The following is a 55,420-nucleotide window of genomic DNA, read 5'->3' as shown; positions in this document are numbered from 1 at the left end:
CTTCGAGAACGCGAACTTCTCGGGCGCCCTGCTCGAGCAGGCCGCGTTCGTCGAGTCGCACCTGGCGCTCGCGCGCTTCGACGAGGCGGTGCTCGACCGCGTCACCTTCTTCCGCTGCGACCTGGCCGAGGCTTCGCTGCGCACCCGGCGCATGGCGCAGGCCACCGTCACCGAATCGAACCTGGCGCGCTGCGATTTCACCGGCGCCAGCCTGCAGTCCGTGACGATGTTCAAGCTCGACCTGCGCAGCACCGTCTTCGCGCAGTTCGAAGGCGATGGCGTGGTGTTCCTCGAATGCGAGCTCGCGGGCCAGCAGTTCGCGGGGCTCGTGCTGCCGCGCTGCCAGTTCACCGACTCGCGGCTCGACGAGGTCGACTTCCGCCAGGCCACGCTGACGCAGAGCAACTTCAAGGGCGCCTCGCTGCGCGGCGCGCGTTTCGGCGGGGCCGAGGCCTGCATGACCATCTTCGCGGAGGCCGACCTGGCCGGCGCCGACTGCGGCGCGGGGCGCTTCGACCAGTCGCTGTGGGTGGATGCCGCGCTCGAGGGCGTGAACTTCGCGCAGGCCCGGCTGCCGCTCGCCGTCTTCCATCGCGCGCGCTGCAAGGGTGCGAGCTTCGCGCAGGCCGGGCTGGAGGACGCCGACTTCTCCTATGCCGACCTCACGGACGCGGACCTCGTCGATGCCCGCTTCCTGCGCACCCGCCTGCACCGCGCCATCCAGCAGGGCACCCGTTTCTCCAGGCGCGGCGGCATCATCGAAAACGACCCGGACCTGCACCGCGCGCAGTCGTGGTCCGACGCCCGCTGATGCCGCGCCATCGTTTCATCCGAGCTCGAAAAGGGAAAACACCATGAACGTCGTTCCGCTGCGCGTCGCCTCCGACGCCTCGTCCCCGGTTCATTCGATCGGCACGGTCCGCGGCCTGCCGGCCGACGGGCAGTTCGTTGTCGAGGCCGACGACGGCAGCCTGCGCACCTGCCGCCGCGCGGCCAGCTGCCTGCTCAAGCCCCAGACCGGCGACACCGTGCTGGTCTCGGGGCCGGATGCCTACCGCGTGTTCCTGATCGCGGTGCTCGAACAGGCCGATGCCGCCGTCAGCCGCATCGAGGTCGACGGCGCGCTGGTGCTCGGCGGCAACGCGCACCCGGTCGCGATCGAGAGCGAAGGCGAGGTGCGGCTGCGCAGCGGCACGCGGCTCGCCATGAGCGCCGAGCAGTGGTCGATGCAGGCCGACAGGGCCGACTGCCGCACCGACGCGTTGCGCCTCACGGCGAAGGAGGTCGAGGCGACCACCGGCACGGCGAAGCTGTTCGGCAAGGTCTTCGAGACCGTGGCCGACCGCATCGTGCAGATGGCGCGCAACACGCTGCGCATCGTCGACGAGATGGACCAGTCGCGCGTGCGCCACCTGGACTGCAAGGCCAGCGAGACGGCACGCATCCATGGCCGCCACACGACCGTCACGGGGCAGGACCTGGTGAAGGTCGACGCCGCGCAGATCCACATGGGCTGAGGAGGAATCCCGCATGTTCGCCAACTGCCAGCTGTTCGGGATGGATCTCGCGTTCCCCGACGTGTGCCGCACGCCGGTGCCCATTCCCTTTCCCAACATGGCGCTGGGGCCGATGGCCATTCCCAACGCCTGGAACATCCTGTTCATGGGCATGCCGGCCCACAACATGGCGACCGTCACACCGATCACGCTCGGCGACCAGCCCGGCGTGCTCGGCGGCATGATCTCGCAGACCTTCATGCAGCAGTCGCGCCACCTGACGGGCGCCTTCACGGTGCTGCTCAAGGGCACGCCCGCGACGCGCGTCACGAGCGTCACGCTGCAGAACCGCTGCAACATCGTCGGCATGCGGCTGGTGCCGAGCCAGCTCAAGGTGCTGGTGCTGGCGGCCTGAAGCGCCAGCGTCGCGCTCAGCGCGGTGTGGCGGTACCCGCCAGCGTCACCTGCTGCGGAAAGCCCACCCACACCGCGAGCGCCGAGAAGTTGTCGCGCGACTCGTCGGCCTTGGCCTCGGCCGCGCGCCGCAGCAGCGCGAGCCATTCCTCGGCGCTGTCGGCCAGTTGCAGCGAGCGTTCCATGACCTGCTGCGAGATCAGCTGCCACAGCCCGTCGGTGCACAGCAGGAAGGCATCGCCGTCGGCCAGCCGCTGCGTGCCCGAGACCGTGGCCTCGGCGCTCGCGCGCGCGCCGAGCGCGCGGTAGAGCAGGTTGCTCTGGATCAGGGCCTGCGCGCCGTTGGCCGGCACGGCATCGCCCTGGGCCATGCCTTCGCGCGAGCGCTGCGACAGGCTGTGGTCCTCGGTGCGTTCCATCAGCACGCCGCGACGGAACCAGTAGAGGCGGCTGTCGCCCACGTGGGCCCAGCGCGCCTGGCCGCTGCTGCGGTCGACGAACAGCGAGACGAAGGTCGCGCTCATCTTGCCCTGCTCGGCCTGCGCGCGCTGGCGCGCGAGGATCGCGTCGTTGGCGCGCGTCACGCACTGCTGGATGTCCTCGGCCGCCACCGAGGGATTGGCGACGAAGGCATTGAGCGCGGTGTCGACCGCGGTGCGCGCGGCCTGCTCGCCGCCCGCGTTGCCGCCCACGCCGTCGCTCACGACGAAGCAGCCGAACCAGTCGTCGAGGTGGTAGCCGATCGCATCCTGGTTGCCGCTGCGCTCGCCCACGCAGGAGAACTGCGACGTGGACAGCGGGACGGCGAACGGGGTCGTGCGGGTCGCTTCAAGCACGGCGTGCCTCCTTCAAACGTTCCATTTCCCGGTCGTAGGCCTGCTGGAAGGCCCGGCCGAACACGGCCTGGAAGTCGTCCTCGACCGCGGCCGTGGTCTCGGCATGCAGCTGCTGCAGCTGGCGCCACAGGCGCGCCTCGCGCCCGCCGGGCAACAGTTTCTCGCCGAGGCCGCCGTCGTGCGGCGTGTCCTTCTTGAGCGCCTCGGGGTCGAAGCGCTGCAGCACCATCAGCAGCGCGGCGCGCATGCCGGCGACCATGCCGAGCTGGTGCGACTGCAGGTCGCCGAGCGCGTCGTGCACCGCGGCCTCGGGCGGCAGGAAGCCGGGCATGCGCGCGCCGAACATCTGCATCAGCACCGCGCGGCCGTTGGGCAGGATCTTGAACGGGTTGTTCTCCTCGTCCACGATCATCGTGATCTCGGCGCGCACCTCGCGCTTGAGCATCGCGCGCGAGGACAGCAGCTCGATGGTGCCATCGGTGAAGGCGCGCATCAGCCGGCCGAGCCTGCGCATCATCTCGGCGTCGAGCTGCTGCTGGCCCGCGACGTCGGGCACGCCGGCGCCGTCGAGGAAGGCGCGGAACAGCGCCTCGCACGAAGCGGCGGGCAGCGCGGGCGCGGTGTCGGCGGCGGGGCTCGGCGGTGCCGCGACGGCGACCGGTTCGGCCTCCTTCGGCGCGACGACCTCGAGGGGCATCTCGGCCACGGCCGGCGCGGGCGCTGCCACCGGCGCCATGGTCGGGAGCGGCGACGTCGGCGGTGCCTCGGCGGGCGCCTGCATCGGTGCGGGCGCGGTCTCGACGGGCGCGCTCTGCATCGACGCGGTGGGCGGCGCGGCCACCGGCGTCGCGGGCGTTTCCTCGCGCTCGGGCTCGGGCTCGACCATGCGCGCGGGCGGCTGCGCCACGGGCAGCGGCATCGGCGTCGGCGGACGGAACTGGCCCGACACCTCGCGCGCATGGTTCGACTGGCTGAAGCCCGGCACCGTCGGCCGCTTCTCCAGCAGGTCCATCGCGGGATGCACGTCCTCGAGCGCGGGCGCATGCGTCAGCGCGGTGGGCCGCGGATCGGACAGCGGCGAGGGCGCGCCCTGGTCGGCCGCGAACAGCGACAGCGGATCGATGCCGCGCTTGAGCGCGAAGTCGGACACGTCGGTGGTCGCGTCGGGATTCAGCTGGGTCAGCGGATCGGCCGGGTTCCTGCGCGCCTGCGAGGGCAGCTCGAAGGGCTCGTGCGCGAACGGGTCGGGCATGGGCACGGGCGTGGTGTCGACGCGGCGCGGCGCGTTCGCGAGGATCGCGTCCCAGTCGGCCGCGGTGGGCATCGACGAGCGCGCGGCCGGTGCGGGCGCGGGCGCCGCGGGGGGCGGCGGCACCGGCGATGCGAAGGCGGCGGGCGGTGGCGCGAATGCCGGCGGCGGTGCGGGCGCGAAGACCGGCGCGGCCACGGGCGCGGGCGGCCGTTGCACTGGCGGTGGCACCGGTTGCGGTGGCGGCGCGGCATGCGTGTCGCCGATCGGCAGCGCGCCCGCGCCGAACAGGTCGGCGAACACGTCGGACACCGGTGCCTGCGGCAGCAGCGCATCGAGCGGCGCGGCTGCGGGTGGAGGCGATGGCGGATAGGCCGGCGGCATCGATGTCGGCAGCGATGCCGCCTGCGCACCGAAGTCCGGCGCCGACGCGAGGCGCGATGTCACTGGCGACGAGGCCAGGCGCGAACTCGCGGACTCGACCGCGGGCGGCCACGCGACGGTGGGCTCCACGATGGGCTCGACGGCGGCCGGCACGGGCGCGATCGCCGGTGCCGCGCGGCTCGCGGCGGCATGCGCGGGTGCGGCTTCCAGCACGTAGCTGCCGATGGTCACGCGATCGCCCTCGGCGATCGGCGACTCCTGGTCGTGCCGCAGCGTCTGTCCGTTCACGCTGATCGGCAGCACCGCGCTCATGTTGCGCAGCACCGCGCGGCCCGCGTCGTCGAAGCGCACGGTGGCCTGCAGGCGCGAGATCTGCCGCTGTTCGTCGGGCAGCACGAGGTGGTTGTCGGGGCTGCGGCCGATGGTGCCGCCCGGGGCCGCGAGCAGGGCCGACGGGCCCGCGGCCACCGGCCGGCCCGCATGTTCGATCACCGTCCAACGCATGGCATCTCCCAGTTCATGACACGGGCTCCTGGCGCGGGAGACCCGTCAGCGCTTCATCTTCTTGGCGGCTTCGAACGCGGGGCCCCACACGGGATGCTTGCGCTCGGCGATGCTGAGATCGAAGGAAGGGAAGGCATCGAGGATCTTGAGGAACTGCGTGCGGCACTCGGGCAGCTGATTGGCCACGCAGTAGCTGAAGGCCTCGAGCTTCATCGCGGCGAGCCGCGTGTTGGGCTCGGCCGCATCGAACACCGACACGCCGCCGCTCTTGAGCGTGGAGATGGTCTTCGCGTAGTCGCCTTCGTCGTAGGCCTGCTGCGCGCGTTCGAGCGTGGTGCGCGCGACCTGCTGGCTCAGGCGTTCGGGTTGCGGCGGTCCTGGATCGACGGGGGTCTTCGGCGTGGTGTCGCAGCCCGCGACCAGAAAGAGCGGAATCACCAGGGCGCACAGCAATGACTTCAATCTTCTCTCCTGCCTTGCAAAGTTAAGCCCCGATACTGTGCCGCGTCGATATGACGGCACGTCGGCCGACATCGGCGCTGCATGACGTCTCGATACTATAGGCGCGAACTTCGATGGGAGAACCCATGCATCGACGAACCCTGTTGCGAAGCGCGATCGCGACGTCGCCATTGCTCGTTGGACTCGGCGGCTGTGCGTCGACGGCCAAGTCCATGCCCACGCCCTACGCGGTCTCGATCAAGGTCGACGACGGCGTCAACCCCGATGGCCGCGGGCAGGCCGCGCCGATCCTCGTGAAGGTGTTCGAGCTCAAGTCCTCGGGCAACTTCGAGACCGCCGACTACTTCGCGCTGCAGGACCGCGATCGCGAGACGCTCGCGGCCGAACTCGTCAATGCGGACCAGGCCATTCTGCGCAGCGGCGAGGAACGCACCTTCAAGCGCGAGGCCGGCCTCGACTCGCGCGCCATCGGCGTGATCGCGGGCTATCGCAAGCTCGAGAACGCACGCTGGCGCCTCGTGCTGCCGCTCAAGGAGCCCAAGCAGACGAACCTCTACAAGGTGTGGCAGTTCTCTCCGAGTGAACAAAAGGTTCGCATCGTGATCCGCAAGAGCGGTATCGAACTGTTGCCGACTACGTGATTTCGTAGCACTTGCGCGCACGCCCTAATACGAAAGTGCGCCGCACGTAGGCCAAGGCCTCGACGCTGCAAAAACGGTGCAAAACGTAAACATCGCCGTGTAGCATCGACACGCATTGCGCCCATGCAGGGAGGCCGTCTCGACGATGGACCGACCGCACGAGAGTGGCCGCACTCCAGGAGGTTTTCTTTGGTGACAGTTCGCAATCCGGGCGCCATCAGCAGAACGGGCGCCCATCCGCAGGCATTGGCGAATCGCGTGGTGTGGTCCGAGGGCATGTACCTGCGGCCGCAGCATTTCCAGCAGCTGGAGCGCTATGTCGAGCAGTACGTGACGCGCCGCACCGCGGGGCTGCAGGGTGCGTACTGGGGCTGGCTGCACCTGGACATCGATCGCGACGCGCATGCGCTGGGCCGCGTCTCGCTGCTCGGCGGCGCGGGCGTGATGCCCGACGGCACGCCGTTCTCCTTCGGCGTGGAAGACGCGCCCGTGCCCTACGAGGTGCCGAGCGACCTCACCGACGAGCTCGTGGTGCTCGCCTTGCCGCTGCGCCGGCCCGGCAGCGAGGAAGTCATCTTCGCGGAAGACACGACCTCGGCCGCGCGCTTCCACGTGGTCGAACGCGAAGTCGCCGATGGCAACGCGGTTGCATTGGGCCCGGCGGTGCTGCAGCTCGCGGCGCCGCGGCTGCGGCTGGTGCGAGCCTCCTCGCTGACCGCGGAGTGGCAGGCGATCGGCGCGGTGCGCGTGATCGAGCGCCGCACCGACCACAAGCTGGTGATCGACGCCAACTACATCCCGCCGGTGCTCGACGTGTCGGCGCAGCCGATGCTGCGCAGCATGGTGGCCGAGCTGCACGGCCTGCTCACGCAGCGTTCCGAGGCGCTGGCCTCGCGGCTGTCGCAGCCGGGGCGCGGCGGCGTCAGCGAGGTCTCCGACTTCCTCCTGCTCGAGCTCGTGAACCGCTACCTCGCGCTCACCTGGCATGCGCAGCAGGCGGTGCAGGTGCATCCCGAGGAGCTGTTCGTCGACTGGTTCAAGCTCGCCTGCCACCTCGCCACGCACACCTCGCCCACGCGGCGGCCGGTGGTGTGGCCGGTGTACGACCACGACAACCTCAACGAGAGCATCCGCCCGCTGATGGAGGAGCTGCGCCGCTCGCTGTCGGCGGTGCTCGAGCAGAGCGCGATCGCGATCGAGCTCGAGGAACGCAGCCACGGCGTGCGCGTGGGCCGCATGCCCGACCCGGTGCTGGTGCGCAACGCGGGCTTCGTGCTCGCGGTGCATGCCGACCTGCCGGCCGATGCGATCCAGCAGCGCTTCCCCACGCAGGTGAAGATCGGCTCGGTCGAGCGCATCCGCGACCTGGTGCAGCTGCAGCTGCCGGGCGTGACCGTGCGGCCGCTGCCGGTGGCGCCGCGGCAGATTCCCTACAACGCGGGCTACCACTACTTCGAGCTCGACAAGAGCGGCGACATGTGGCGCCAGCTCGAGAAGTCGGGCGGCGTGGCCATGCACCTGGCCGGCGAATTCCCCGGCCTGGCCATGGAGTTCTGGGCCATCCGTCCGTGAGCGATCGCATGAACGGCATCAACGACGTGGCCGTCGGGCCGGGCGGCTTCGTGCCGCCGAATCCGGGTGGCGGCACCAACGGCGGCACCCATGGCAGCAACAACCCGCTGAACGCCCCGCGCGGCCTCGGCGAGCAGCCGCAGGCCTTCACCGCCTTCCACGACACGCGGCGCCCGCATGCGGGCGACACCGCGCTGGCCGGCAACAACCCGCTGGTGGCGGCGGCCAATCCGCTGCTCGACCTGATCCCGCAGATCCGCGCCACCGGCCACCACGACTCGCCCGCGCAGCTGCGCGAGCACCTGGTCGACGAGGTGCGGCGCTTCGAGACGCGCGCGCAGCAAAGCGGCATCTCGCCCGAGGTCATCATCGGCGCGCGCTACTGCCTGTGCACCGCCGTCGACGAGGCGGCCGCGCTCACGCCCTGGGGCGGCAGCATCTGGTCCTCGCAGAGCCTGCTGGTGATGTTCCACAACGAGACTTGGGGCGGCGAGAAGTTCTTCCAGCTGCTCTCGCGCCTGGTGCAGAACCCGCAGCAGCACCTGCACCTGATCGAGCTCATCTACTTCTGCCTCGCGATGGGCTTCGAGGGGCGCTTCCGCGTCATCGACAACGGCCGCTCGCAGCTCGAGACCCTCAAGCAGCGCCTGCTGCAGATCATCCGCCAGACGCGCGGCGAGATCGCGCAGCCGCTGTCGCCGCACTGGCAGGACACCAGCGCGCCCGTGCGCCGCACGCGCAACTGGCTGCCGGTGTGGGCCGTGGGCGCGGTGGCCGCAGTGCTGCTGATGATCGCCTTCGCGCTCCTGACCTTCAACCTCGGCGGCACCTCCGACGGCGCCTTCTCCGCGATCAATGCGGTGCGCCTGCCGCAGACGCAGCGCGCGGTGGCGCAGCCCGCGCCGCAGCCGCGGCTGCAGCGCTTCCTCGAGGCCGAGATCCGCGAGGGCCTGGTCAGCGTGCGCGACGAGGCCGACCGCAGCGTGGTGATCCTGCGCGGCGACGGCCTGTTCGCTTCGGGCGCCGACAAGGTGCTCGACCGCTACGTGCCGGTGCTCAACCGCGTGGCCGAGGCGCTCAACGCGGTCGACGGCAACGTGCTGATCAACGGCTACTCCGACGACCAGCCGATCCGCAGCGTGCGCTTCCCCTCGAACTGGCACCTGTCGCAGGCACGCGCCGACTCCGTGCGCAAGATGATCGGCGCGCGCATGACGCGCCCCGAGCGGCTGCGCGCCGAGGGCCGCGGCGACGCCGACCCGATCGTGCCGAACGATTCGCCGGCCAACCGCGCGCGCAACCGCCGCGTGGAAGTGACCTTGCTGGTCGCGCCGGTGGCACCGCAGGGAGGACGCTGAGATGCTGCGCGCGTTCTTCCGTTTCCTGGTCAGCCGCGACCTCTGGGTCTTCTTCGGCCTGGTCGCGCTGGCCTTCCTGATCTGGATCATCGGCCCGGTGATCGCGGTCGGCCGCTACCGTCCGCTCGAGAGCGAGTTCGTGCGCATCGTCGTGATCGCGCTGATGTTCGCGATCTGGCTGGTGCGCGTGGCCTACCGCAAGTGGCGCGAGCGCCGCCTCAACGCGCAGCTGCTGAACCAGCTGCGCACGCCTTCCAAGAAGGAGAAGGAGGCCAAGCCCGAGGAGGCGCCCGAGATCAAGGAGCTGCAGACCGGCTTCAACGACGCCACCTCGATCCTGCGCAACATGCGCTTCGGGCCGGGCGAGGAGGGCAAGGCCGCGGGCCGCTTCTCGATCTTCGACCGCCAGTACCTCTACCAGCTGCCCTGGTACATCTTCATCGGCGCGCCGGGCTCGGGCAAGACCACGGCGCTGGTCAACTCCGATCTCGACTTCCCGCTGGCCGACCAGCTCGGCAAGGCGGCGGTGCGCGGCATCGGCGGCACGCGCAACTGCGACTGGTGGTTCACCAACGACGCGGTGCTGATCGACACGGCCGGGCGCTACACCACGCACGAGAGCAACCGCGAGACCGACGAGGGCGAGTGGAAGGGCTTCCTCGAACTGCTCAAGAAGTTCCGCCCGCGCCAGCCGATCAACGGCGCGATCCTCACCATCAGCATCGCCGACCTGCCGCTGGCCGACGACGCGCAGCGCGCGCGCCACGCGATGGCGCTGCGCAAGCGGCTGCTCGAGCTGCGCAACGACCTGGGCATCAACTTCCCGGTCTACGTGATGGTGACCAAGGCCGACCTGCTGGCCGGCTTCAACGAGTACTTCGGCGGCCTGAGCCGCGCCGAGCGCGCGCAGGTCTGGGGCTTCACCTTCCCGATCGACGCGAGCGCCGCCAGCGCCAAGCCCGCCAAGGGCGACAAGCGCGCGGGCACCGCCACCACGCTCGAGGGCAGCGACCTGCGCGAGCGCTTCCAGCAGGAGTACCGGCTGCTGCACCAGCGGCTCGACGAGCGCCTGCCCGAGCTGCTGGCCGCCGAGCCCGACCCGATGCGCCGCGCGCAGGCCTACCTGCTGCCGCAGCAGTTCGCGAGCTTCGAGGACATCCTCGGCACCTTCCTGGCCGACGTGTTCAACCCGTCGAAGTTCGAGACCGCGCCGATGCTGCGCGGCGTCTACTTCACCAGCGGCACGCAGGAGGGCACGGCCTTCGACCGCGTGATGGGCGCGATCAAGCGCTACCTGCAGGTCAACGCGCCGCCGGCGCCGCCGCCGGGCCCGGGCAAGAGCTACTTCCTCAAGGAGTTGCTGCAGCAGGTGATCTTCCGCGACGCGGGCGTGGCCGGCACCAACCTGCGCTGGTATCGGCGCAAGCGCGCGGCCGACCTGGTGGGCTACAGCGTGATCGGCGTGCTGCTGGTGGCGCTGCTAGGCGCCTGCGTCAACAGCTGGCACAACAACAAGGAGTACGTGGCCGAGGTCGACGGCAACGCGAAGTCCTTCAACCGCGCCGCGGCGCGCGGCGAGCTGCCGACCGTGGTCGACTCGAGCGGCGACCTCGCGAGTTCGCTCTTGATCCTCGACCGGCTGCGCGACCTGCCGAAGTCGGAGAAGTTCGACATCGGCGACCCGCCCGTCAGCTACCGCTTCGGCCTCTACCAGGGCGAGAAGCTGCAGGCCGCGACCGACGGCGTCTACCAGCGCGCGCTCGAGAGCGTGCTGCTGCCGCAGGCGGCGCAGCGCGTGGAGCAGTCGCTGCGCGAGGCCTCGAAGAACAACCCCGAGTACAGCTACGAGGCGCTCAAGGCCTACCTGATGCTGTACGACGCCGAGCGCTACGACGCCGACTTCCTGCAGGCCTGGCTGCTGACCGACGTGGACCGCAAGGTCGGCGCCGCGCTCACGCGCGAGCAGCGCACCAACCTCGAGTCGCACCTGAAGGCGCTGTTCGGCGGCCGCGTCGTGAGCTCGCCGTTCGCGAAGGACGAGCGCCTGATCACCGAGACGCGCGAGCGCCTCGCGGGCGTGCCGCTGGCGCAGCGCTCGTACGCGCGGCTGCGCCGCATCCTGCTGCAGACCAGCCAGCCCAATGCCTTCACCATCGCCGAGGCCGGCGGCGCCGAGTCGGCGCTGGTGGTGCGGCGCGCCAGCGGCAAGCCGCTGACCGACGGCATCCCCACGCTGTTCACCTACCGCGGCTACTGGGACATCTTCGACAAGCGCATGGCCGAGACCACGCTCGCGCTCGAGCAGGAGGACCGCTGGGTGCTGCAGATCCGCGCGCCCGGCATCACCGACATCACCTCGCGCGAGCTGCTGCTGCGCGAGGTGCGCCGGCTCTATCTCACCGACTACATCAAGGTCTGGGACGACTACCTGGCCGACATCCGGCTGGCCGACAGCCGCTCGCTGCTGCAGAGCATCCAGATGACGCGCGTGCTCTCGACCTCGGAGTCGCCGATGTCGCGCATCATCCGCGGCGCCGCGCGCGAGACCGACCTGCTGCGCAACCACGACGAGGCCGCGCGCAGCCTGCTCGACCAGGCGCAGAACCGCGTGCAGACCACGCGCGAGCGCATCGAGCAGCTGATCGGCCAGCCCGACGGCAGCCAGCGCCGCAACACCGTGCCCGACCGGCCCGAGTCGCTGGTGGACAACCACTTCGAGCCGTTGCGCCGCATGGTGACCGCGCCCAAGCAGGGCGGGCAGGCGCCGATCGACGCCACCGCCGCGCTGATCAACGAGCTCTACAACTACCTGACGGCCACCGACACCGCGCTGCGCAGCGGCAACATCCCGCCGACCAGCGACGCCGTGACCAAGGTGCAGGCCGAGGCCGGCCGCATGCCGGTGCCGTTCCAGGGCATGCTCAACGACCTCTCGGCCACCGCCTCGTCGAAGGCGGCCGCGGTCACGCGCCAGAACATCGGGCAGAACGCGGCCGCCACCATCGGAAACTTCTGCAACCAGGCGATCGCGGGCCGCTATCCGTTCTCGCGCGGCTCCAGCCGCGACGTGGCCGCGGGCGACTTCGCGAACCTGTTCGCGCCGGGCGGGATGATGGACGACTTCTTCCAGAAGAACCTCATGACGCAGGTCGACACCTCGAGCAACCCGTGGACCTGGAAGCGCGGCGTCGACGGCAGCGCCTCGGGCCGCTCGGCCTACCTCGATTCGTTCCAGAAGGCGCAGGCCATCCGCGACGTGTTCTTCTCGGGCATGGCGGGCGGGCGCACGCCCTCGTTCTCGATCGACATCCGGCCCGAGGACATGGACGCCGGCCTCACGCAGATGACGCTGGACATCGACGGCCAGACGGTGCGCTACGCGCACGGGCCGCAGGCGCCCACCACCGTCAAGTGGCCCGGTCCGCGCAACAGCAACCAGGTGCGGCTGCAGGTCACGACCTCGAGCGGCACGCCGGCCGGCGGCATCGTCACCGAGGGCCCGTGGGCGCTGCACCGGCTGTTCGACAAGGCCTCGATCTCCTCGGGCGGCTCGAGCGAGTCGTTCAATGCCAGCTTCGACCTGCAAGGCCGCAAGGTGGTGCTCAACGTGACCGCCAACAGCGTCTACAACCCGCTGCGGCTGTCGCAGATGAGCGGCTTCTCGTGCCCGGGGCGCTCGTGATGAATCCCGGCGCGACGGCGCAGCCGGCCTGGGTGCCCGGCGACGAGCAGGTCGGCTGGTACGGCAAGCTGCCCGCGGCCGGCGACTTCCTGCACCGGCGCATGTCGCGCGAGCTGCAGGCCTGGTGGGATCGCTGGATGCAGAACGGCCTGGGCGCCTTCAAGCGCTGGCCCGACGCCATGACGCGCCACTACGCGGTGGCGCCGGTGTGGAACTTCGCGATCCCCGCCACCCAGGGCGTGAGCGCGGTGCAGTTCGGTTGCATCGCGCCGAGCTGCGACCGCGTGGGTCGCTACTACCCGGTGTGCGTGAGCCTGCAGGTGGACGCGCGCGCCTACCGACCCGCGGTGCTCGAGGGCGCGGCCGCCTGGTACTGGCAATGCGGCAACGCGATGCTGCAGGCGATCCGCCATGGCGTGGCGCCCGAGCACTTCGATGCGCAGGTGCTGGCCGCGGGCCATGGCGGCTTCCAGCCGGCCAGCGGCGGCTCGGACGACATCCTTTCGATCCTCGGGCCTACGTCGGCGGGCGAGGGCGCCCAGCAGCGGCTGGGCTGGCCGGAGCTTCCACTGTGCTTCGACGCGTTCGGAAGCACGAGCTACTGGTGGACCAACCAGGCCGACGGCTCGCCGCTGCGGACCGCGGCCCATGGCGGCGGCCTCAACACGCCGCTGTTCTCGAAGCTTTTTTCCCAGGGGCACGTGCCATGGGCGTGAGAGTCCCGATGCATGAGGAGGAACAAGAATGACGACGGAAGGACGCACCGGCCCTCCGGTGGGCACCGACCCGCAGGAGCGACCGCACCCGCTGGCCATCGGCCACCGGCTCGACGAGTTCGAGCTGCTCGAGGTGATCGGCGAAGGCGGCTTCGGCATCGTCTACCGGGCCTACGACCACTCGCTGCAGCGCGAGGTCGCGATCAAGGAATACATGCCCTCGATGCTCGCGCGGCGCATCGGCGACGACAGCGTGCACGTGCGTTCCGACCGGCTCACGGCCACCTTCCAGGCCGGGCTGCGCAGCTTCATCAACGAGGCGCGCACGCTCGCGCAGTTCAGCCACCCGGCGCTGGTGCGCGTGCATCGCTTCTGGGAATCGAACTCGACCGCCTACATGGCGATCCAGCTCTACAAGGGCCGCACCCTGCGCCGCCTGGCCGACGAGGAGCCCGGCACCATCTCCGAAGCCTGGTTGCTCGGCATGCTCGGGCCGCTGCTCGGCGCGCTCGAGACGCTGCACCGCAGCGGCTGCTTCCACCGCGACATCGCGCCCGACAACATCTTCATCCAGCAGGACGGCCTGCCGGTGCTGCTGGACTTCGGCGCCGCGCGCAAGTCGATCGCCGACCTGGTCGACGAGGTCGCGGTGATGGTGAAGTCGGGCTATTCGCCGATCGAGCAGTACGCCGACGACAACACGCTGCTGCAGGGTGCCTGGACCGACCTCTACGCGCTCGGCGCGGTACTCTACCGCGCCGTCACCGGCCATCCGCCGCCCTCGGCCGTGGTGCGCAGCGTGCAGGACGCCTACGTGCCGCTCGCGAGCATGAACCGGCCCGACCTGAGCCCGGCCTTCTGCGCCGCGGTCGACCACACGCTGGCCGTGCACAGCAAGGACCGCACGCAGACCGTGGCGGCCTTCGCGGCCGAACTCGGGCTCGCCAAGCTCGGCGACATCTACGTGAGCGGGCTCGCGGCGCCAGCACCCGTGGCGCCCATCGTGCCCGCGGTGCCGGTCGCGCCGCCGGCCGAGCCCTACGTGCCGGTCTCGGCGCCCGCGCCCTTCGATGCGTTGCCGCCGGCCGCGCCCGTGCCGCCGCCGGCCGAGCCGCCCGCGCGCGCGCCGAGCGCGCGGCGGCCCGCGAACAAGAAGTCCTCGCTGCCGCGCTGGGGCGTGGTCGGCGTGCTGGTGGTGGCGCTGATCGCCGTCGGCAGCTGGATCGGCCTGCGCATCACGCAGTCGCCGCCGCCCACTTCCACCGCGATGGCACCGCCGGCGCCGCCGCCGGGCGCGCCGATGTCGAACCCGGCCTCGCCTCCGGCCGTGATGCCGCCGGCCGCGCCAGCCTCGGCCGCCGTGGCGGCCGCGTCACAGCCGCCCGCGGCCGATGGCGGCGGCGTCGCGGCCGCGCCCACGGCCGGCAATTCGCCGATCGCCGTGCCGCCGGCCACCGCGCCGGGCAGCAACGGCGCGCTGAGCCCGCTCGACAACGTGCCCGCGTCACCGCCCGCGAGCCCGCCGCCCGAGCCCGCGCTGGCGATCAGCGAGGCCGAGGACTGGAACCTCGCGCAGGCCGAGAACACGCGCGAGGGCTACGAGGCCTACCTGCGCCGCTACCGCCGCGGCCCGCATGCGCGCGACGCGCGCAATGCCATCGCCGAGCTCAACCGGCTCGCGCAGCCGGCCTCCACGCAGCCGGTGCTGGCGGGCACCGTGCCGCCGGGCACGCCCGGCGTGCCGGGTGCGCCGGGTGCCGTGCCCCCGGTCGCGGGCGGCACGGCGGTTCCACCCGTGCCGGGCGCCGCGGCCGGCATGGGCCGCGTGACGCTCAACATCCGGCCCTGGGGCCAGGTCTTCGTCGACGGCGCCGACCGCGGCGTGAGCCCGCCGCTCAAGTCGCTGTCGCTGCGCCCCGGCATCTACAACATCGAGGTGCGCAACGGCGACCTCGAGGTCTACCGGCAGCGCGTGACGGTGCAGGACAGCAAGTCGGCGCCGGTGGTGAGCCACGAGTTCAAGTAAGGGGCGAAGGCGGCGGTCAGCCGAGCAGGCTGGCCGTCGCCGCCACCCGGGCGTACTCGCCCTGCAGGTTGGCCAGCGCCATCGCGTGGACCTGCTCCGCGTCGAAAGTTGCACCGTCGATGCCCGCGCGGTCGAAGGCGAAGCTGGCATCGGACACCACCGTGACCGCGAAGCCGAGGCAGCTGGCGCTGCGCGCCGTGGCCTCGACCGACATGTTGGTGGCCACGCCGACCACCACGAGTGCCTCGATGCCGCGCACGCGCAGCCAGCGCTCGAGGCCCGAGTGCGCGAAGGCATCGGTCACGTTCTTCTCGACCACGTGCTCGGTGGGCAGCGGTGCCAGCGCGTCCTGGAATTCAGCGCCCGGCTGGCCCGGGAAGAACACCGAATCGGCGAAGCGCGACATGTGGCGCACATGGACCACGGGGCGGCCGGTGGTGCGCCAGTGCATGAGCAGGCGCTGCACCTGGGCTTCCGCGCCGGGGTTGTTGCGGCGGCCCGCGCGGGGCTCCTGCATGCCTTTCTGCATGTCGATGACGAGGAGGGCGCGATCGGTCATGGCGGGCCTGGAGTGAGCGGGATTGCGCCGCACTCTAAGCGATGCACGGGGCGCTACAGGCCTTTCTGCAGCGCCCGCCGGTACTGCACCGCCTCCGCCACATGCGCCGTCTCGATGACCGGTGCCCCCGCGAGGTCGGCGATGGTGCGCGCAACCTTGAGCGCGCGGTGCGTGCTGCGCGCCGACCAGCCGAGCCGGGCGGCGGCCGTGTGCATGAAGCGGCGCGCCTCGTCGCCGAGCGACGCATGGCGGTCGATGTCGGCGCCCTGCAGCGCCTGGTTGGGTCGGCCCTGGCGTTCGATCGCGCGTTCGCGTGCGGCGACCACGCGCGCGCGGATGGCGGCGGTGGTCTCGCCCGCGGGCGCGTCGAGCAGCTGCGGCGCCGAGATCGCGGGCACTTCGATGTGCAGGTCGATGCGATCCAGGAGCGGGCCGCTGAGCTTGCGCTGGTAGCGCGCCACCTGGTCGGGCGTGCAGCGGCAGGCTTTCGTGGGGGCGCCCAAAAAGCCGCAGGGGCACGGATTCATCGCAGCCACGAGTTGAAAGCGCGCGGGGAACTCGGCCCGCCGCGCGGCCCGCGCGATGGTGATGTTGCCGGTCTCGAGCGGCTCGCGCAGCGCCTCGAGCGCGGCGCGCGAGAACTCGGGGAACTCGTCGAGGAACAGCACGCCGTGGTGCGCCATCGAGATCTCGCCGGGCCGCGGCGGCGAACCGCCGCCCACCAGCGCCACCGCGCTCGAGGTGTGGTGCGGCGACGCGGTCGGCCGGTGCATCCAGCGCTCGGTCGAGAAGCGCCCGCCCAGGCTCGCGATGGCCGCGCTCTCGAGCGCCTCGTCGATGCGCATCGGCGGCAGCAGGCCGGCGAAGCGCTGGCCCAGCATCGACTTGCCCGAGCCCGGCTCGCCCATCATCAGGAGGCTGTGGCCGCCGGCCGCGGCGATCTCGAGCGCGCGCTTGGCGCCCGCGTGGCCCTTCACGTCGGCCATGTCGGCATAGGCGGGGGCATCGGCTTGCGCGGACGCATGGGCGCGCGACCAGCCCTCGTCGTCCGCCTCCAGGCCCGCCTGCGCATCGGCCGGCAGGAAGCGCCGCACCACGTCGAGCAGGTGCCTGGCGCCGTAGACCTCGCCGCCGGGCACCAGCGCGGCCTCGTCGGCGCTGGTCGCGGGCAGCACCAGCCGGGTGGCGATGCCGCGCGTGTGCAGCGCGAGCGCCATCGCGAGCGCGCCGCGCACCGGCCGCAGTTCGCCCGACAGCGAGAGCTCGCCCGCGAACTCGTGCCCCGCGAGCCGCGCGCCCTCGATCTGGCCGCTGGCCGCGAGGATGCCCAGCGCCATCGGCAGGTCGAAGCGGCCCGAATCCTTGGGCAGGTCGGCCGGCGCCAGGTTCACGGTGATGCGCTTGTTGTGCGGGAACTCCAGCCCGGCGTTCTGGATGGCCGAGCGCACGCGCTCGCGCGCCTCCTTGACCTCGGTCTCGGCCAGCCCGACCAGCGTGAAGCTCGGCAGGCCGTTGGCCAGATGCACCTCGACCGTGACACTGGCCGCTTCCAGCCCGAGCAAGGCGCGGCTTTGCACCAAAGACAGACTCATCCTTCACTCCCTCCCTATATTGGTGCGCCCGATTCCGGTCGTCGCGGGCGTCTTGTTCTTTTTTCAGTGCAAGCCACAAAGCCTTGCGCTTGTAACTATTTTTGGCTTCTTCCCGGGAGGGCGCTTCAACCGGTCGCCGGGGGATGTGCACTTTGGCACGCTCCCTGCTTTGAGGGTCATCAGGTTCCACAACACTACTTGCGAGGAGTTCCCGATGACGCACCGTTCCGCCGCCCAGGCCCTGATCGTCCTGGCCACCGCATTGACCACGTCGGGCGCCGCCCTGGCGCAGGCCACCCCAGACGCTGCGGCGGCGCCTGCCGCGGCCCCCGCGACCTCGCCGATCACGGCCAACATCTCGCTGACCACGAACTACAAGTTCCGCGGCCAGGACCAGGACATGATCGGCCGGGACGACTACGCCAAGACCCGTGGCCTCAAGCCCGCGATCCAGGGCGGCTTCGACTACGCCTTCGGCGAGAGCGGCTTCTACGTCGGCAACTGGAATTCCAGCGTCAACTGGCTCAAGGGCAACAGCGTCGAGGTCGACCTGTACGGCGGCTACAAGTTCAAGGCCGGCCCGCTGGACATGGACGTCGGTGCGCTGACCTACATCTACCCGGGCAACACCGCCGGCAACACCACCGAGCTGTACGGCGCGGCCACCTATGCCAACGAAACCTTCGGCTCGTTCACGGCCAAGTACTCGCACACGGTGTCGAAGGACTACTTCGGCTACGCCGGCAACAAGGCGGGCTCGGGCCTCAAGGGCCGCAACACCGGCTACCTGAACCTGAGCTACAGCAAGGAGATCGTGCCCAAGGTCACGCTCAAGGCCGCCGTGGGCTTCACCCGCTTCTCCAGCGACATCCGCCACAACACGGCCGCGAAGAACTACGTCGACTACAACGTCGGCGCCACCTACGACTTCGGCGGCGGTCTCACGCTCACCGGCTCGGTGCAGGGCGCGAACAAGAAGAACGCGTTCAATGTCGCGGCCGGCCCGCTGTACGACTTCGGCTTCTACACGGTGCAGGAGGTCTACTCGCCCAACAAGCCGCGCTTCATCCTCACGCTGACGAAGACGCTGTAAGCGGCACACAACGAGGCGCGGCCCATGCTGCCGCGCGAATTCTTTCCATCCAAAGGAGCAACCCATGAAGCTGGTCACAGCCATCATCAAACCGTTCAAGCTCGACGAAGTGCGCGAAGCGCTTTCGGCCATCGGCGTGCAGGGGATCACCGTCACCGAGGTCAAGGGCTTCGGCCGCCAGAAGGGCCACACCGAGCTCTACCGCGGCGCGGAGTACGTCGTCGACTTCCTGCCCAAGGTCAAGATCGAGGCGGCCGTCTCGGATGACCTCGTCGAGCGCGTGATCGAAGCCGTCGAGGGCGCCGCGCGCACCGGCAAGATCGGCGACGGCAAGATCTTTGTCTACAACCTCGAGCAGGTCGTGCGCATCCGCACCGGCGAAACGGGCCGCGAAGCCCTTTGATCGAGTCCAGGCCCGAAAGAACAACGTCCATGAAAAAACTGCTTGTCTCCCTCGCGCTCGGCTTGAGCGTGCTTGCCGCCGGCACCACCGGCTTCGCGCAGACGCCCGCGCCCGCCGCTGCCGCGTCGGCGCCGGCCGCCGAGGCCTCGGCACCGGCTGCAGCGCCCGCCGCAGCAGCCGCGCCGGCTGCTGCCGCTCCCGCCGCGCCGGCCGCGGCACCGGCACCCAAGGTCGATTCGGGCGACACCGCCTGGATGCTGACCTCCACGCTGCTCGTGATCCTGATGACCATCCCCGGCCTCGCGCTGTTCTACGGCGGCCTGGGCCGCTCGAAGAACATGCTGTCGGTGCTGATGCAGGTCTTCGTGATCTTCTCGCTGATCAGCATCCTGTGGGCCATCTACGGCTACAGCCTCGCCTTCACGGGTGAAGGAAGCTTCGTCGGTACCTTCGACAAGATCTTCCTCAAGGGCGTGACGCAGGAGACCTTCGGCGCGCTCACGACGATCCCCGAGTACGTGTTCGTCGCGTTCCAGGGCACCTTCGCCGCCATCACCGTGGCGCTGATCGTCGGCGCCTTCGCCGAACGCGCCAAGTTCTCGGCCGTGCTGCTGTTCTCGGTGCTGTGGTTCACCTTCGCCTACGTGCCGATGGCCCACATCGTCTGGGGCGGCGGCCTGCTCGGCAAGGACGGCGCGCTCGACTTCGCGGGCGGCACCGTGGTGCACATCAACGCCGGCGTGGCCGGCCTGGTCGGTGCCTACATGGTCGGCAAGCGCGTGGGCTACGGCAAGGAAGCCTTCACGCCGCACTCGCTCACGCTCACCATGGTCGGCGCCTCGCTGCTGTGGGTCGGCTGGTTCGGCTTCAACGCCGGCTCGGCGGGTGCCGCCAACGCCGCCGCTGGCCTGGCCTTCGTGAACACGGTGCTCGCCACCGCCGCCGCCGCGCTGTCCTGGATCCTGGGCGAGAGCCTGCACAAGGGCAAGGCCTCGATGCTGGGTGCCGCCTCGGGTGCCGTCGCCGGCCTCGTCGCGGTGACCCCCGCCGCCGGCTTCGTCGGCCCGATGGGTTCGATCGTGCTGGGCCTGCTGGCCGGCCTGGTCTGCCTCTGGGGCGTGGGCGGTCTCAAGCGCATGCTCGGTGCCGACGACGCGTTCGACGTGTTCGGCGTCCACGGCGTGGGCGGTATCCTGGGTGCCATCCTGACCGGCGTGTTCGCGGCCCAGGGCCTCGGCGGCACCGGCGGCCTGACCCCCGACACCTTCTCGATGGGCGCCCAGGTCTGGATCCAGATCAAGAGCGTGCTGTTCACCATCGTCTGGTCCGGCGTCGTGGCGTTCATCGCCTTCAAGATCGCCGACCTGGTGCTCGGCCTGCGTGTGACCGAAGAGGAAGAGCGCGAAGGCCTCGACATCTCGTCGCACGGCGAAACCGCCTACAACCGCTGATCGGAACCTCTCCGACACGCGACAAGGACACCGCGGGTTCCTCGCTCCAGAGGAAGGGACCCGCGGTCCACCACCAGACCACCACCCCAAGTTTTCCAAGGTCCTTCCAAGGTTTCCTGAAGCCCATTTTTCAGCGAGAGTCTCCTTTGGATGTTCGGCCCGCAAGCACTCCGGTGCGAGCGGGCTTTTTTTTGTCCTCGGCGCGGCGCGGCCCGGTGCGGTCCGACAGCGGCGGGCCGTGGCGCGGGGGCACAATCCCCGTCATGTGGACCCCCCTGGACAACAGCCTCAGCGCCCTCGGCGAATCGCCGTTCTGGCACCCGCAGGAACGTTCCCTGTACTGGCTCGACATTCCCGGCCGCGCGGTGCTGCGCACGCGCGGCGAGATCGGCGCCGGCGGCGCGGTCGAGCGCTGGGACCTGCCGACCGAACCCGGCTGCATGGCGCCCGCGCGCAGCGGCGGCCTGGTGATCGCGCTGCGCGACGGCATCTACCGCGCGCGCGAATGGGGCGGCGCGCTGACCGCGATCGCGCGCGTGGAGCACGACGCGGCCACCATGCGCTTCAACGACGGCAAGTGCGACGCGCTCGGCCGCTTCTGGGCCGGCAGCATCAACGAGGCCAAGGACCGCGCCAATGCCGCGCTCTACTGCCTCGATGCGCGCCGCGACGACGGCCAGTCGCCGATGCTCTCGCAGATGGCCGAGGGCGTGACCACGGCCAACGGCCTCGCGTTCTCGCCCGATGCGCGCACGCTCTACTGGGCCGACACGCCGGCCCACGCGGTGCGCGCCTGGGACTGGGACGCCGCGCACAACACGCTCTCGCACGGCCGCGTCTTCAAGCGGTTCGACGCCAAGCCCGAGGGCTGGGCGCCCGGCTCGGCGCTGGCCTACGGCGGGCGGCCCGACGGCGCCACGGTCGATGCCGAGGGCCACTACTGGGTCGCGATGTTCGAGGGCGCGCAGCTGCTGCGCCTCGCGCCCTCGGGCGAGGTCGTGGCCGCCTTCGCGCTGCCGGTGCAGTGCCCGACCATGCCCTGCTTCGGTGGCGACGACCTGCGCACGCTGTTCGTCACCACCGCGCGCAAGGGCCGGCCCGAGGCCGAACTGGCGCAGAAGCCCGCCTCGGGCAGGGTGCTGTCGATGCGCGTCGAGACGCCCGGCCTGCCGGTCCATTTCTTCGAGGACTGAGCGCGAGCCTTCGCCGCATGGCCCTGCAGCACATCCCGCCGATCCAGTGCCTCGTGACCTTCGAGGCGCTGGCGCGGCTGCGTCATGCGGGCCGCGCGGCCGACGAGCTCTGCGTGACCGCCAGCGCGGTCAGCCACCGCATCCGCCAGCTCGAGTCGCACGTGGGCTTCAAGCTGTTCGGCCGCGGCGACTTCAGCCTCACGGCCGACGGCGCGGCCTACCTCGCCAACGTGCGCACCGGCCTGGCGGCGCTGCAGGCGCATGCCGGCGGCGGCAACGCGGCGGCGGGCCAGCGCGCCGCCACGCGGCTGCGGCTCGCGGTCACGCCGACCTTCAGCCGCCAGTTCCTCATGCCGCGGCTCGAGCTGTTCCGCAACATCTATCCCGACATCGACCTGGTGCTGCAGGTGTCGATCCCGCTGCTCGACGTGACCGCCGAGCCGGCCGACCTCGAGGTGCGCTACGGTGGCGGCAACTACGCCGACTGCGAGCACCGCCCGCTGCTCGAGGAACTGGTGGTGCCGGCCTGCAGCCCGAGCTACCTCAACGAGTTCGGCCCGTTCCACGGCTTCCGCACCGCGGCCGAGATCGCGGCCGCGCGGCTGATCCGCAGCCCGCTCGAACCCTGGGGCACCTGGTTCGCGAGCTGCGGCATCGACCAGCCCGAGCCGCAGCTGGGCTCGCAGTTCAACGACCTGGGCCTGGTCTACGACGCGGCCGCCAGCGGCTTCGGCGTGGCGCTGGTGCGCCAGAAGATGGGCGCGGCCTGGTTCGAATCGGGCCGGCTGGTGGCGCTGTCGGAGCATGCCGTGCGCTCGCCGCACCGCCACACGCTGTGCTGGCAGCCGGGCGCGCTCGAGCGCTGGGAGTGCGCGGCCTTCGCCGACTGGCTGGTGCAGGCGCTGCGCTGAACACGGTCCCGGCCAGCGCCGCGCGGCGAAGATTCCTCAAGTCCGCCGCAAAAATCCTTCAACCCGGAGGCCGCGCATTTCCTTAGAGTGGGGGGCCGGCCCCCGCCAGCCATCCGCAGAAGAACACCGAGAAGAGACTTCGCCCATGAACGCGCCCCCGAGCCCGACGCAGCATGCGTCGCTCCAGAAGACAGAACGCCAGTCGCAGGTCGTGCGCGCGCTGCAGGCCCACCTGCCGGCGCATGCGCTGATCTGGCATGCCGAGGACACCACGCCCTACGAGTGCGACGGCCTCACGGCCTACCGCCAGCGGCCGCTGGTGGTGGCGCTGCCCGAGACCGAAGAGCAGGTGGCGGCCGTGCTGCGCACCTGCCACGGGCTGGGCGTGCCGGTGGTGGCGCGCGGCTCGGGCACGGGGCTGTCGGGCGGCGCCATGCCGCACGAGATGGGCGTGACCCTGTCGCTCGCCAAGTTCAACCGCATCCTGAAGATCGACCCGGTCGCGCGCACCGCGCTCGTGCAGTGCGGCGTGCGCAACCTCGCCATCAGCGAGGCCGCCGCGCCCTACAACCTCTACTACGCGCCCGATCCCTCGAGCCAGATCGCCTGCTCGATCGGCGGCAATGTCGCCGAGAACTCGGGCGGCGTGCACTGCCTCAAGTACGGCCTCACGCTGCACAACGTGCTCCAGGTGCGCGGCTTCACGGCCGAGGGCGAGCCGGTGACGTTCGGCGGCGAGGCGCTCGATGCCGCCGGCCTCGACCTGCTGGCGCTGGTGATCGGCAGCGAGGGCATGCTCGCCGTCACCACCGAGGTCACGGTGAAGCTGGTGCCCAAGCCGCAGCTGGCGCGCTGCATCATGGCCAGCTTCGACGACGTGCGCAAAGCCGGCGACGCGGTGGCCGCGGTGATCGCCGCGGGCATCATCCCCGCGGGGCTCGAGATGATGGACAAGCCCATGACCGCCGCCGTCGAGGACTTCGTGCATGCCGGCTACGACCTCGACGCGGCCGCCATCCTGCTGTGCGAATCCGACGGCACGCCCGAGGAGGTCGAGGAGGAGATCGGCCGCATGACGGCCGTGCTGCGCGGCTGCGGCGCCACCGCCATCGCGGTCAGCAACAGCGAGGACGAGCGCATGCGCTTCTGGAGCGGGCGCAAGAACGCCTTTCCGGCCTCGGGCCGCATCAGCCCCGACTACATGTGCCTCGACTCCACCATCCCGCGCAAGCGGCTGGCCGACATCCTGCTCGCGATCCAGGCGATGGAGCAGAAGTACGGCCTGCGCTGCTGCAACGTGTTCCACGCGGGCGACGGCAACCTGCATCCGCTGGTGCTGTTCGATGCCAACGACCCCGACGAGCTGCACCGCTGCGAGCTGTTCGGCGCCGACATCCTCGAGACCAGCGTCGCGATGGGCGGCACCGTCTCGGGCGAGCACGGCGTGGGCGTGGAGAAGCTCAACAGCATGTGCGTGCAGTTCACGGCCGCCGAGAACGAGCAGATGTTCGGCGTCAAGCGCGCCTTCGATCCCGAAGGCATGCTGAACCCCGGCAAGGTGATCCCCACGCTGCAGCGCTGCGCCGAGTACGGCAAGCAGGTGGTGCGCGGCGGCCGCCTGCCGCATCCCGAGCTGCCGAGGTTCTGATGAGCGGCATCGATCACGCACTGGGCCAGGCCGTCGAGCGCATCCGCGCCGCGGCCGCCGACGGCGCCGTGTTGCGCATCCGCGGCGGCGGCAGCAAGGACTTCTACGGCGAGGCGCCGCGCGGCGAGCTGCTCGACACGCGCGCGCTCGCGGGCATTTCGAGCTACGAGCCCAGCGAGCTGGTCGTGACCGTGCGCGCGGGCACGCCGCTGGCCGAGCTCGAGGCGGCGCTGGCCGAGAAAGGGCAGTGCCTGGCCTTCGAGCCGCCGCACTTCGCGGCGGGCGCCACCGTCGGCGGCATGGTCGCCGCGGGCCTCGCGGGCCCGTCGCGCGCCAGCGTGGGCAATGTGCGCGACTACGTGCTCGGCGCCACGCTGGTAAACGGCCGCGGCGAGGTGTTGAGCTTCGGTGGCCAGGTGATGAAGAACGTGGCAGGCTACGACGTCTCGCGCGTGCTCGCGGGTTCGCTCGGCACGCTGGGCCTGATCGCCGAGGTCAGCCTCAAGGTGCTGCCGGTGCCGCCGGCCGAGGCCACGCTGGAGTTCGCGTGCGACCAGGCCGATGCGCTGCGGCTGCTCAACGAATGGGGCGGCCGGCCGCTGCCGCTCAACGCGAGCTGCTGGTTCGAGTACGCGGGCGCCGGCGCGCTCTACCTGCGGCTGCGCGGCGCGGTGGCGGCGGTCGAGGCCGCCTGCGCGCACCTCGGCGGCGAACGCAAGGACAAGGATCGCGCCGCCGCCGACTGGCAGTCGCTGCGCGAGCAGAGCCTGCCGTGGTTCGACACCGCGGCCGGGCCCGATGCGCTGTGGCGCCTGTCGGTGCCGCAGACCGCGCCGGTGCTGGGGCTCGAGGCATTCGGCGCGCCGCTGGTCGAATGGCATGGCGGCCAGCGCTGGTACAAGGCGCCGCCCACGCCGGCCGCGGCCGCGCGCATCCGCGAGGCCGCGCGCGCGGCGGGCGGGCATGCGACGCTGTTCCGCCTGCCCGCGAACGGCGAAGCCCACGAGGCCGCGGCGCCGCGCTTCGACCGGCTCGAGCCCGCGGTCGAGCGCATCCACCGCGCGCTGATGCGCGAGTTCGATCCGCACGCCGTGTTCGACCGCGGCCGGATCCACGCCTTCGACTGAACGACCCCCCATGCGGCGCCTGCGCTTTCTCACCGGCCGCCACCGCGCGCCCTCGACCAACCACATGTTGGGCCTGCTGCTCGCGTTCAACGCCGGCGCTGTCAATGCGGGCGGCTTCCTGGTGCTGCACATGTACACGTCTCACATGACCGGCTTCACCTCGCAGGTGGCCGACGGCCTGGTGCTCGGCAACGCCACGCTGCTGCTCAATGCGCTGGGCGCGATCCTGGCCTTCGTGGCGGGCGCGGCGGTCTCGGCGCTGCTGGTCAACTGGGCGCGCCAGCACCACCTGCGCAGCGTCTATGCGCTGCCGCTGCTGCTCGAGTCGGCGCTGATGCTGCCCTTCGGCCTGATGGGCGCGATCACGCTGACCTGGCACACGCCCTTCGCAGTGCCGCTCACGGTGCTGCTGCTGTCCTTCATCATGGGCCTGCAGAACGCGGTGGGCTCCAAGACCTCGGGCGGCCGCATCCGCACCACCCACATGACCGGCAACCTCACCGACCTCGGCATCGAGCTCGGCAAGCTGCTGTACTGGAACCGCCGCGCCAGGCCCGGCGAAACCCTGGCGGGACCGGTGCGCCACAACGGCGCGCGGCTGCGGCTGTTCGCGGGACTGGTCGGCATGTTCGTCACGGGCGGCATCGTCGGCGCGGCCGGCTTCACCTACGTCGGCTTCGTCTGCGTGGTGCCGCTCGCGGCGCTGCTGCTGGCGCTGTCGCTGCCGCCCTTCATCGAAGACGTGCGGCGCTCGGCCCATCTGCGCCAGCTGCTCGGCGCGATCCGCCCGCGGCGCAAGAACGACGCGTCCTCCGGCCCCTGAGGCCGGCGAGTTTCACGAGACAACGACAAGAACCGATCCCACGATGCAAACCGAGCTCGCTCCCGAATTCCGCGGCACCGACGACGGCCGCGAGGCCGAGGCCATCCTGCGCAAGTGCGTGCACTGCGGCTTCTGCACCGCCACCTGCCCGACCTACCAGCTGCTCGGCGACGAGCTCGACGGCCCGCGCGGGCGCATCTACCTGATCAAGCAGGTGCTCGAGGGCCAGGCGCCCACGCGCAGCACGCAGCTGCACCTCGACCGCTGCCTGACCTGCCGCAACTGCGAGAGCACCTGCCCGAGCGGCGTGCAGTACGGCCACCTGGTCGACATCGGCCGGCGCATCGTCGACGAGAAGGTGCCGCGCCCCGCGATGGAGTCGGCCACGCGCTGGGTGCTCAAGGAAGGCCTGCCCTCGCCGCTGTTCGGCCCCGCGATGAAGCTGGGCCAGTCGGTGCGCGGCCTGCTGCCCGCCGCGCTCCAGGCCAAGGTGCCCGCGAAGCAGGAGGCCGGTGCCTGGCCCACCACCACGCACGCGCGCAAGGTGCTGATGCTCGCGGGCTGCGTGCAGCCGTCGATGATGCCGAACATCAACACCGCCACCGCGCGCGTGCTCGACGCGGGCGGCATCCAGGCCGTGCTCGCGCCCGAGGCCGGCTGCTGCGGCGCGGTGAAGTTCCACCTCAACGACCAGGAGGGCGGCAAGGCGCAGATGCGCGCCAACATCGACGCCTGGTGGCCGCTGGTCGAGCGCGACGAGGTGGAAGCCATCGTGATGAACGCCTCGGGCTGCGGCGTCACCGTGCGCGAATACGGCCACGTGCTGCGCAACGACCCGGCCTATGCGTTGAAGGCCGCGCGCATCAGCGAGCTCACGCGCGACCTCGGCGAACTGCTGCCCGACCTGGTGCCGGCGCTCAAAGCCCGCGTGCGCGCGACGCCCGGCACCATCGCCTACCACCCGCCCTGCACCCTGCAGCACGGCCAGAAGCTGCGCGGCGGCATCGAGACCCATCTGCGCGCCTTGGGCTTCGACGTGCGCGTGGCGATGAGCGAATCGCACCTGTGCTGCGGTTCGGCCGGCACCTACTCGGTGCTGCAGCCCGAGCTCGCCTATCCGCTGCGCGACCGCAAGCTGGGCCACCTGAAGCAATTGCAGCCGGTGGCGATCGCGTCGGCCAACATCGGCTGCATCACGCACCTGCAAAGCGGCAGCGGCGAGCTGCCGGTGCGGCACTGGGTCGAGCTGCTCGACGCGGCGCTGCAGCCGGCTGCGTGACGGCTCAATCGCAGCGGTAGGTGACCTCGCCCTTGGGCGCGGGCTCGATGGTCGGCGGCACGAAGCGCAGCGGCGCGCCGAAGTTGCGGCAGTAGGCCTCGGCCTCCTCGGGGCTCGGCGAACGCAGCACGCCGTCGCCGAGCATGGTCACGCGCGGCGCGGTGCGGGTCGCGCAGCCGGCGAGAACGGCCGCCAGGGCCAGGAGGATGAGCGGAGTGGCGCGGTGGCGCATGGCGTGAAATGCGCCGGATGGCGGCTTGGAAGTGCGAAGCCGCCGACTGTAGCGGGTACCGGTGCGCCCGCGCTGCCGGGCGGCCGCGCCACCGCCGCACACGGCGCCGCGCCCTGGTCCGACTCGCCCGACTGTGGCGCCGGCGCATCATTCCCGGCATCCATCGCGCCAAGGAGTACGTCCCATGTCCCGCTTTTCCACCCCCGCCGCGCTCGCGGCCGCCGTCCTGTCGCTCTGCGCCGGTGCCTTCACCGCCGCCCAGGCCCAGTCCGCCATGCCCGCCTGGAAGGGCGAGGGCGCCACGCGCTACGTCTGCGGCGGCATCGGCTCCGACGAGTCGAAGGCCATGCGCGCCGCCATGAAGGAACATCCGCTGGCGCTGCTGTTCGCGCGCGCCGACGGCGCCTACCTGGCCGATGTGCAGGTCGAGATCAAGGGCGCGGACGGCGCCGCCGCGCTCTCGCTGCGCGCCTCGGGGCCGGTGTGCCTGGTCGACATTCCCGCCGGCCGCTACACGGTGGTCGCGACCACCCAGGGCGGCGAGTCGAAGAGCCAGGCCGTCACGGTCGGCAGCGGCTCGACGACCGCGAGCTTCAGGTACTGAGCGTCAGGCGGAGGCGGCCAGCGCCGCCTCGATGTCGCGCGCGAGCGAGGCCGGCGTGTCGAGCGGCGCATAGCGCTTGCGCACCTGGCCGTCGCGCCCGACCAGGAACTTGGTGAAGTTCCACTTGATGGCGGTGCTGCCCAGCAGGCCCGGCTTCTCCTTCACCAGCCACTGATAGAGCGGCGCGGCACCGCTGCCGTTGACGTCGATCTTCTCCATCATCTGGAAGCTCACGCCGTAGTTCTTCATGCAGAAGGCGCCGATCTCCTCGTTGGTGCCCGGGTCCTGGCCGCCGAACTGGTTCGACGGGAAACCCAGCACCGCGAGGCCCTGGCCGGCGTACTTCTCGTGCAGTTCCTCGAGGCCCGCGAACTGCGGCGTGAAGCCGCACTTGCTCGCGGTGTTGACGATCAGCAGCACCTTGCCCTTGTAGGCCGAGAGGCTCACCGGCTGGCCGTCGATCTGCCTGGCCTCGAAGTCGTAGACGCTGGTCATGGGAATGTCCTCAGGGGGTCGAAGGAGCGCGATCTTCGCTCGCGGCGGGCGTTCGCGCAAACGAGGACCAGACCGCGGCCGCCACGATCAGCGCGCCGCCCGCGAGGATGCGCGAGTTCATCGTGGCCGCGCCCAGCGCCACCGACGACACGCTCGCGAACAGCACCTCCGACAGCATGATCACCGCCGTCGCGCTGGCCGCCAGCCGCGCGGCGCCGTACTGCAGGCAGACGTTCGCGATCACGAAGCCGAAGCCCAGCAGCGCGGCCCAGCCGATCCAGCCCGGCGAGGCGGCGGTCGGCGGCGCGAAGGCGCCGAGCGCGGTGCCGGTCAGCGCGGCCGTGCCCGCCACCACCGCGCAGCCGCAGAACATCGCGAGCGCGCGCGATTCGCCGGGCGCCGCGCGCAGCTGGCGCAGCACGATGTTGGTGACCGCGAAGCCGAAGCCCGCCGCCACGCCGAGCCAGTCGGGCAGGCTCGAGGGCACCGGCCAGTCGGTGCCCGGCGTCTTGAGCACCACCGCCACGCCGGCCAGCGCCAGCGCCACGCGCGCCAGCGATCCACCCGTGGGCCGCTCGCCCAGCACCGCCCAGCCCAGCAGCACGCTCCACAGCGGCATCATGTAGAACAGCAGCACCACGCGCACCACGTCGCCCTGCGTCACGGCCCAGTTGAAGCCCACGTTGGTGAAGCCGGCCGCGAGGCCGAGCAGCACCAGCATCGGATGGCCCGCGAAGCCGGCCCAGGCGCCGCGGCGCAGCAGGCCCACCACGGTGGCGATCGCGAGGTAGATCAGGCAGGTGGTCCACACCGGATGCAGGCCATGGCCCTCGATGTGGCGGAACGGAAACCACGACAGCCCCCAGACGAAGGCATTGAAGATCAGGGCGAGGGCGGGCATCGGGCGGGCAAACCGCCGAGCATAGCCGGCCGGTCAGTGATGCTTGTCGCTGCGGGCGATCGCGAGGAGGTGCTCGACTTCCTCGGGGTACTTCTTGAGGTTGTTCTCGTGCCAGCGCTTGATGATCCACATGCAGCCCGCCACCACGAGGCCGAAGGCGCTGATCGCGCCGTAGGCCGACAGGCCCAGCCCGGTGCACACGCTGTAGAAGCCGCCGAGCAGCAGGATGCAGGCCTGCTCGTTGAAGTTCTGCACCGCGATCGAGCGGCCGGCGCCCATCAGGTTGTGGCCGCGGTGCTGCAGCAGCGCGTTCATCGGCACCACCAGGAAGCCGCCGAGGCCGCCCAGGATGATGAGGAAGGGCACCGCCAGCCAGACGTTGCCGATGAAGTTCATGCAGATCACCATCAGCCCCATCGCGATGCCCATGGGGATCACGCGGGTGGCCATGTCCAGCCGCATGCGCATCGAGGCCACGATGGCGCCCACCGCGGTGCCGATGGTCACCACGCCCGTGAGGGCCGAGGCCTGCGTGGTGTTGTAGCCCAGCGCCAGCGAGGCCCAGGCCAGCACGATGTACTTGAGGTTGCCGCCCGCGCCCCAGAACAGGGTGGTGGTGGCCAGCGAGATCTGGCCCAGGCGGTCGCGCCACAGGCGGGCGTTGCAGTGCCAGAAGTCGGGCAGCAGGCCGACCAGGTTGCGCGCCAGGCTGTGCTCGGGGTTGGCGCGCATCGGGCGCATCTCGACGCCGGTGTGCGGAATGCGCGTGTTGAACCAGGCCGCGATCATGTAGACCACGATCAGCACCGTGAGCGCGGCCTCGGCCGGCGTGTCGATGCCGGTGTCGATGAAGGGCATGTCGAAGGCCAGCAGCTTGCTCGACACCGCGTGGCCCACCAGCGTGCCGCCGAGCACGATGCCCAGCAGGATCGAGGCGATCGTCAGGCCCTCGATCCAGCCGTTGGCCTTGACCAGCTGCGAGGCCGGCAGCAGCTCGGTGAGGATGCCGTACTTGGCCGGCGAGTAGGCGGCCGCGCCCAGGCCGACGATCGAATAGGACAGCAGCGGGTGCGAGCCGAACAGCATCATCAGGCAGCCGAACACCTTGATGGCGTTGCTGATGAACATCACCCGGCCCTTGGGCAGTGCATCGGCGAAGGCGCCCACCAGCGGCGCGAGCACCACGTAGAACACCGCGAAGATCGGCACCAGCGCGGCGCGCTGCCATTCGGGCGCGCCGGCGCTTCGCATGAGATCGACCGCAACGACGAAGAGCGCTTGGTCGGCCAGCGACGAAAAGAACTGGGCCGACATGATCGTGTAGAAACCGCGCTTCATCGATGGGCTGGCTGGCCAGGGGGTCGCTGGCAGTAGTGAAAAAGTGTCGCCCGGAAGGCGAATGGGCGGTTATAGCATGGGGGTACGACAGCTCCTGCAGGCGGCTTCTGCGTATTCGACCCCATTCCCGAAGATGCTAAAACGTGGTCTGCAAATCGTTTTCAAAGACCCTTCGCCATGCCCCGCCCCATTCTCGCCACGGTCCACACCGATGCCCTGCGCCACAACCTCGAGCGCGTGCGCCGCAATGCGCTCGATTCCCGCGTCTGGGCGGTGGTCAAGGCCAATGCCTACGGCCACGGCATCGAGCGCGTCTACGAGGGGCTGCGCGGTGCCGACGGCTTCGCGCTGCTCGACCTGGCCGAGGCGCAGCGCGTGCGCGCGCTGGGCTGGCGCGGGCCGGTGCTGCTGCTCGAGGGCGTGTTCGAGGCGCGCGACCTCGAGCTGTGCTCGCGGCTCGACCTCTGGCACACGGTGCACTGCGACGAGCAGATCGACATGCTCGCGGCCCACAAGACCCTGCAGCCGCACCGCGTATTCCTCAAGATGAACTCCGGCATGAACCGCCTGGGCTTCACGCCCGAGCGCTTCGGCGCCGCCTGGACCCGCCTCAACGCGCTGACCCAGGTCGACGAGATCTCGCTGATGACCCACTTCAGCGACGCCGACGGCGAGCGCGGCATCGCGCACCAGGTCGAGGCCTTCGAGCGCGTCACCCGCGACCTGCCGGGCGAGCGCTCGATCGCCAACAGCGCCGCCACCCTGCGCCATGCCGAGCGCACGCGCGGCGACTGGGTGCGTCCCGGCATCGTGCTGTACGGCAGCGCGCCCGACTTCCCGGCCAACGACGCCGCCCATTGGCAGCTGCAGCCCACCATGACGCTGTCGACGAAGCTGATCGGCGTGCAGACCCTGCAACCGGGCGACACCATCGGCTACGGCTCGCGCTTCACGGCCGATGCGCCGCTCAAGATCGGCATCGCGGCGGTCGGCTATGCCGACGGCTATCCGCGCCACTGCGACACCGGCACCCCGGTGCTGGTCGACGGCGTGCGCACGCGCATGGTCGGGCGCGTCAGCATGGACATGATCACGGTCGACCTCACGCCCGTGCCCGACGCGAAGTTCGGCAGCGAGGTCACGCTGTGGGGCCGCTCTACCGCCAACGATGCGGTGCTGCCCATCGACGAGGTGGCGCGGGCCGCGGGCACCGTGGGCTACGAGCTGATGTGCGCGGTGGCCCAGCGCGTGCCCTTCGCGCCCGAGGCCGCCGACCGCGACCGATGAAGGTCCTCTCCAACTGGCGCTCGGTGCGCCTTTGGGAGACGCAGGTCGAACGCGACCTGCACCGCCACCACAGCCTGCGCACGCACGGCATCCTGATCGGCAGCTTCACGCTGCTGCTGATGTGGGGCGCCTCGGCACTGCAGATGCACCTGCTGGGCGTGCAGTCGCTCGCGGTGCGCTACTTCATGACCCTGGGCGTGGGCTACCTCGGCTACCTGCTGGTGCTGCGCTGGTGGGCGCAGCGGCTGGTGGAGGGGCGCGCCGACCTCGGTGACGCGGTCGACGCGGGCGATGCGGGCGAGCTGGCCCTCGACGCGGGCAGCGCGCTCGCGCGCTCGGGCGCCAGCGCCGACGGCGGCCTGCTGTCCGATGCCGCCAGCGGCGCGCTCGAGGTCGCGGGCGGTGCCGACGAGGGCGCCGTGGTGGTCGTGCCGGTGGTCGCGATCTTCCTGGTCTGCATCGCCGTCGTGCTCGGCGCCGGCTCGCTGGTGCTGCTGTATTTCAGCTGGGACGCGCTGCTGGCCGTGGCGATCGAGGTGGCCTTCTCGTACGTCTCGGCGCGCGCCGCGGTGCGCGTCGCGCGCGAGGGCTGGCTCATGGCCGCGGTTCGGCTGACCTGGAAGCCGCTGCTGGGCGCGGTCGCCTGCGCCGTGATCCTCGGCGCCACCCTCGACCATTTCCTGCCCGAGGCGCGCAGCCTGCCCGAGGCGGTGCGCATGCTGCTCAAGCGCTGAGGCGAGGCCCGCACCGTGGACCTGCGCACCCTGCGCTACTTCATCGCCGTGCTCGAGGCCGGCAGCCTCTCGCGCGCGGCGGGCACGCTCTACATCGCGCAGCCGGCGCTCACGGCGCAGATCAAGAAGCTCGAGGCCGAGCTCGGCGCGCAGCTGTTCGAGCGCTCGCATGCCGGCGTCACGCCCACGCCCGCGGGCCTGCAGCTCTACGAGGATGCGCGGCGCCTGCTGTCCGACGCCGACGCGGTACGCGAGCGCATCCAGCGCCTGCCGCAGGGGCCCGAGGGCTCGGTCACGGTGGCCGTGCCCTTCCTGCTGGCCTCGCTGCTGCTCGGGCCGGTGCTGGCCGAGCTCAAGGCCTCGCATCCGCGCATCCGCGTGTTCGTGCTCGACGACCTGAGCCTGATGGTGAGGAAGGCCATGCTCGACCGCCGTGCCGACGTCGGCATCCTGGTCGACACGCCGCAGGTCGAGGGCCTGGCCTGCAGTCCGCTCGCGCGCGAGGCCATCTTCGCCTGCGGCTTCGATCGCGACGGCAGCGTGGCGCCGCGCCTGCGCGCCGGCCGGCGCGGCAAGGCCCGGCCCGCGCCGCGGCCCGAGATCGACTTCGCCGACGCGGCCCGGCTGCCGCTGGTGCTGCAGTCGAGGCGCTTCGCGATCCGCCAGCGCGTGGAGGAGGCCGCGGCCGCGCTCGGCGTGGCGCTCAACCTCGCGCACGAGCACGACTCGGCGCGCGTGATCCGCTCGCTCTATGTCTGCGGCGCCGGCTTCACCTTCACGCCGGCCTGCGCGCTGTCGGACAACCCGCCCGCGGGCACGGGCTGGATCGCGGCGCGCGTGATGCGGCCCGCGCTGCAGCGCAGCTACTTCATCGCCACGCCGGCCGACCGCGCGCCCGATCCCGCCGCGCAGGTGGTGGCGCGTTCGCTCGTGCGGCAGGCCGCGCGGCTGATCGCCGAGGGCCGCTGGGAGGCCGAGCTGCTGGCCGAGGTCGAGCCCGAGGCATAGCGCGGCGCGCTTCTCGCAAGCCAGGCCATCAATGCGATTGATGGCTCGGCATCAGCAAACGGTATTTCCTGCGCGAGGCCGCTTTGGCGGACAGTGGCGCATCGCATGCACGAACGCATGCCTGCATCCAGGAGACACCCCTTGCCACAGACCACCGCCCGAGTCGCCAACGTCGGCGAACTCGTTTCGCGCTGCGCGCGCCTGCACGGCCCGCGGATCGCGCTGCGCACCGAATCGCGCAGCCTCAGCTACGAGGCGCTCGAGCGCCGTTCCAACCGGCTCGCCAACGCGCTGCTGGGGCTCGGCCTCGCGCGCGGCGACCGCGTCGGCATCTACCTGCCGAACTGCATCGAGATCGTCGAGGTCGAGCTGGCCTGCTACAAGGCCGCGCTGGTCAAGGCGCCGTTCAATGCGCGGCTCTCGCCCGCCGAGGTCGGCGAGATCGTCGCCAACAGCGGCGCCGCGCTGATCGTCACCACGGCCGAGCGCGCCGAAGCCTTCCTGCCGCACCTGAAGGGCGACGCGCGCCCGATGCTGCTGTTCGTCGACCTGCCCGAGGGCGACGCCGCTTCCTACGAGGGCGCGCTCGGCCGCGCCGGCGACGCCTTCGAGGCCGCGAGCGTCGAGGCCGACGAGCTCGCCGTGCTGCACTACACCTCGGGCTCGTCGGGCGTGCTCAAGGCCGCGATGCAGACCTTCGGCAACCGGCTCGCGCAGCTGCGCAAATTCCTCGTGCGTTCCGAGGGCATGCGCGAAGGCCACCTGCTGGGCCTGGTCGGGCCGGTCACCCATGCCTCGGGCATGCAGATCGTGCCCGCGCTGTGCAGCGGCGCCACCATCCGGCTGTTCGCGGGCTTCGAGCCCGGCCGCTTCCTCGCCGACATGAAGGCCGAGCGCGTGACCCACACCTTCATGGTGCCGACCATGATCAACATGCTGCTGGCCGAGCTCGAGGGCCGCTACCGCCCGCTGCCCGACCTGCAGCGCCTGGGCTATGGCGCCGCGCCGATGGCGCCCGCGCGCATCCTGCGCGCCATGGACGTGTTCGGCCCGGTGCTGTCGCAGGGCTACGGCGCGGGAGAGACCACCTCGGGCGTGTGCGGCCTCGGCGTGGAGGACCACCTGTTCGCGCGCGCCGCCGCGCCCGAGCGGCTGGCCTCGTGCGGCCGGCCCTTCCTCGAGTCGCTGGTGGAGATCGTCGACGACGCGGGCCAGCCGGTGGCCCGCGGCGAGATCGGCGAGATCGTGGTCAGCGGCCCCGACGTGTTCGCCGGCTACTGGCGCGCGCCCGAGCTCACGGCCGAGGTGCTGCAGAACGGCCGCTACCACACGGGCGACCTCGCGCGCGCCGACGACCAGGGCTTCGTCTACATCGTCGACCGCAAGAAGGACATGGTGATCAGCGGCGGCTTCAACGTCTATCCCTCGGAGGTCGAGGCCGTGCTCTACCAGCACGAGGCCGTCGCCGATGCCTGCGTGTTCGCCGTGCCCGACGACAAGTGGGGCGAGGCCGTGGCCGCGCACGTGGTGCTCAAGCCCGGCCATGCGCTCGACAGCGGCGCGCTCGATGCCTTTTGCGCCGAGCGGCTCGGCGGCTTCAAGCGGCCGCGCCGCGTGGAGTTCGTGGGCACGCTGCCGAAGAACCCGAACGGCAAGGTCGCGCGCAAGGCGATCCAGGCGCCGTACTGGGCCGGCCAGAGCCGCATGGTCAATTGAAGGAAGGAAAGGACATGAACGCATCCCTTTCGTCGTCCGGCGCGAACGCGCGGCCCTTCGAAGGCTCTGCGCGCGCGGCCGAGCTGATCGCGCGCATCGAGGACTTCCTGCATGGCGAGCTCGCCGACCTGGTGCGCGCGCACGGCATCGACCACGAGCACGGCGCGAGCCGCGAGCTGCTGCGGCAGGTCTGGCGCCGCTCGCAGGCGCTGGGCTTCTACGGCATGACCCTGCCCGAAGCCATGGGCGGGCTCGGCCTCAGCGTGCTCGACCATGTGCTCGTGAAGGAAGCGATCTACGCGAGCGGCTCGCCGCTGGCACCGCACGTGCTCGGCGAGCTCAGCGGCCCGCCGCGCGTGGGCGCGCTGGTGCGCAAGGCCACGCCGCACCACATGGAGCGCTTCATCGTGCCGGTGGCGCGCGCCGAGAAGGCGATCTGCTTCGCGCTGACCGAGGCCGAGGCCGGCTCCGACGCGGGCGCGGTGCAGACGCGCGCCGTGCGCGAGGGCGAGCACTTCGTGCTCAACGGCCGCAAGCGCTTCATCTCGGGATCTCCCTTCGCCGACTTCGCGGTGCTGATGGCCTCCACCGCGAGCGACCCGGCGCAGCGCGAGGTCAGCGCCTTCTTCGTCGACCTGGCGCAGCCCGGCGTGCGCGTGGAGGCCGGCTACAAGACCATGGCGGGCCAGTCGCACACCGGCGACATCGTGCTCGAGGACTGCCGCATCCCGGTGGCGAACCTCGTGGGCGAACCCGGCCGCGGCCTGGCGCTCGCGCTCGGGCGCATCACGGTCAACCGGCTGCTGCACTGCCCCGCGATGGTGGGGCTGGCCACGGTGGCGCTGCGCGATGCCTGCGAGTACGCCAGCCGGCGGCGCCAGTTCGGCCGCGCCATCGGCCAGTTCCAGGCGATCCAGCACATGCTCGCCGACATGGCGACCGAGCTGGCGGCCGCGCGCGCGCTGATGCTCGCGACCGCGCGCCAGATCGACGCCGGCTCGGAGGCGCGCGCCGAGGCCTCGATGGCCAAGCTGTTCTGCTCCGAGTCGGCCTTCCGCATCGCCGACCGCGCGGTGCAGATCCACGGCGGCGAGGGCATCGTGCAGGGGCGGCGCGTGGAGTTCCTGTTTCGCATGCTGCGCATGTACCGCGTGCTGACCGGCACCAGCGAGATCCAGCGCAACACCATCGCGCGCGAGCTGCTCGGCGAGCTTCCGGGCTGAACGACCCGCACCAAGAACGACAAGGAGACAAAGACATGTGCTTCACGGACCGCCGCCGCTTCCTCGGCACCGCTTCCGCCGCGCTGGCCGCCTTCGCGCTGCCGGCCGTCTCGCGCGCCCGCGCGGCCGCCGCAGCCTGGCCCGAGCGCCCGATCAAGTGGGTCGTGCCCTACCTCGCGGGCACCGGCCCCGACATCACGGCGCGCGTGCTCGCCGAGGCCGTGGGGCCGATGCTGGGCCAACCGGTGGTGATCGAGAACAAGGGCGGCGCGGGCGGCAACATCGGCGCGCGGCTGGTGGCGCGCGCGCCGGCCGACGGCTACACCTGGATCTACTCGGCCGCGCCGATGGCGGCCAACATGCGCATGTACCGCAGCCCCGGCTACGACGCGCTCAAGGACTTCCGCCACGTCATGCGGCTCACCACCTCCGACATCGTGCTGGTGGTGAACGCCGACGCGGGCATCGCAAGCCTGGCCGAGCTGGCCGCGAAGGCGCGCGCCCAGCCCGGCAAGCTCGACTACGCCTCGGGCGGCGTGGGCACGCCCTCGCACCTCGGCGTGGAGCTGCTGATGAGCGCGCTCGGCGCGCAGGCCACGCACGTGCCCTACAAGGGCGCCTCGGAGCTGGTCAATGCGATCCTCGGGCGGCAGGTGGTGTTCGGCACGCCGATCCTGTCGGTGGCCTATCCGCAGATCCAGGCCGGCCGGCTCAAGGCGCTCGCGATCGCGGGCGCGCGCCGCAACCCGACACTGCCCGAGGTGCCCACGCTGGCCGAGCTCGGCGTGAAGGGCGTCGAGCTGACCTCCTGGGGCGGCATCTCGGTGCCGGCCGGCACGCCCGATTCGATCGCCGAGCGCATCCGCGCGGCCTTCGAGAAGGCGCTCGCGCAGCCCGCGGTGCAGGCGGCGCTGACCGATTCGGGCGGCCAGGCCAGCCCGCAGGGCGCCGTCGACTACACGCGCGGCTTCACGCAGGAGATGGTGCTGACCGAGACGATGATGAAACAAGCGGGTTTGCAGCCGCAGTGAAAGCGGACTTCGCGTCCTCTGCGTCCGGTTCCCGCATTCAGCCCTCGGTCCCTAGCCGCGCCACCAGGTGGTCGATCAGCACCCGGCACTTGGGCACCGTGAAGCGGCTCGGCGGATAGAGGATCCACGCATGGCCGTGGTAGTTGCCGCGGAACTCCCAATCGCCGAGCACGCGCGCCACGCGGCCCTCGCCCAGGGCCTGCCGCGCCGAGAAGGCCGGCACGCAGGCCACGCCCAGGCCGGCCGTCGCGGCCTCCATGCGCATCTCGCTGTGGTTGGCGATGTAGCGGCCATGCACCGTCACCTCCACGTCGTCCTCGCCGGGGCGGCTGAAGCGCCAGTGGTTGTCGCGCTCGTGCTCGCCCAGCGACAGGCAACTGTGGGCCGCGAGGTCGCGCGGATGCGCGATGGCCGCATGGCCCTCGAGGTAGGCCGGCGAGGCCACCAGGATGTGCGCCACCGCCATCAGCCGGCGCGCCACCAGCCCCTCGGGCGGCTCGGTGGTGAGCCGCACCACGAGGTCCACGCCCTCGCGGATCGGATCGATGTCGCGGTCTTCCACGATCAGCTGCACGTCGACCGCGGGATGGCGCGCGAGGAAGTCCAGCACCAGCGGCTGCAGCACCCGGCGCGCGAAGGCACGCGGCGCGCTCAGCCGCACCAGCCCGCGCGGGTCGGCCGAGAAGCGCTGCGCCAGCGCCATCGTGTCCTGCGCCGCGGCCGCCAGTTCGCGGCAGCGCTCGAAGGCCTCGGCGCCGGCCTCGGTCAGGCGCAGCTGGCGCGTCGTGCGCTGCAAGAGCTGCACGCCGATCTCCTTCTCGAGCCGCTTCACCTGCCGGCTCGCGGCCGAGGGCGTGATGCCCAGCAGGTCGGCCGCGGCCGAGAAGCTGCCGAGCTCGGCCACGCGCAGGAAGGCCACCATCTCGGGCAGTACCTTGAGGAATGAATTCGGTCCCACGGTGCAACAGTCCTGTTCCTGCGGATGGCTACTCGCCGCGATCGATGCCCGGAACAATTCCGCCTCGGGCCCTGCGCATGGCGCGCGGGCACCGGCATCGAACAGGCGGAGTATGGATTCAAAGCGCGCGGGCGGCATCGCCCTCACCCCCGGCGGCGTGCCGGCCCGGCCCGGCTTCGGCATGGCCGAACTCATGCTGCTGCTGGTGGCGGCGGTCTGGGGCGGCAGCTATGCGGTCGCCAAGCAGGCCACGCTGCAACTGCCGGTGCTCGAATTCATCGCGCTGCGCTTCGGCCTGACCTTCCTCGTGCTGCTGCCGGCGCTGCGCCCGCTCGTCGGGCCGCAGTGGCGGCAGGGGCTCGCGGTGGGCGGGCTGCTGGGCGCGAACCTGCTCGCGATCTTCGTCTGCGAGACCTTCGGCGTCTCGCTCACCAGCGCGAGCAACGCCGCCTTCCTGATCAGCCTGTGCGTGGCCTTCACGCCGCTGGCCGAGTGGTGGCTGCTCGGCGAGCGGCCCGCGCCGCGCGTGTTCGCGGCCGCGGCGATCTCGCTCGCGGGCGCCGCGCTGCTGTCGCTGAGCGCGCATGCCTCGGCCAGTTCGGCCGGCCTGGGCTGGGGCGACGCGCTGATGGTCGCGGCCGCCGTGCTGCGCGCCCTCATGGTCTGCCTGACGCGCCGCCTCGCGGGCCGCCATGCGCTGCCGGCGCTCACGCTGACCGCGGTGCAGGCGGGCACCATGGCGCTGGGCGCGGCCGCGCTGGCGCTCGCGGTGTCGGGCGGCGCCTGGCATCTGCCGCCGGCCACGGCCTCGTTCTGGTGGGGCATGGCCTACCTCGTGCTGCTGTGCACCGTGTTCGCCTTCTTCGCGCAGAACCATGCGGCCTCGCGCACCAGCCCGAGCCGGGTGTCGCTGCTGATGGGCAGCGAGCCGGTGTTCGGCGCGCTGATCGCGGTCTGGGGCTTCGGCGAACGGGTCGGCCCGGGCGGCTGGATCGGCGGCGCGATGATCGTCGCGGCCGCGTGGTGGGTCACGCTGCCGCCGCGCGCGGCGCGCTGAGCCACCCGGGTCCGCCGATCGTCATACGCAGTCCGTCGGATGGCCGTGCGCTCGCACGGGAGCCACACTCGCGCCATGGCCGAACCACTTCCCGCACCCGCTTTTCCGCCCCAGTACGAACTCTTCGGCACCGTGACCGAGGCCGCGCGCGCCGCGCTCGAGTCGGTGCTCATCGAGTCGATCGAACGCCGCAAGGAGTTCGGCGGCATGATCTGCCAGCAGGGCAACCAGTTCTTCGCGATGCCGCCGCGCGAGGGCGACACCAACACGGTCGACGTGGGCCATCGCCTGGGCAACAAGGGCTGCCCCGAGGGCACGACCGCGGTCGCCTACTATCACACGCACCCGGCCTACAAGGGCGCGGGCATGAACATGAAGCCCGACCGCTTCTCGCCCGAGGACCGCGGCGTGGCCGACGACTTCGGCATCGATGCCTACGTGGGCAGCGTCTCGGGACTGTTCCTGCGCTACGACCACCGGTTGCGCAAGATCATGGTGGCGGGGCCGCGCCTGCGCAACGCACGAGACCTGCCGATGCCGGCCCCGCCGAAGAAGCGTCGCACCACGGCCGGCGGCCGCTCGCTGTCGATGGCCTGAGCCGTGCGGTCCGGCCGGCGGCGTGCGTTCAGTACAGGCCCAGCTGCCGCGTCTTCAGGCGCGCCAGGCCCAGCAGCGCATCGGTGAACGGCGTCGCCACGGCGGTCAGCTCGCCGAGCTCGCGCACCACGGTCACGAGCGCGTCGAGCTCGACCGAGCGGCCGGCCTCCACGTCCTGCAGCATCGAGGTCTTGAAGGCGCCGAGCTTGCGCGTGACCGCATGGCGGTCTTCCGGGCTCTGCGCGATCTCGATGCCGATGCTCCGACCGATCTCCTTGGCCTCGAGCATCACGGCCGAGATGAAGCCGCGCACGTAGTCGTCGCCCATGATCAGGTCGGTGGTGGCACCGGTCAGCGCGCTGATCGGGTTCACCGTCATGTTGCCCCAGAGCTTGAACCAGACGTCGCGCTGGATCTGCGGCGACAGCGTGGTCTCGATGCCCGTGGCCTGCAGCAGCTCGACCAGCTTCTTCACGCGCGGCGTGGCCTCGCCCGAGGGCTCGCCCACGATCAGGCCGTTGCCGAAGTGGTGCCGCACCACGCCGGGCGCGTCGAGCGAGCAGCTGCAGTGCACCACGCCGCCGATCACGTTGGCCGCGGGAATGGCGCGCGCGATCGCGCCGTCGGGGTCGACCGCGCCCAGGCGGTGGCCCGCGATGGGACCGCCGAAGCCGCCCTCGAGGAACCACCAGGGCACGCCGTTCATCGCGGTCAGCACCATGGTGTCGGCGCCGATCAGCGGCGCGATGCGCTCGGCAACGCCGGCCAGCGCCGGCGCCTTGACGGCGATCACCACCAGGTCCTGCACGCCGAGTTCCTCGGGGTCGGCCACCGCGTTGACCGGCACGCGCGTGCGCACGTCGCCGCGCATCAGCGAGAGGCCGTCGCGCTGCAGCGCTTCGAGCGTGGCGCCGCGCGCCACCACGTTGAGGCGCTGGCCCGCTTGCGCGAGGCCGACGCCGATCCATCCGCCGATCGCGCCGGCGCCGTAAATGCAGATCTTCATGGTCGGATCGTAGCGGTCAGGCGCGGTAGGAAGGATCGATGCGGTCGACCTGGCGCACCAGGGCATTGAACACGTCCTGGCCGGCGCCGTGCGCGGGGCTGAACTGCAGCGCGTCGCGCGTGCAGCGGCTCGCGATCTCCTCGCTCACGGGGATCGCGGCGCCCATCGAGAAGGTCGCCATCTGGATCTCGCAGGCGCGCTGCAGGGTCCAGAGGATCGCGAAGGTCTGCGGCAGCGTCTGGCCCCAGGCCAGCAGGCCGTGGTTGCGCAGGATCACGGCGTTGCGGTCGCCGATGCTCTTGAGCAGGCGCGGGCCCTCGTCGGCGTGAATGGTGATGCCCTCGAACTCGTGGTAGGCCACCATGCCGTGCAGTTGCGCGGTGTAGAAGTTGGTCTGCTGCAGGCCGCCCTGCAGGCAGGCCACGGCCACGCCCGCGGTGGTGTGCGTGTGCATCACGCAGTGCGCGCCCTCGAGGCCGTCGTGGATCGCGGCATGCACCGTGAAGCCGGCCGGGTTGACCGGGAAGGTCGAGCCGTCGAGCACACGGCCCTGCAGGTCGATCTTCACCAGGTTGCTCGCCGTGACCTCGCTGTAGTGCAGGCCGAAGGGATTGATCAGGAACTGCTTCTCGCCACCGGTCACGCTGTCGGGCAGCCGCACCGTGATGTGGTTGTAGATCATCTCGGTCCAGCCCAGCATCGCGAAGATGCGGTAGCAGGCCGCGAGCTCCTCGCGCGCGGCGCGCTCGTCGGGATGGATCGAGGGATGGACCAGGGCCGACGCGGACGACGGCGTGGTGGTGGCGAGAGGGGTCATTGCAGTTCCTTCATGGGGTTAGCCTTCCGCGGTGAAGCCGACCTCTTTCACGATCGGCGCCCACTTGGCGGTGTCTTTCTTCAACAGTTCGGTCAGCTCGGCGGGCGTGGAGGACATGGCTTCCAGGCCGAAGGTGCCGAGGCCGTCGATCACGTCCTTCTGCGCCAGCGCGTTCTTCATCGAGGCGTTGAGCTTCGCGACCAGCTCGGGCGAGGCCTTGGCCGGCAGGAAGAAGGCGAACCACTCGCTGTGCGCCATGTCCTGGATGCCCTGCTCGCCGAAGGTCGGCACGTCGGGCGCGAAGCGGCTGCGCTTGGCGCCCGAGACGCCGAGGATGCGCACCTTGCCCGTGGGCAGGTGCTGCGTGATGTCGCCGATCGGGCCCGACACCGCCGAGATGTTGCCGCCCAGCAGGTCGAGCATGGCCGGCTGCGTGCCGCGGTAGGCCGCATGCTTGAGCTCGACGCCGCCCTTCTTGCCCAGCAGCGCGCCGATGAAGTGCGGCGTGGAGCCGGCCGCCGGCGAGCCGTAGTTGGCGCCGGCCGGGTTGGCCTTGGCCCAGGCCAGGAACTCGGGCACGGTCTTCACGCTGGCCGGCACGGCCGGGCCGACCGCGAAGCCGAAGTCGAAGATGCAGCCGATGGACACGGGCGTGAGGTCGACCATCGGGTCGTACGGCAGCTTCTTGTAGATGTGCGGGTAGATCGTGAGGATCGAGGTCGGCGTCTGCAGGATCGTGGTGCCGTCGGCCGGGCGGCCCTTGACGTAGCTCACCGCGATCTGGCCGCCCGCGCCGGTGCGGTTCTCCACCACCGCCGCGCGCGCGTAGTCGGGACTCAGCTTGGTCGCGACCCGGCGGCAGATGGTGTCCGAGGTGCCGCCGGCCGCGAAGCCGGTGACGATGGTCGCGGTCTCGATGCCGGCCTGCGCGAAGGCCCGTTGGCCGATGCCGGCAAGCAGCGCGGAGGCGCCGGTGGACTGCAGCAGCTGGCGGCGGGTGAAGCTCATGATGGTTCTGTCTCCGGGTAACGGTGGTTGGGGGTCAGGACTCGTCGCGCAGCCAGGTGACCGCGCCCGAATGGGTCACCGCGCCCTGGTGGGCCGGGCGCACGGTGAGCGCGTATTTTTCCAGCAAGCCACCGCGCGGGACCCCCGCGTTTACTCCACGTCCGGCGAGGCGCCGCGCGATCTCCTCGTCCGCCAGTTCCACCGAAATGGTGCGCGCCGCCGCGCGCGCGTCGATCGCGATCAGGTCGCCGTCGCGCAGCGCCGCGATCGGTCCGCCGTCGGCCGCCTCGGGCCCGGCATAGCCGATGCACAGGCCGCGCGTGGCGCCCGAGAAGCGCCCGTCGGTCAGCAGCGCCACCTTGTCGCCCATGCCCTGGCCGTAGAGCAGGGCGGTGATGCCCAGCATCTCGCGCATGCCGGGGCTGCCCTTGGGGCCCTCGTTGCGGATCACGATCACGTCGCCCGCTTCGTACAGCCGGTTCTGCACCGCCGTCTGGGCCTGCTCCTCCGAATCGAAGACGCGCGCCGGGCCGCGGTGCACCAGCGTCTGCAGGCCGGCGGTCTTGAGCAGCGCCCCGTCGGGGCAGAGGTTGCCCTTGAGCACCGCCAGCCCGCCGTCGCGCGTGATCGGGTTGCCGGCCTCGCGCACCACGCGGCCGTCGGGCGCCAGGGCGTCGGCCAGTTCCTCGGCCATGGTGCGGCCGGTGAAGGTGAGCACGTCGCCGTGCAGGAAGCCCTGCTCGAGCAGCGTGCGCAGGATCACGCCGGCGCCGCCGATGTAGAACACGTCGCGCGCGAGGTAGCGTCCGCCCGGGCGCAGGTCGGCGATGAGCGGCGTGCGCGCGAACACCTCGGCCACGTCGTCGAGGTGGAAGCGGATGCCGGCCTCGTGCGCGATCGCCGGCAGGTGCAGCGCGGCATTGGTCGAGCCGCCGGTGGCCGAGACCACGGCGCAGGCGTTCTCGAGCGCCTTGCGCGTGACGATGTCGCGCGGCAGCGGGCTGTCGCCCATCACGGCCTTCATCAGCGTCCTGGCGGCGCGGCGCATCAGCGGCGCTCGCTCGCTGAACACGGCCGGCACCATGCTCGAGCCGATCGGCGCGAGGCCCAGAGCCTCCGACACCATGCCCATGGTGTTGGCCGTGAACTGGCCCGCGCAGGCGCCGGCCGTGGGCAGGCAGGCGCGGCTCATGGCGTCGAGCTCGTCGTGCGTGGCCGTGCCGGCCAGCACCTTGCCGATGGTCTCGTAGGTGTCGACCACGTTGAGGTCGCGCCCGTCGGGCCCGGGCATCTGGCCCGGCAGCGCCGAGCCGCCGTGCACGAACACGCTCGGCACGTTGCAGCGCACCATGCCCATCATCAGGCCCGGCAGGTTCTTGTCGCAGGCGCCGATCGCGAAGATGCCGTCCCACTGGTGGCCGCGCACCGAGGCTTCCACGCTGTCGGCGATCAGCTCGCGCGAGATCAGCGAGAAGCGCATGCCCGAGTGCGCCATGGTCAGCCCGTCGCTGACCGACACCACCGGGCATTCGTGCGGCGTGCCGCCGCCCGCGTAGATGCCGGTCTTGGCATGCTGCGCCTGCTCGCGCAGGTTCAGGTTGCACGGGCTCATCTCGCCGCCGGTGTGGAACACGCCGACGTGCGGGCGCTCGATGTCCTCGTCGTCCTGGCCCAGCGCATGCAGGAAGCTGCGCGTGGTCGCGCGGATCGTGCCCTCGCGGATGGTGGCGGAACGGAAGCGCGGCGGCTTGGGGTCGGTGGGCGTGGTCATCGGCTGGCGGCGGGCTGGCTCGGGAAGGGGGAAAGGATCAGAACATGCCGTTGCGGTTGGCGGCGGTCTCGGGCACCGGCTGGATCACGTCCCAGTGCTCGACGATCTTGCCGTTCTCGAGCTTGAAGATGTCGACGATCGCGTTGCCGCGCGTGCCGGGCTCGCGCACCGCGTGCACATGCAGGATCACGTAGTCGCCCTCGGCGAAGCTGCGCTTGATCTCGCTCTTCGAGTTCGGGAATTTCTCGCGCAGGAAGGCGATGAACTTGCGGAAGCCCTCGGGCCCGTCGGCCGCGGTCGGGTTGTGCTGCACGTAGCGGTTGCCCACGTACTGGAGCGCGGCCTCGGCGTCCTTCTGGTTCAGGCCCTTCTCGTAGAAGGCCAGCACGGCCTGGCGGTTGGCTTCCTGTTGGGCGCCGGGGCCGGTGGCGGGGAGCTGGGCGCAGGCGGAGAGGCCCAGCACGGCGGCGGCGGCGAGGAACTTGAGGGCGAGGCGGCGCATGCGGACTCCTGTCGTTGCTTCAGTAGCTGCTGGGAGCGGGCGCGGCCGGGACGGCGCCGTCCTTGAACTTGGCGGCGAGCTGGCGCGCGGCCGCAGCCAGCACGATGGTGTCCACGCCCACGGCCACGAAGGTGGCGCCGGCCGCGAGCCACTTGCGCGCCTGCTCCTCGGTGGTCGAGAGGATGCCCGCGGCCTTGCCGGCCTTCTGGATGCGCGCGACCGCGTCGGCGATCACCGCCTGCACCTCGGGATGGTTGGGCTGGCCCACGAAGCCCATCGAGGCCGAGAGGTCGGCCGGGCCGATGAACACGCCGTCGACGCCGGGCGTGGCCGCGATCGCGTCGAGGTTCTTCATCGCCTCCACCGTCTCGGCCTGCACCAGCAGGCAGGTCTGGGCATTGGCTTCGTGCAGGTAGTTCGGATAAGCCTGCCAGCGCGAGGCCCGCGCGAGCGCGCTGCCCATGCCGCGGATGCCCTCGGGCGGATAGCGCATGCCCTGCACCATGCGCGCGGCCTGCTCGGCGGTGTCGACCATCGGCACCAGCAGCGTTTGCGCGCCGATGTCGAGGTACTGCTTGAGCAGCGTGGTGTCGCCCACGGGCACGCGCACGATCGGCTGCGGCCGGGTCGCGCCCTCGGGCAGCGCCGACCAGGCGCTCGAGATGCCCTGCAGCTGCGCGAGCACCGAGCGCACGTCGTTGGGCGCGTGCTCGCCGTCGACCAGCAGCCAGTCGTAGCCGGTGCCGGCCAGGATCTCGGCCGCGTAGCCGTCGGCCAGGCCGACCCACAGGCCGATCTGGGCGCGCTTCTCGGCCATGGCCTTCTTGAACAGGTTGATGGGGGTGTGCATGAGGGATTCCGAAAAGGTCAGACGAGGCGGAACGACACGGCGCCCAGCGGGCCGTAGTCGGCATGGAAGGTGTCGCCGGGCAGCGCGGTGGTCGGGCGCGTGAACGAGCCGCCGAGCACGACCTCGCCGGCTTCCAGGTGCTCGTCCCAGGGCGCGAGCTTGTTCGCGAGCCAGGCCACGCCGGTGGCCGGATGGTTGAGCACGGCCGCGGCCACGCCCGATTCCTCGATCACGCCGTTCTTGTAGAGCAGCGCGCTGACCCAGCGCAGGTCGACCGCATCGGGCTTCACGGGCCGCCCGCCGATCACGATGCCGGCATTGGCCGCGTTGTCGGCGATGGTGTCGAAGACCTTGCGCGGCGCCTTGGTGTGGCGGTCGAACTGCTCGATGCGCGCATCGATGATCTCGATCGCCGGCACCACGTAGTCGGTGGCCGCGAGCACGTCGAAGATGGTCACGCCCGGGCCCTTGAGCGGCTTGCCGAGGATGAAGGCCAGCTCGACCTCGATGCGCGGTGCGATGAAGCGCGTGAAGGGGATGTCGCTGCCCTGCTCGAAGAACATGTCGTCGAGCAGCGTGCCGTAGTCGGGCTCGGTGATCTGGCTCGACTGCTGCATCGCGCGCGAGGTCAGGCCGATCTTGTGGCCCTTGGCCACGCGACCCTCGGCGATCTTCTGCCGGACCCATTCGCGCGAGATCGCATAGCCGTCCTCGATGGTCATCTCGGGAAAGCGCTTGGAGAAATGCTCGACCTGCACGCGCGAGCGTTCGCTCTCGTGCAGTTCGGCCGCGAGCCGGGCGATGGTGTCGGAAGAAAGCATGGCGGTGTGTGTGGGGGTCAGCTCTTGTTGAACAGGGGATGCAGGTTGCTGTGCTTGCCGTCGTAGACCTGGCCGGGGCTCTCGTCGATCTGCAACGTGATGCCGATGTGGCGTTGCGAGAAGACGGGCTCGAAGTGGCTTCGCACCCTGGCCAGCAGTTCGTCGCCGGCCTTCTTCTTCACGGCCTCGGAGCGGCCTGCGGCCATGCGCAGGTTGAGGTAGACGAAGGCATAGTCGGCCTGGCCGTCGGCCACCGCGTAGTGCGCGGCCGGGTAGGCCAGCACGCGCGTGCCGCCGGTCGGGAACACCGGCTTGCCGGCTTCGTCGCGCTGCTCGAGCATGGTGTCGGCCAGCGTGCGGCACAGCGCCGACATGTCGGTCTCGGCCTCGATGTTGGGCGTGTAGAGGATCACCAGGTGCGGCATGGTCGTGCTCCGTTCAAACCACCGACATCGTCGCGGCCGTGCAGGTCACCGCGAAGATCGGAATGGCCTTCATGTGGAAGATCTCTCCCTGGCCGCGCGCGGCCGCGGCCACGCTGAGGAAGGTGCGGATCTCGAAGCCGCCCTGGCCGGCTTCGCGGTAGGTCGCCTCGTCGCCGTAGTCGTCGAGCGACAGCAGCGCCTCGCGGTCGTTGGCGCACCAGCGGCGCATGAACTCGGCGTCCCACTCGGCATTGACCTTGCCCGAGTCGGGCGTGGCCGGCCAGTGCGAGATGCCGCCGGTGCCCACCAGCGCGATGCGCTCGGGCACCTTGTCGCAGGCGCGGCGCAGCGCCTCGCCGAAGGCCCAGGCGCGGTGCAGCGGCGTGAGCGGCGGGCCCTGGCAGTTGATGTTGACCGGGATCACCTTCGTGTCGAAGTTCGGCGTGAGGAAGTTCAGCGGCACCATGATGCCGTGGTCGAACTTCCACTCCTCGGCATAGGCCACGTCCACCGTCTGCATCACCTCGCGGATCAGCCGTTGCGACAGCGCGGCGTCGCCCGGGATCGTGTGCTTCTCGATGCCGAGCCACTTCGGGTCCTCGATCGGGCCCTCGTAGCTGTCGGCCATGCCGATCGCATAGGCCGGCATGTTGTTCATGAAGAAGTTCGCGAAGTGCTCGGCCGCGATCACGATCACCGCGTCGGGCTTGGTCGCGCGCATGGCCTCGCCGAAGCGATGGAACTGCGCGTGGAACTCGTCCTTCACCGCCGGGTCGGCGAGATGCGCGCGGCCGGTGATGCCGGGGGCGTGGCTGCAAACGCCTGCGAATACGAGACTCATACGCCCGCCACCTTTTCGTCTGTGCTTGTCGTCATTGCATAGATGCCGGCGCGCACCGGTCCGTACTTGCGCACGCCCTCGCGCATGGCCTCGAGGTAGTCGGCCCACGGAATGCCCAAGAGCGGCGCGAAGTGCATCAAGAGCTGCCCGTTGCAGCCCAGCACGTAGAGCTTGCCGACGTCGCCGCCGTCGATCGCTTCGCGCTCCTCGTCGCTGAGGTCGTAGCCGCCGAGCAGCGCCTTGCGCGTGTCGCCGCCTTCGGCATAGCGCCGCTGCACCTCGGCATCGCGGTTGAGCGCGAACAGGAATTTCTGCATCGCATAGAGGCTCATGGTCAGCCCTCGATCTGGATGTTGGCCTTGCGGATCACGTCGCCGTACTTCGCGATCTCGCTCTGGACGAAGACCGCGAAGCGCTCGGGCGAGCCCGACAGCGACGCGATGCCGCCCTTGCGGAAGGCCTCGGTCACCACCGGTCCCGCGAGCGCGCGGTTGACCTCGGCGTTCACGCGCTGCACCACGGCGTCGGGCGTGCCGGCGGGCGCCAGCAGGCCGTTCCACGAATTGGACTCGATCGCCACGCCCTGTTCGGCCAGTGTGGGAATGTTCGGCGCGTACTGCGAGCGCTGCGCGGTCGCCATGCCCAGCGCCACCAGCTTGCCGCCCTCGACATGGCCGCGGAACTCGGGCCAGTTGCCGAACATCATCGTGACCTGGCCGCCGAGCAGGTCGGTCAGTGCCGGGCCCTGGCCCTTGTAGGGCACGTGCACGATGTCCAGGCCCATCTGCAGCTTGAGCATCTCGCCCGAGAGGTGGGCCGAGGTGCCGTTGCCGAAGGAGGCGAAGCTCAGCGTGCCGGGCTTCGCCTTGGCCTGGTTGCGCAGGTCGGCCAGCGTCTTGAGGCCGCTGCCCGGATGGGTGGCGAGCACGTGTTCCGACATGCCCATCAGCGCCACCGGGCGCAGGTCCTTCAGCGTGTCGTAGGGCAGCTTGCGCACCAGCGTCTGGTTGGCCGCGAAGCTGTTGGCCACGCAGACGAAGCTGTAGCCGTCGGGCGCGGCCTTGGCGACCGTGTCGACGCCGATCACCGTGCCCGCGCCGGGCTTGTTCTCGATCACCACGGGCTGGCCCAAGGCCTTCGCGAGCTCGGTGCCGACCAGCCGCGCGACGAAGTCGGTGGTGCCGCCGGGCGGGAAGGGCACGACGATGCGCACCGGCCGGGCCGGCCACGCGGCCTGGGCGCGCGCCAGCATCGGCAGGGCCGCGAGCGCGGCCGTGCCTTGCAGCAGCGTGCGGCGCGCGAGGTTCATGCCACGCCCCAGTGCGGAATGTGGTGCGAGCCCATCGATACCGCCACGTTCTTCGGTTCGCAGAACACCTCGTAGCTCCAGGTGCCGCCTTCGCGGCCGGTGCCCGAGGCCTTGGTGCCGCCGAAGGGCTGGCGCAAGTCTCTGACGTTCTGGCTGTTGACGAAGCACATGCCGGCTTCCACCGCGGCGGCCACGCGGTGCGCCTTGCCGATGTTCTCGGTCCAGACGTAGCTCGACAGGCCGTACTGGATGTCGTTGGCCAGCTCGATGGCATGCGCCTCGTCGCGGAACGGGATCAGGCAGGCCACGGGGCCGAAGATCTCGTCCTGCGCGATCTTCATGCGGTTGTCGACGTCGGCGAACACCGTGGGCACCACGTAGTTGCCCTTCTTCACGCGGTCTGGCAGGTTGCTCGGTGCTTCGAGGCCGCCGCACAGCAGGGTGGCGCCTTCCTTCGGGCCCAGCTCGATGTAGCTGCGCACCTTGGCCAGGTGGGCCTGCGAGATCATCGGGCCGACGATGGTCTTCTCGTCGAGCGGGTCGCCCACCGTGATGCGCCTTGCGCGCTCGGCGAACTTGGCGGCGAAGTCGGCGTAGATCGACTGCTGCACCAGGATGCGCGAGCCGGCCGTGCAGCGCTCGCCGTTGTTGCTGAAGATCATGAACACGGCCGCGTCGAGCGCGCGGTCGAGGTCGGCGTCGTCGAAGATCACGAACGGGCTCTTGCCGCCGAGCTCCATGCTGAACTTCTTGAGGCCCGCGCTCTTCACGATGCGGTTGCCTGTGGCGGTGGAGCCGGTGAACGAGATCGCGCGCACGTCGGGGTGCGCCACCAGCGGCTCGCCCGCGTCCTTGCCGTAGCCGTGCACCAGGTTCAGCACGCCGGGCGGAATGCCGGCCTCGAGCGCCAGCTCGCCCAGGCGCGCGGCCGACAGCGGCGAGAGCTCGCTCATCTTCAGCACGGCCGTGTTGCCGAAGGCCAGGCAGGGCGCGACCTTCCAGGTGGCGGTCATGAAGGGCACGTTCCACGGGCTGATCAGCGCACACACGCCGACCGGGTGGAACAGCGTGTAGTTCAGGTGCGTGGGCGTGGGGTAGGTGTGGCCGTCGACGCGCGTGCACATCTCGGCGAAGTAGTAGAAGTTGTCGGCCGCGCGCGGCACCAGCTGCTTGCCGGTCTGCGCGATGACCTGGCCGCAGTCGTTGGTCTCGGTCTGCGCGATCTCGGGCACGTTCTTCGCGATCAGGTCGCCGAGCTTGCGGATCAGCTTCGCGCGCTCGGGCGCGGGCATGCCGGCCCACTTGGGGAAGGCTTCCTTGGCGGCGGCCACGGCCGCGTTCACCTCGGCCTCGCCGCCGGAGGCGACTTCGGCCAGCACTTCCTGCGTGGCGGGGTTGACGGTCTCGAAGTAGTCCGAGCCCTTGACGGACTTGCCGCCGATGAGATGGTCGATCTGTTGCATGAGGGAATCCGGTTCAGTCCAGTTTGATGTCGCGCGCCTTGATCAAGGCATGCCATTTCTTGCGCTCCGCATCGGTGTAGCGCGTCATTTCGGTGGCGTCGGCGGGGCGGGCCTCCCAGCCGGCGTCATAGAGCTTCTGGCGCACGCCGGCATCGGCCATGGCCTTCTGCAGCTCGGTGCCGAGCTTCGCCTGCACTTCCTTCGGCGTGGCCGCGGGCACGACCAGGCCCTGCCAGGTGTAGGCCTCGACGTTGGCGAAGCCCAGTTCCCTGGCGGTGGGAATGTTCGGCAGCTGCGGCACGCGCTCGGCCGACATGGCGAGCAGCGGCACCACCTTGCCGGCCTTGACCGCGCTCACGCCGCTGGGCAGGTCGAGCATCATCAGCGCGACCTGGCCGCCCATCAGGTCCTGCAGCGCGGGCGCGCCGCCCTTGTAGGGCACGTGCAGCATCGACACGCCGGCTTCGCGCTGGAACAGTTCGTAGGCGAGATGGTGCGGACTGCCGGTGCCCGGCGTCGCGATGCTGTACTTGCCGGGCGAGGCCTTGAGCGCGGCCAGCAGCGCCTTCGCATCGGCGATGCCCGCATTGGGCGCGGCCGTGATGATCAGCGGCGAGCGGCCCATCATGCCGACCAGCGCGAAGTCCTTCTCGGCGTCGTAGGGCAGCTTCTTGTAGAGCGCGGGGTTGTAGACCAGCACGCCGTTGTCGGCCGAGAACACGGTGTAGCCGTCGCCGGCCGAGCGCGCCACGTTCTCCGACGCGATGATCGCGCCGGCGCCGGGCCGGTTGTCGACCAGCACCGGCTGGCCCAGCTGCTGCGACACCTGCGCGCCCACGGTGCGCGCGAGGAAGTCGGTGCCGCCGCCGGCCGGATAGCCGACCACCCAGCGCACCGGCTTGGCGGGGTAGGCGGTCTGTGCGACGGCGAGGGCCGAGACGGCCAGCGCCATCGTGGCTGCGGCCACGGACTGGAGGAGCTTCTTGCCGGTGATCATGTCGTGTCGTCTCCGCTGATTTCTTGGGCGTATGAATGGAAAAGGAGAGCGCGCCGCGGGGGCGCGCTGGAAAGAATCAGGCCGCCGCGATGGTGTTGACCAGCGCGCCGATGCCCTCGATCTCGGTCACGATCTCGTCGCCGGGCTGGCAGTCGACGACGCCGTCGGGCGTGCCGGTGAGGATCAGGTCGCCGGGCGACAGCGTCATGAAGCGGCTGAAGTACTCGATCAGGAAGGGCGCGTCGAAGATCATGTCGCGCGTGTTGCCCTGCTGCGTGACCTGGCCGTTGACCGTGGTGCGCAGCGCGAGCGCCATCGGGTCGGCCACGTCCTTCGCATCGACCAGCCAGGGGCCGATCGGCGTGCAGGTGTCGCGGTTCTTCACGCGCAGGTTGGGGCGGTACCAGTTCTCGAGGTAGTCGCGGATCGCGTAGTCGTTGGCCACGGTGTAGCCGCCGATGAAGTCGTAGGCATCGTCGCGCTTCACGTGGCGCGCGGTCTTGCCGATCACGATCGCGAGTTCGCACTCGTAGTGCATGAACTGCACGCCGGCCGGGCGGAAGGTCTTCTGGCGGTGGCCGATCAGCGCGCTCTGGCCCTTGACGAAGACCAGCGGCTCCTCGGGCGCCTTGAACTCGAGCTCCTTCGCATGGTCGGCGTAGTTGAGGCCGAGCGCGAGGATGGTGCGCGGGCGCGGCGTGGGCGCGAGCGGCGGCAGCCAGTCGACGGCGTCGAAGCCGACCACGCGGCCATCGGCCAGGCGCAGCGCGCCGTCGTGTTCGACGGCCTCGTGCACGGCGTTCTCGTAGCGGATGCGTGCGTGCTTCATGCGGCGGCTCCCGTCTCTTCTGCAACCAGGGTGTTGGTGAGCGTCTCGAAGCCCGGCGCCGAGATCTCGATGCGGTCGCCCACGCGCGCCAGCGGCCGGCCCGCGCCGCAGCCGAGCATCAGCACGTCGCCGTGCGCCAGCGTCATGAATTCGCCGACCTCGGCCAGCAGCTGGCGCGCGGGGCGCACCAGCGTGGAGAAGTCCAGCGTCTGCCTGACTTCGCCGTTGATGCGCACCTCGACGCGGAACGCCGCGGGATCGTCCACCTCCTGCGCGTCGCGCAGCGCGGGGCCGATGCCGAGGAAGCCGTCGAGGCATTTGAACTTGACCGGCGGGCGGAAGAAGCTGGCATGCGGCACCGACAGGTCGTTCATCGGCACGAAGCCTTCGATGTCGCCGTCGGCGCCGACCACCATGCCGATGCTCGCGCCCACCTCGACCTCGGGCAGGTTCGCCGGCACGGGGATCGCGGCGCCGTGCGGGCTCCAGGTGTTGGCGGTCTTGACGTAGAGCACCGGCGCCTTGGGCGGTGCCTTGTAGGGCGGCGCGCTCATCTGCGGCGCGAGCGCTTCCACCTCGGCGCGGAAGTTGAGCAGCGTGCCGTAGACGGTGCCGGCGGGAAGGAAATGGGAAGGTGAAGAAGGGGGGCTCATGGCTGTTCCAGTGCGATCAGTTCGTCGAGCAGCTCGTAGAGCTGGCCGAGCTTGTCCTTGCCCAGGGATTGCTCCATCCACTGGTAGTGCGCCTCGATGCTCGAGGACAGCTTGTTCACCAGCTTCATGCCGCGCGGCGTGGCCTCGACCACGGTGCGGCGCTGGTCGGCCGGGTCGCGGCTGCGCGTGATCAGGTCGTCGCGCTCCATGCGCGCGAGCACGCCCGTGAGGCTGGGCCCGAGGATGAAGGCCTCGCGCGCCACGCGGCCGGTTTCGACCGCGCCGTGTTCGCCGAGCACGCGCAGCACGCGCCACTGCTGGTCCGACAGCGCATGCACGCGCAGGCTGGGCCGGGTGTGGGCCATGACGGCTTCGCGCGCCTGTAGCAGCAGGCGCGGAAGGTTGCGGTGGGTGAAGGCGGTGTTCATGTCGGTCGATTTATTTAACATGTTAAATGATCGGCAAAAAAACACGGCTACGGGATAACCCTGGCCCGCGCTCGGGCCAGGGTGGAGGGCTTCAGTCGACGGTCGCGCCCGAGGCGCGGATCACCTGCCCCCAGCGTTCCGATTCGCTGCGGATGTAGGCCGCGAGCTGCGCGGGCGTGCTCGAGCCGGGCTCGAAGCCGTCGTTCTCGAGCTTCTGGCGCAGCGCGGGCTGGGCGATCACCTTCGCGATCTCCTGGCTCAGCCGCTCGACCACCGGCGCCGGCGTGCCCGCGGGCGCGACGATGCTCTGCCAGGCCACCGCCTCGAAATCGGCGGTGCCCGGCAGCCGCGACTCGGCCACGGTCGGCACGTCGGGGAAGGTGGGCTGGCGCTTCTTCGAGGTCACGGCCAGCGCGCGCAGCTTGCCGCTGCGCACGTGCTGCAGCGCCGGCGCGATGTCGGTGAACATCAGCTGCAGCTGACCGCCGAGCAGGTCGGTGAGCGCGAGCGCGCTGCCCTTGTAGGGCACGTGCGTCATCGCGGTGCCGGTGGCGAACTTGAACATCTCGGCGCCCAGATGCTGCGGGCTGCCGTTGCCGGCCGAACCGTAGCTCAGGCCTTCCGGTTTGGACTTGGCGAGCGCCACCAGCTCGGCCAGCGTGCGCGCGGGCACCGAGGGATGCACCACCACCATCAGCGGCACCGCGCCGATCAGGCCCACGGGCGCGAAGTCCTTGGCCGGGTCGTACGAGAGCTTCTTGTAGAGCCAGGGATTGATCGCGAGCGTGGTGCTGGTGGCCACCAGCAGGGTCGAGCCGTCGGGCGCCGAGCGCGCCACCTGCGACGCGCCGATGGCGGTGCCCGCGCCGGGCTTGTTGTCGACGATCACGGTGCGGCCGAGCGCCGTGCCGAGCTGCTGCGCGATCAGCCGGCCGAGCATGTCGGTGGTGCCGCCGGGCGCGTAGGGCACGACGATGGTGATGGGCTTGTCGTTCTGCGCCAGCGCGGCGAGCGGGCCGGCGGCGCAGGCGGCGGCGGACAGGGCACCGAGCTGGCGCAGGGCGTGGCGGCGGTTCATGCGGATGTCTCTCTTTCTTCGT

At 70.9% G+C, this 55,420-nt stretch carries 55 protein-coding genes (2 of these 55 running past the window's edge); 27 read left to right on the top strand and 28 right to left on the bottom strand.

Going from position 1 to position 55,420, the window contains the following annotated elements:
• The 3 genes in view from ACODT0_RS08685 to ACODT0_RS08675 are tightly spaced (at most 43 nt apart) and all read left to right on the top strand, a layout consistent with a single transcriptional unit that may run on beyond the window.
• Positions 1-811 carry the 3' portion of a pentapeptide repeat-containing protein gene (locus tag ACODT0_RS08685; RefSeq protein ID WP_261211993.1) on the top strand. 239 nt of this gene lie to the left of the window's left edge, so only the last 811 of its 1,050 coding nucleotides appear in the window; its start codon lies off the left edge, out of view; the stop codon is at positions 809-811.
• Between the two features lie 43 nt (positions 812-854).
• Positions 855-1,517 carry a DUF3540 domain-containing protein gene (locus ACODT0_RS08680; RefSeq protein WP_261211992.1) on the top strand — a complete coding sequence of 221 codons (663 nt, stop codon included), beginning with the start codon at positions 855-857 and terminating at the stop codon, positions 1,515-1,517.
• 13 nt (positions 1,518-1,530) lie between these two features.
• Complete coding sequence (locus ACODT0_RS08675) at positions 1,531-1,911, top strand: DUF4150 domain-containing protein (RefSeq protein WP_057596865.1); 381 nt, start codon at positions 1,531-1,533, stop codon at positions 1,909-1,911.
• Between the two features lie 16 nt (positions 1,912-1,927).
• Here ACODT0_RS08675 and ACODT0_RS08670 read toward each other — a convergent pair whose 3' ends face one another.
• From ACODT0_RS08670 to ACODT0_RS08660, 3 genes are read right to left on the bottom strand one after another with little or no spacing between them, the layout of a single operon-like run.
• Positions 1,928-2,746 (bottom strand): PP2C family protein-serine/threonine phosphatase, encoded by an 819-nt coding sequence (locus tag ACODT0_RS08670; RefSeq protein ID WP_057596866.1) that lies wholly within the window; start codon positions 2,744-2,746, stop codon positions 1,928-1,930.
• Positions 2,739-4,883: a type VI secretion system-associated FHA domain protein TagH gene (gene tagH / locus ACODT0_RS08665; RefSeq protein ID WP_489041065.1), complete on the bottom strand. Its 2,145-nt coding sequence runs from the start codon at positions 4,881-4,883 to the stop codon at positions 2,739-2,741. Before tagH ends, ACODT0_RS08670 begins: the two co-directional genes overlap by 8 nt.
• Positions 4,884-4,928: 45 nt before the next feature.
• Positions 4,929-5,345, bottom strand: coding sequence for a TssQ family T6SS-associated lipoprotein (locus ACODT0_RS08660; protein WP_057596868.1), 417 nt, complete (start codon positions 5,343-5,345; stop codon positions 4,929-4,931).
• Between the two features lie 113 nt (positions 5,346-5,458).
• Between ACODT0_RS08660 and tssJ the strand changes: the two genes are divergently transcribed.
• The 6 genes from tssJ (at position 5,459) to ACODT0_RS08630 (ending at position 15,340) form a co-directional block, all read left to right on the top strand.
• Entirely contained in the window at positions 5,459-5,986 is a 528-nt protein-coding gene (tssJ, locus tag ACODT0_RS08655; protein WP_314733648.1) for a type VI secretion system lipoprotein TssJ, read from the top strand.
• Positions 5,987-6,175: 189 nt separating this feature from the next.
• Complete coding sequence (tssK, locus tag ACODT0_RS08650; protein WP_057596870.1) at positions 6,176-7,558, top strand: type VI secretion system baseplate subunit TssK; 1,383 nt, start codon at positions 6,176-6,178, stop codon at positions 7,556-7,558.
• 8 nt (positions 7,559-7,566) lie between these two features.
• Positions 7,567-8,916 carry a DotU family type VI secretion system protein gene (locus tag ACODT0_RS08645; RefSeq protein ID WP_057596872.1) on the top strand — a complete coding sequence of 450 codons (1,350 nt, stop codon included), beginning with the start codon at positions 7,567-7,569 and terminating at the stop codon, positions 8,914-8,916.
• Position 8,917: 1 nt separating this feature from the next.
• A complete protein-coding gene (gene tssM, locus ACODT0_RS08640; RefSeq protein ID WP_489041064.1) occupies positions 8,918-12,598 on the top strand; it encodes a type VI secretion system membrane subunit TssM in 3,681 nt (1,226 codons plus the stop codon).
• A complete protein-coding gene (gene tagF, locus ACODT0_RS08635) occupies positions 12,598-13,314 on the top strand; it encodes a type VI secretion system-associated protein TagF (protein WP_057596873.1) in 717 nt (238 codons plus the stop codon). Before tssM ends, tagF begins: the two co-directional genes overlap by 1 nt.
• 28 nt (positions 13,315-13,342) lie before the next feature.
• Positions 13,343-15,340 (top strand): serine/threonine-protein kinase, encoded by a 1,998-nt coding sequence (locus ACODT0_RS08630; protein ID WP_057598319.1) that lies wholly within the window; start codon positions 13,343-13,345, stop codon positions 15,338-15,340.
• A gap of 16 nt (positions 15,341-15,356) precedes the next feature.
• Here the strand turns inward: ACODT0_RS08630 and ACODT0_RS08625 are convergent, their stop codons facing one another.
• Together ACODT0_RS08625 and ACODT0_RS08620 are read right to left on the bottom strand one after the other, a co-directional pair.
• Entirely contained in the window at positions 15,357-15,899 is a 543-nt protein-coding gene (locus ACODT0_RS08625) for a cysteine hydrolase family protein (protein ID WP_057597339.1), read from the bottom strand.
• 53 nt (positions 15,900-15,952) lie between these two features.
• The gene (locus ACODT0_RS08620; RefSeq protein WP_261211987.1) at positions 15,953-17,491 is read right to left on the bottom strand and encodes a YifB family Mg chelatase-like AAA ATPase; all 1,539 of its coding nucleotides are present in this window, start codon (positions 17,489-17,491) and stop codon (positions 15,953-15,955) included.
• Positions 17,492-17,705: 214 nt separating this feature from the next.
• Between ACODT0_RS08620 and ACODT0_RS08615 the strand changes: the two genes are divergently transcribed.
• The 9 genes from ACODT0_RS08615 (at position 17,706) to glcF (ending at position 27,419) form a co-directional block, all read left to right on the top strand.
• A complete protein-coding gene (locus tag ACODT0_RS08615; protein WP_082321720.1) occupies positions 17,706-18,584 on the top strand; it encodes a TorF family putative porin in 879 nt (292 codons plus the stop codon).
• Positions 18,585-18,648: 64 nt separating this feature from the next.
• Complete coding sequence (gene glnK, locus ACODT0_RS08610; RefSeq protein ID WP_057597341.1) at positions 18,649-18,987, top strand: P-II family nitrogen regulator; 339 nt, start codon at positions 18,649-18,651, stop codon at positions 18,985-18,987.
• Between the two features lie 29 nt (positions 18,988-19,016).
• Positions 19,017-20,438, top strand: a complete 1,422-nt coding sequence (locus ACODT0_RS08605; RefSeq protein ID WP_057597342.1) for an ammonium transporter — start codon at positions 19,017-19,019, stop codon at positions 20,436-20,438.
• A 263-nt stretch (positions 20,439-20,701) separates the two neighbouring features.
• The gene (locus ACODT0_RS08600) at positions 20,702-21,631 is read left to right on the top strand and encodes an SMP-30/gluconolactonase/LRE family protein (RefSeq protein WP_261211983.1); all 930 of its coding nucleotides are present in this window, start codon (positions 20,702-20,704) and stop codon (positions 21,629-21,631) included.
• 17 nt (positions 21,632-21,648) lie between these two features.
• Entirely contained in the window at positions 21,649-22,542 is an 894-nt protein-coding gene (locus tag ACODT0_RS08595; RefSeq protein ID WP_431511014.1) for a LysR substrate-binding domain-containing protein, read from the top strand.
• A 145-nt stretch (positions 22,543-22,687) separates the two neighbouring features.
• A complete protein-coding gene (locus ACODT0_RS08590; RefSeq protein ID WP_261211981.1) occupies positions 22,688-24,190 on the top strand; it encodes an FAD-linked oxidase C-terminal domain-containing protein in 1,503 nt (500 codons plus the stop codon).
• A complete protein-coding gene (glcE, locus tag ACODT0_RS08585; protein ID WP_489041063.1) occupies positions 24,190-25,317 on the top strand; it encodes a glycolate oxidase subunit GlcE in 1,128 nt (375 codons plus the stop codon). The genes ACODT0_RS08590 and glcE overlap by 1 nt, the downstream gene beginning before the upstream one ends.
• 10 nt (positions 25,318-25,327) lie before the next feature.
• Positions 25,328-26,140 (top strand): YoaK family protein, encoded by an 813-nt coding sequence (locus ACODT0_RS08580; RefSeq protein WP_057597346.1) that lies wholly within the window; start codon positions 25,328-25,330, stop codon positions 26,138-26,140.
• A gap of 43 nt (positions 26,141-26,183) precedes the next feature.
• Positions 26,184-27,419 (top strand): glycolate oxidase subunit GlcF, encoded by a 1,236-nt coding sequence (gene glcF / locus ACODT0_RS08575; protein WP_489041062.1) that lies wholly within the window; start codon positions 26,184-26,186, stop codon positions 27,417-27,419.
• Between the two features lie 4 nt (positions 27,420-27,423).
• Here glcF and ACODT0_RS08570 read toward each other — a convergent pair whose 3' ends face one another.
• On the bottom strand, positions 27,424-27,651 hold the full coding sequence (locus ACODT0_RS08570; protein ID WP_261211978.1) for a hypothetical protein: 228 nt from the start codon (positions 27,649-27,651) through the stop codon (positions 27,424-27,426).
• 184 nt (positions 27,652-27,835) lie between these two features.
• Between ACODT0_RS08570 and ACODT0_RS08565 the strand changes: the two genes are divergently transcribed.
• Positions 27,836-28,255: a hypothetical protein gene (locus ACODT0_RS08565; RefSeq protein ID WP_064262220.1), complete on the top strand. Its 420-nt coding sequence runs from the start codon at positions 27,836-27,838 to the stop codon at positions 28,253-28,255.
• A gap of 3 nt (positions 28,256-28,258) precedes the next feature.
• Here ACODT0_RS08565 and ACODT0_RS08560 read toward each other — a convergent pair whose 3' ends face one another.
• From ACODT0_RS08560 to lplT, 3 genes are read right to left on the bottom strand one after another with little or no spacing between them, the layout of a single operon-like run.
• On the bottom strand, positions 28,259-28,750 hold the full coding sequence (locus ACODT0_RS08560; protein WP_057597349.1) for a glutathione peroxidase: 492 nt from the start codon (positions 28,748-28,750) through the stop codon (positions 28,259-28,261).
• Between the two features lie 10 nt (positions 28,751-28,760).
• Positions 28,761-29,651 carry a DMT family transporter gene (locus tag ACODT0_RS08555; RefSeq protein ID WP_057598131.1) on the bottom strand — a complete coding sequence of 297 codons (891 nt, stop codon included), beginning with the start codon at positions 29,649-29,651 and terminating at the stop codon, positions 28,761-28,763.
• A 33-nt stretch (positions 29,652-29,684) separates the two neighbouring features.
• Positions 29,685-30,989, bottom strand: a complete 1,305-nt coding sequence (gene lplT / locus ACODT0_RS08550; RefSeq protein WP_057592732.1) for a lysophospholipid transporter LplT — start codon at positions 30,987-30,989, stop codon at positions 29,685-29,687.
• Positions 30,990-31,166: 177 nt separating this feature from the next.
• Here lplT and alr point away from each other — a divergent pair, with 177 nt between their 5' ends.
• The 6 genes from alr (at position 31,167) to ACODT0_RS08520 (ending at position 37,988) form a co-directional block, all read left to right on the top strand.
• On the top strand, positions 31,167-32,276 hold the full coding sequence (gene alr / locus ACODT0_RS08545; RefSeq protein ID WP_057592733.1) for an alanine racemase: 1,110 nt from the start codon (positions 31,167-31,169) through the stop codon (positions 32,274-32,276).
• Positions 32,273-33,010, top strand: a complete 738-nt coding sequence (locus tag ACODT0_RS08540; protein ID WP_057592734.1) for a hypothetical protein — start codon at positions 32,273-32,275, stop codon at positions 33,008-33,010. The genes alr and ACODT0_RS08540 overlap by 4 nt, the downstream gene beginning before the upstream one ends.
• Positions 33,011-33,025: 15 nt before the next feature.
• Positions 33,026-34,018 carry a LysR family transcriptional regulator gene (locus tag ACODT0_RS08535; protein WP_261211971.1) on the top strand — a complete coding sequence of 331 codons (993 nt, stop codon included), beginning with the start codon at positions 33,026-33,028 and terminating at the stop codon, positions 34,016-34,018.
• A gap of 105 nt (positions 34,019-34,123) precedes the next feature.
• A complete protein-coding gene (locus ACODT0_RS08530) occupies positions 34,124-35,734 on the top strand; it encodes an AMP-binding protein (protein WP_489041061.1) in 1,611 nt (536 codons plus the stop codon).
• Positions 35,735-35,748: 14 nt separating this feature from the next.
• Complete coding sequence (locus ACODT0_RS08525) at positions 35,749-36,957, top strand: acyl-CoA dehydrogenase family protein (protein WP_261211968.1); 1,209 nt, start codon at positions 35,749-35,751, stop codon at positions 36,955-36,957.
• A gap of 35 nt (positions 36,958-36,992) precedes the next feature.
• Positions 36,993-37,988, top strand: a complete 996-nt coding sequence (locus tag ACODT0_RS08520; RefSeq protein ID WP_489041060.1) for a tripartite tricarboxylate transporter substrate binding protein — start codon at positions 36,993-36,995, stop codon at positions 37,986-37,988.
• Positions 37,989-38,025: 37 nt separating this feature from the next.
• Here ACODT0_RS08520 and ACODT0_RS08515 read toward each other — a convergent pair whose 3' ends face one another.
• Positions 38,026-38,946, bottom strand: a complete 921-nt coding sequence (locus ACODT0_RS08515; protein WP_413761808.1) for a LysR family transcriptional regulator — start codon at positions 38,944-38,946, stop codon at positions 38,026-38,028.
• A gap of 112 nt (positions 38,947-39,058) precedes the next feature.
• Between ACODT0_RS08515 and ACODT0_RS08510 the strand changes: the two genes are divergently transcribed.
• Together ACODT0_RS08510 and ACODT0_RS08505 are read left to right on the top strand one after the other, a co-directional pair.
• A complete protein-coding gene (locus ACODT0_RS08510) occupies positions 39,059-40,003 on the top strand; it encodes a DMT family transporter (protein ID WP_413761807.1) in 945 nt (314 codons plus the stop codon).
• Positions 40,004-40,078: 75 nt separating this feature from the next.
• Positions 40,079-40,600 (top strand): DUF4329 domain-containing protein, encoded by a 522-nt coding sequence (locus ACODT0_RS08505; protein WP_172705405.1) that lies wholly within the window; start codon positions 40,079-40,081, stop codon positions 40,598-40,600.
• A gap of 28 nt (positions 40,601-40,628) precedes the next feature.
• Here the strand turns inward: ACODT0_RS08505 and ACODT0_RS08500 are convergent, their stop codons facing one another.
• From ACODT0_RS08500 to ACODT0_RS08415, 18 genes are all read right to left on the bottom strand, one after another.
• Positions 40,629-41,606 carry a 2-dehydropantoate 2-reductase gene (locus ACODT0_RS08500; protein WP_489041059.1) on the bottom strand — a complete coding sequence of 326 codons (978 nt, stop codon included), beginning with the start codon at positions 41,604-41,606 and terminating at the stop codon, positions 40,629-40,631.
• 16 nt (positions 41,607-41,622) lie between these two features.
• Positions 41,623-42,423, bottom strand: coding sequence for a class II aldolase/adducin family protein (locus ACODT0_RS08495; protein WP_203203723.1), 801 nt, complete (start codon positions 42,421-42,423; stop codon positions 41,623-41,625).
• An 18-nt stretch (positions 42,424-42,441) separates the two neighbouring features.
• Positions 42,442-43,431 carry a Bug family tripartite tricarboxylate transporter substrate binding protein gene (locus ACODT0_RS08490; RefSeq protein ID WP_489041058.1) on the bottom strand — a complete coding sequence of 330 codons (990 nt, stop codon included), beginning with the start codon at positions 43,429-43,431 and terminating at the stop codon, positions 42,442-42,444.
• A 34-nt stretch (positions 43,432-43,465) separates the two neighbouring features.
• Complete coding sequence (gene ilvD, locus ACODT0_RS08485; RefSeq protein WP_489041057.1) at positions 43,466-45,202, bottom strand: dihydroxy-acid dehydratase; 1,737 nt, start codon at positions 45,200-45,202, stop codon at positions 43,466-43,468.
• Between the two features lie 37 nt (positions 45,203-45,239).
• Positions 45,240-45,704 carry a nuclear transport factor 2 family protein gene (locus tag ACODT0_RS08480; RefSeq protein ID WP_057592746.1) on the bottom strand — a complete coding sequence of 155 codons (465 nt, stop codon included), beginning with the start codon at positions 45,702-45,704 and terminating at the stop codon, positions 45,240-45,242.
• Positions 45,705-45,723: 19 nt separating this feature from the next.
• Positions 45,724-46,554: a 4-hydroxy-2-oxoheptanedioate aldolase gene (gene hpaI, locus ACODT0_RS08475; protein WP_479671303.1), complete on the bottom strand. Its 831-nt coding sequence runs from the start codon at positions 46,552-46,554 to the stop codon at positions 45,724-45,726.
• A 17-nt stretch (positions 46,555-46,571) separates the two neighbouring features.
• A complete protein-coding gene (gene hpaH / locus ACODT0_RS08470; protein WP_208510159.1) occupies positions 46,572-47,375 on the bottom strand; it encodes a 2-oxo-hept-4-ene-1,7-dioate hydratase in 804 nt (267 codons plus the stop codon).
• Positions 47,376-47,392: 17 nt separating this feature from the next.
• Positions 47,393-47,800 (bottom strand): 5-carboxymethyl-2-hydroxymuconate Delta-isomerase, encoded by a 408-nt coding sequence (locus tag ACODT0_RS08465; RefSeq protein ID WP_208510161.1) that lies wholly within the window; start codon positions 47,798-47,800, stop codon positions 47,393-47,395.
• Between the two features lie 13 nt (positions 47,801-47,813).
• Positions 47,814-48,641 carry a DODA-type extradiol aromatic ring-opening family dioxygenase gene (locus ACODT0_RS08460; protein ID WP_093343981.1) on the bottom strand — a complete coding sequence of 276 codons (828 nt, stop codon included), beginning with the start codon at positions 48,639-48,641 and terminating at the stop codon, positions 47,814-47,816.
• Positions 48,638-48,973, bottom strand: a complete 336-nt coding sequence (locus ACODT0_RS08455) for an aromatic ring-opening dioxygenase subunit LigA (RefSeq protein ID WP_489041056.1) — start codon at positions 48,971-48,973, stop codon at positions 48,638-48,640. Before ACODT0_RS08455 ends, ACODT0_RS08460 begins: the two co-directional genes overlap by 4 nt.
• A gap of 2 nt (positions 48,974-48,975) precedes the next feature.
• Positions 48,976-49,950, bottom strand: coding sequence for a tripartite tricarboxylate transporter substrate binding protein (locus tag ACODT0_RS08450; protein WP_296738410.1), 975 nt, complete (start codon positions 49,948-49,950; stop codon positions 48,976-48,978).
• Positions 49,947-51,413, bottom strand: coding sequence for a 5-carboxymethyl-2-hydroxymuconate semialdehyde dehydrogenase (hpaE, locus tag ACODT0_RS08445; RefSeq protein ID WP_489041055.1), 1,467 nt, complete (start codon positions 51,411-51,413; stop codon positions 49,947-49,949). The genes ACODT0_RS08450 and hpaE overlap by 4 nt, the downstream gene beginning before the upstream one ends.
• 13 nt (positions 51,414-51,426) lie before the next feature.
• Positions 51,427-52,410, bottom strand: coding sequence for a Bug family tripartite tricarboxylate transporter substrate binding protein (locus ACODT0_RS08440; protein ID WP_057592753.1), 984 nt, complete (start codon positions 52,408-52,410; stop codon positions 51,427-51,429).
• A gap of 76 nt (positions 52,411-52,486) precedes the next feature.
• Entirely contained in the window at positions 52,487-53,239 is a 753-nt protein-coding gene (locus ACODT0_RS08435; RefSeq protein ID WP_261211948.1) for a fumarylacetoacetate hydrolase family protein, read from the bottom strand.
• Positions 53,236-53,892, bottom strand: coding sequence for a fumarylacetoacetate hydrolase family protein (locus ACODT0_RS08430; RefSeq protein ID WP_413761798.1), 657 nt, complete (start codon positions 53,890-53,892; stop codon positions 53,236-53,238). Before ACODT0_RS08430 ends, ACODT0_RS08435 begins: the two co-directional genes overlap by 4 nt.
• Positions 53,889-54,320, bottom strand: a complete 432-nt coding sequence (hpaR, locus tag ACODT0_RS08425; protein ID WP_057592756.1) for a homoprotocatechuate degradation operon regulator HpaR — start codon at positions 54,318-54,320, stop codon at positions 53,889-53,891. Before hpaR ends, ACODT0_RS08430 begins: the two co-directional genes overlap by 4 nt.
• 91 nt (positions 54,321-54,411) lie before the next feature.
• Positions 54,412-55,398 carry a Bug family tripartite tricarboxylate transporter substrate binding protein gene (locus tag ACODT0_RS08420; protein ID WP_057592757.1) on the bottom strand — a complete coding sequence of 329 codons (987 nt, stop codon included), beginning with the start codon at positions 55,396-55,398 and terminating at the stop codon, positions 54,412-54,414.
• Positions 55,395-55,420, bottom strand: partial view of an FAD-dependent oxidoreductase gene (locus tag ACODT0_RS08415; protein ID WP_489041054.1) — the 3' end only. 1,675 nt of this gene lie beyond the right edge of the window; only the last 26 of its 1,701 coding nucleotides appear in the window; the start codon falls outside the window, past its right edge; its stop codon occupies positions 55,395-55,397. Before ACODT0_RS08415 ends, ACODT0_RS08420 begins: the two co-directional genes overlap by 4 nt.

The organism is Variovorax sp. FG153, assembly GCF_057809595.1.
This window is presented reverse-complemented; position numbering and strand designations above follow the sequence as displayed.

Coding starts and splice junctions, on each gene's coding strand:
- ACODT0_RS08435 (WP_261211948.1), bottom strand. CDS start 53,239: ATGAAGCACGCACGCATCCGCTACGAGAACGCCGTGCACGAGGCCGTC.
- ACODT0_RS08675 (WP_057596865.1), top strand. CDS start 1,531: ATGTTCGCCAACTGCCAGCTGTTCGGGATGGATCTCGCGTTCCCCGAC.
- glcE (WP_489041063.1), top strand. CDS start 24,190: ATGAGCGGCATCGATCACGCACTGGGCCAGGCCGTCGAGCGCATCCGC.
- lplT (WP_057592732.1), bottom strand. CDS start 30,989: ATGAAGCGCGGTTTCTACACGATCATGTCGGCCCAGTTCTTTTCGTCG.
- ACODT0_RS08540 (WP_057592734.1), top strand. CDS start 32,273: ATGAAGGTCCTCTCCAACTGGCGCTCGGTGCGCCTTTGGGAGACGCAG.
- hpaE (WP_489041055.1), bottom strand. CDS start 51,413: ATGCAACAGATCGACCATCTCATCGGCGGCAAGTCCGTCAAGGGCTCG.
- ACODT0_RS08615 (WP_082321720.1), top strand. CDS start 17,706: ATGACGCACCGTTCCGCCGCCCAGGCCCTGATCGTCCTGGCCACCGCA.
- ACODT0_RS08495 (WP_203203723.1), bottom strand. CDS start 42,423: ATGACCCCTCTCGCCACCACCACGCCGTCGTCCGCGTCGGCCCTGGTC.
- tagH (WP_489041065.1), bottom strand. CDS start 4,883: ATGCGTTGGACGGTGATCGAACATGCGGGCCGGCCGGTGGCCGCGGGC.
- ilvD (WP_489041057.1), bottom strand. CDS start 45,202: ATGACCACGCCCACCGACCCCAAGCCGCCGCGCTTCCGTTCCGCCACC.
- ACODT0_RS08590 (WP_261211981.1), top strand. CDS start 22,688: ATGAACGCGCCCCCGAGCCCGACGCAGCATGCGTCGCTCCAGAAGACA.
- ACODT0_RS08565 (WP_064262220.1), top strand. CDS start 27,836: ATGTCCCGCTTTTCCACCCCCGCCGCGCTCGCGGCCGCCGTCCTGTCG.
- ACODT0_RS08460 (WP_093343981.1), bottom strand. CDS start 48,641: ATGAGTCTCGTATTCGCAGGCGTTTGCAGCCACGCCCCCGGCATCACC.
- ACODT0_RS08525 (WP_261211968.1), top strand. CDS start 35,749: ATGAACGCATCCCTTTCGTCGTCCGGCGCGAACGCGCGGCCCTTCGAA.
- ACODT0_RS08480 (WP_057592746.1), bottom strand. CDS start 45,704: ATGCGCCGCCTCGCCCTCAAGTTCCTCGCCGCCGCCGCCGTGCTGGGC.
- ACODT0_RS08510 (WP_413761807.1), top strand. CDS start 39,059: ATGGATTCAAAGCGCGCGGGCGGCATCGCCCTCACCCCCGGCGGCGTG.
- ACODT0_RS08555 (WP_057598131.1), bottom strand. CDS start 29,651: ATGCCCGCCCTCGCCCTGATCTTCAATGCCTTCGTCTGGGGGCTGTCG.
- ACODT0_RS08600 (WP_261211983.1), top strand. CDS start 20,702: ATGTGGACCCCCCTGGACAACAGCCTCAGCGCCCTCGGCGAATCGCCG.
- hpaR (WP_057592756.1), bottom strand. CDS start 54,320: ATGAACACCGCCTTCACCCACCGCAACCTTCCGCGCCTGCTGCTACAG.
- ACODT0_RS08625 (WP_057597339.1), bottom strand. CDS start 15,899: ATGACCGATCGCGCCCTCCTCGTCATCGACATGCAGAAAGGCATGCAG.
- ACODT0_RS08595 (WP_431511014.1), top strand. CDS start 21,649: ATGGCCCTGCAGCACATCCCGCCGATCCAGTGCCTCGTGACCTTCGAG.
- ACODT0_RS08620 (WP_261211987.1), bottom strand. CDS start 17,491: ATGAGTCTGTCTTTGGTGCAAAGCCGCGCCTTGCTCGGGCTGGAAGCG.
- ACODT0_RS08500 (WP_489041059.1), bottom strand. CDS start 41,606: ATGAAGATCTGCATTTACGGCGCCGGCGCGATCGGCGGATGGATCGGC.
- ACODT0_RS08630 (WP_057598319.1), top strand. CDS start 13,343: ATGACGACGGAAGGACGCACCGGCCCTCCGGTGGGCACCGACCCGCAG.
- ACODT0_RS08560 (WP_057597349.1), bottom strand. CDS start 28,750: ATGACCAGCGTCTACGACTTCGAGGCCAGGCAGATCGACGGCCAGCCG.
- tagF (WP_057596873.1), top strand. CDS start 12,598: ATGAATCCCGGCGCGACGGCGCAGCCGGCCTGGGTGCCCGGCGACGAG.
- ACODT0_RS08520 (WP_489041060.1), top strand. CDS start 36,993: ATGTGCTTCACGGACCGCCGCCGCTTCCTCGGCACCGCTTCCGCCGCG.
- ACODT0_RS08440 (WP_057592753.1), bottom strand. CDS start 52,410: ATGATCACCGGCAAGAAGCTCCTCCAGTCCGTGGCCGCAGCCACGATG.
- ACODT0_RS08645 (WP_057596872.1), top strand. CDS start 7,567: ATGAACGGCATCAACGACGTGGCCGTCGGGCCGGGCGGCTTCGTGCCG.
- tssJ (WP_314733648.1), top strand. CDS start 5,459: ATGGGAGAACCCATGCATCGACGAACCCTGTTGCGAAGCGCGATCGCG.
- ACODT0_RS08465 (WP_208510161.1), bottom strand. CDS start 47,800: ATGCCGCACCTGGTGATCCTCTACACGCCCAACATCGAGGCCGAGACC.
- ACODT0_RS08530 (WP_489041061.1), top strand. CDS start 34,124: ATGCACGAACGCATGCCTGCATCCAGGAGACACCCCTTGCCACAGACC.
- ACODT0_RS08580 (WP_057597346.1), top strand. CDS start 25,328: ATGCGGCGCCTGCGCTTTCTCACCGGCCGCCACCGCGCGCCCTCGACC.
- tssM (WP_489041064.1), top strand. CDS start 8,918: ATGCTGCGCGCGTTCTTCCGTTTCCTGGTCAGCCGCGACCTCTGGGTC.
- ACODT0_RS08490 (WP_489041058.1), bottom strand. CDS start 43,431: ATGAGCTTCACCCGCCGCCAGCTGCTGCAGTCCACCGGCGCCTCCGCG.
- ACODT0_RS08450 (WP_296738410.1), bottom strand. CDS start 49,950: ATGAACCTCGCGCGCCGCACGCTGCTGCAAGGCACGGCCGCGCTCGCG.
- glnK (WP_057597341.1), top strand. CDS start 18,649: ATGAAGCTGGTCACAGCCATCATCAAACCGTTCAAGCTCGACGAAGTG.
- hpaI (WP_479671303.1), bottom strand. CDS start 46,554: ATGCACACCCCCATCAACCTGTTCAAGAAGGCCATGGCCGAGAAGCGC.
- alr (WP_057592733.1), top strand. CDS start 31,167: ATGCCCCGCCCCATTCTCGCCACGGTCCACACCGATGCCCTGCGCCAC.
- ACODT0_RS08570 (WP_261211978.1), bottom strand. CDS start 27,651: ATGCGCCACCGCGCCACTCCGCTCATCCTCCTGGCCCTGGCGGCCGTT.
- ACODT0_RS08430 (WP_413761798.1), bottom strand. CDS start 53,892: ATGAGCCCCCCTTCTTCACCTTCCCATTTCCTTCCCGCCGGCACCGTC.
- ACODT0_RS08605 (WP_057597342.1), top strand. CDS start 19,017: ATGAAAAAACTGCTTGTCTCCCTCGCGCTCGGCTTGAGCGTGCTTGCC.
- hpaH (WP_208510159.1), bottom strand. CDS start 47,375: ATGCTTTCTTCCGACACCATCGCCCGGCTCGCGGCCGAACTGCACGAG.
- ACODT0_RS08420 (WP_057592757.1), bottom strand. CDS start 55,398: ATGAACCGCCGCCACGCCCTGCGCCAGCTCGGTGCCCTGTCCGCCGCC.
- ACODT0_RS08680 (WP_261211992.1), top strand. CDS start 855: ATGAACGTCGTTCCGCTGCGCGTCGCCTCCGACGCCTCGTCCCCGGTT.
- ACODT0_RS08455 (WP_489041056.1), bottom strand. CDS start 48,973: ATGAGCCTCTATGCGATGCAGAAATTCCTGTTCGCGCTCAACCGCGAT.
- ACODT0_RS08505 (WP_172705405.1), top strand. CDS start 40,079: ATGGCCGAACCACTTCCCGCACCCGCTTTTCCGCCCCAGTACGAACTC.
- glcF (WP_489041062.1), top strand. CDS start 26,184: ATGCAAACCGAGCTCGCTCCCGAATTCCGCGGCACCGACGACGGCCGC.